The sequence below is a fragment of the Rouxiella sp. S1S-2 genome, from assembly GCF_009208105.1.
GTDB lineage: Bacteria > Pseudomonadota > Gammaproteobacteria > Enterobacterales > Enterobacteriaceae > Rouxiella.
This window is the reverse complement of record NZ_WFKL01000001.1, coordinates 4,490,136-4,545,044: the sequence shown is the minus strand read 5'-3', so window position 1 is coordinate 4,545,044 and position 54,909 is coordinate 4,490,136. Positions and strand designations below refer to the sequence as shown.

Here is a 54,909-nt window from a genome sequence, read left to right as displayed (position 1 = left end):
GGCTCGACCAGTACATCGGCAGATAGAATCCTGAATAAAACAGGAACGACTCCAGGAATACGCTGGCGACTTTCTTCATCAGCGGATCTTCGCCGTTGTAGTAAGAGAGTACGATCGCCGCCTTGTTTTGCAACGCGACGTTTTCCTCACTCCAGCGGTAAGCATCGTCGACGTCTGAGGTCATGCACAGCGTTGAGAAAATCGAGCTGTAAGAGCGTGCATGAACCGCCTCCATAAAGCAGATATTCGAGTACACCGCCTCTTCATGCGGGGTCACTGCATCTTTCATCAACGTGGGGGCACCGATAATATTCTGCACCGTATCGAGCAGCGTCAAGCCGGTAAAAACGCGGATCGTTAGCTGTTTTTCTTTCGCATTCAGCGTTGCCCATGAGGGAATATCATTGGATAACGGCACTTTTTCCGGCAGCCAGAAGTTAGAGGTCAGTCGATTCCAGACCTCTAAATCTTTGTCATCCTGAATTTTATTCCAGTTAATGGCTTTGCTGATCGGCTGTGCTGGCAGCAGTTGTTTAACCGAGCTCATACTTTTTCCTTAAATTTAATCAGTTAAAGCGTGCACGACACACAGCCCTGAACTTCAGTCCCTTCCAGCGCCATCTGGCGCAGGCGGATGTAATAAATGGTTTTAATACCTTTACGCCAGGCATAAATCTGCGCTTTGTTAATGTCGCGCGTAGTGGCGGTATCGCGGAAGAACAGCGTTAATGACAGTCCTTGATCCACGTGCTGCGTCGCCTCAGCGTAGGTATCAATAATTTTCTCGGGGCCAATCTCGTAGGCGTCCTGGTAGTACTCAAGATTGTCGTTATCCATAAACGCCGCCGGATAGTAAACGCGACCGATTTTGCCCTCTTTGCGAATTTCCACTCGCGAGACAATCGGGTGAATACTGGAGGTCGAATTATTGATGTACGAGATAGACCCCGTCGGCGGTACCGCCTGCAGATTCTGGTTGTATAACCCATGCGCCATCACTGACTCTTTCAGCGCGGTCCATTCGGCGACGCCCGGAATAGTGATGCCGGCCTGTTCGAATAGCTCGCGTACGCGCTCGGTTTTCGGATGCCAGATATCCTGCAAATATTTATCGAAATAGGCGCCGCTGGCGTAGGTCGAATCTTCAAATCCTTTGAAGGTTGTACTGCGTTCCATCGCTAACTGGTTCGAGGCGCGCACGGCGTGATAAACCACGGTGTAGAAATAGATATTGGTGAAATCCAGACCTTCCGCTGAGCCATAATAAATACGCTCCCGTGCCAGATAGCCGTGCAGGTTCATCTGTCCCAGACCAATGGCGTGCGAGTCATGGTTACCCTGCTCAATCGACGGTACCGAGCGGATATTGCTCATGTCTGAAACCGCAGTCAGCGCACGGATTGCCATTTCAACCGATTGACCAAAATCTGGTGAATCCATAGCGGCCGCAATGTTCAGCGAGCCGAGGTTGCAGGAAATATCTTTACCGACCTTCTGATAAGACAGGTCTTCGCCATACACGGTTGCCGAGTTGACCTGCAAAATTTCCGAGCAAAGATTGCTCATATTGATACGGCCCTTAATCGGATTCGCACGATTTACCGTATCTTCAAACATCATATAAGGATAGCCAGACTCAAACTGAATCTCGGCCAACACCTGGAAGAACTCGCGGGCGTTGATTTTGGTTTTATGAATGCGCTTGTCGTTAACCATTTCGCGATACTTCTCGCTGATGCTGATTTCAGACATCGGCACGCCGTACACTTTCTCGACGTGATAAGGCGAGAACAGGTACATGTCTTCATTGTTTTTAGCCAGCTCAAACGTGATATCTGGGATCACGACGCCGAGCGACAGCGTTTTGATGCGGATTTTCTCGTCGGCGTTTTCACGTTTGGTATCCAGGAAGCGAAGAATATCCGGGTGATGCGCGTTGAGATAAACCGCCCCCGCGCCCTGACGTGCACCCAGCTGATTCGCGTATGAAAAGGCGTCTTCCAGCATTTTCATAATCGGGATCACGCCCGACGACTGATTTTCAATGCGCTTGATGGGGGCGCCGACTTCGCGAATGTTGGTCAGCATGAAGGCCACGCCGCCGCCGCGTTTAGACAGCTGTAGCGCTGAGTTGACCGAACGTCCAATCGACTCCATGTTGTCTTCAATGCGCAACAGGAAGCAGGAGACCAGCTCACCGCGCTGTTTTTTACCGCAGTTGAGGAAGGTCGGCGTCGCAGGCTGGAAGCGGCCGCTGATAATTTCGTCCACTAAATGACTGGCGAGTTTGATATCGCCCTGCGCCAGCGTCATCGCCACCAAACAAACGCGGTCTTCATAGCGCTCAAGGTAGCGCTTGCCGTCGAAGGTTTTTAAGGTGTAGCTGGTGTAGTATTTAAAAGCGCCCAGAAAGGTCTGGAAGCGGAATTTTTTGGCGTAAGCCTGTTTAAACAAACGCTTAGTTGATTCAAAGTCGTAGAGGTCGAGCACGGCGGCTTCATAATAGCCTTCTTCCACCAGATAACGCAGCTTTTCAGCCAGGTTGTGAAAGAACACGGTGTTCTGATTCACATGCTGAAGGAAGTATTGGCGTGCGGCCAGTTTGTCTTTATCAAACTGAATTTTACCCTCGGCATCGAACAGATTTAACATCGCGTTAAGCGCGTGATAGTCCGGTGTGCCGACACCCGGATCGGTGATTGCTAGTTCTGTCGCTGCCAAAATTCAGTTACTCCCTTTTTGACCTTTGCAACGTCTTCCGGTGTGCCCAGCAGTTCAAAGCGATACAGGTAAGGAACCTGGCACTTTTGCGAGACTATTTCACCGGCAATGCAGTACGCTGCGCCGAAATTTGTGTTGCCAGCGGCAATAACGCCGCGGATGAGTGAACGATTGTGTTCGTCGTTGAGGAAGTGGATCACCTGTCTAGGGACTGCCCCGACCGCCGTTCCACCGCCGTAGCTGGGGACCAGCAAAATGTAGGGGCACGCCATTCGCAGTTTTTCGCCTTGTGCTGCAATCGGTATTCTGACTGCCGGCAAACCGAGTTTGCCGACAAAGCGATGGGTGTTTTCCGACTTGCTCGAAAAATACACCAGGCTGCTCATTACCGGCCTCAGTGCACTTCTTGAAGCTGGCGCAGGGCGGTAATTTTGTCAGGACGGAAGCCTGACCAGTGGTCGTCACCGGCAACAATCACCGGCACTTGCTGGTAACCCAGCGCGCGGACTTGCATTAATGCCTGCGCGTCCTGCGTCAGATCGACAACGTGATAGTCAATGCCATGTTTGTCCATAGCACGGTAGGTGGCGTTGCATTGTACGCAGTCTGGCTTGCTGTAAATGATTATGCTCATGATTCGCATTTACCTTTAGGGTAAGATGACTGAATTGTTTACGGCTTATGTTCTGCCTGTTATGCAGGAAATAAGCCGTAAGATGAGTATCGAAGGGTTATCCGCTGTCGACCAAAAGAATACTAGATGTAGTGGTGATAATTATCAACCCAACTAGATATAGGCTTTTTGAATGATTGATTATCATTTGGCCGGAAAGGGCCGTGAAGCCGCATGGAATCTGGCTTAGCTTTATTTCGGTATTTTAAAGATTTTTTGTAAAGGTGAGGTTGTTCGAATATTGAGCGATTTTTACTTGCAAAATAAAAAAGCCCCAATGCGGGCGATCCGGCATTGGGGCTTTTAAAGCATTATCATTTACCGCAAAAAAACCACTCTGGCGTCAGAGTGCCGCCTGTGAGGCTACTTACGAGCCAGCAGCACACCCAGCACGATACCGACTGCGGCACCCACACCGACGCCGTGCCATGGGTTTTCTTTAACGTAATCCGTCGCTTGGTTAGCTGCGTCACGGGCATGCTGAGTAAGATTGGTATTGCCGTTGAAACGGGCACGGGCATCGCGCAGTACGCCTTCTGCCTTGCCGCGAATTTTCTCCAACTCATCTTTAGTCTTCGAGTTACCGGATTTCAACACTTCATCCAAGGTATCGGCCAGCAAAGTAATGTCCTGGTCTGCATCACGCTCGATTTTTTCTGATTTCTTAAACATTAAGCTCTCCATGTTTGAACATTTTGTTTAGAACGGGGTATCGGATAATACTCACGGTTCACTTTTTTATCGGCCTGTTAAAAGCATAGCCCAAAATAGGGCTATGTGACCGATATCACGTGGGATCGCTCAATAATCACCCACAAAACAGAGTAATGTGAGGTGAAAAGAGAGTTATAGCGTGTGATTTTCTTCATTAGTGACGAGGACTTAACTCTGCTGGCTCGGATTTTTCTGCAAAATAGGCGTCAGTCAGACAATTGATGACATTTTTAAAACGTTTTTTCATTTGCAGCATGGAAAAACCTGTTTATGCTGTGAATTCCACAAAACTGTGATCTACATCCAGGCTAGTCCATGTCCCCAAGTAAGTTTCAAACTAATTTACAGTTAAATAAGCGCATACTGTCGATAGTCATTTTCACATTTGTTTGCTATTTGAGCATCGGTTTACCCCTCGCGGTACTGCCCGGATTCGTTCACGGCAAGCTCGGTTTCAACTCGGTTCTGGCGGGACTGATTATCAGCGTGCAGTATTTCGCCACGCTTGCCAGTCGTCCTCACGCCGGACGTTTCGCTGACAACATTGGCCCTAAAAAGGTGGTTATTTTCGGACTGGCCTGCTGTGGCATCAGTGGACTGTTCTACGTATTGGCCTTTTTAAGCAGCGCTATCCCGGTGCTTAGTCTGATTCTGTTGTGCTTTGGTCGCATATTTTTGGGCGTAGGCGAAAGTTTTGCCGCTACGGGCACTATTTTATGGGGAATTGGCGCGACCAATCCTATTCACACTGGACGAGTCATCTCATGGAACGGGGTGGCAACCTATGGCGCAATGGCCGTGGGCGCGCCGCTGGGCGTGCTGCTTAACCTGCATTGGGGACTGCTTGGCGTAGCGGGCTTGGTGATGATTATTGCTGTGCTTGCCATCGCTCTGGCTTCGACAAAGCAGGCCATTACTGTGGTCACCGGTAAGCGTATCGCCTTTCGCGCCGTGGTGGGGAAAATTTGGATGCACGGTCTGGGATTGGGCTTCGGGACCATTGGTTTTGGCGTGATTGCCACCTTTATCACCCTCTATTATGCAGACAAAGGCTGGGAAGGCGCGGCGTTTACCCTGACCCTGTTCAGCATGGGCTTTGTCGGCATGCGATTAATATTTGGCAGCAATATTGCGCGCTTCGGCGGCCTGAAAGTGTCCGTTGTGTCTTTTCTGATAGAAATTATTGGCCTGTTGATGATTTGGCAGGGGCACAGCCCGTTCAGCGTTGAAATCGGCGCGTTTCTTACCGGTTCGGGTTTCTCGCTTATTTTTCCTGCGCTGGGCGTAGAGGCGGTGAAGCAGGTGCCCCAGCAAAATCAGGGCACGGCCTTGGGAACATACTCGGCATTTCTGGACCTCGGCCTGGGCATTACTGGCCCGGTGGCTGGTCTGGTGATTTCACATTTTGGCACGCCGTCAATCTATCTTGCCGCCTCATTCATGGTGATGTTGGCGATAGTGATCACGCTTAAAATGATGCGTATTGAGAATCGCAAAAAGCAAAACGAATAGGGCAAAAATTTAAATGATCCTGCTGGCAAAAGCTTAGATAATTCCTAAATAGCCGTGAATTAAGGCTAAATGCATTGTTTGACAGATTTATTGCGGTAAGGTCGCCATGCGGTTTAGATAGCGAGGACAAACCATGTATTTACGGCCCGATGAAGTGGCAAAAGTGTTAGAAACATCCGGATTCGAACGAGATTTTATTGACGATAAAGCCTATGGTTATCGCCGAGGCGAGCACTATGTTTATGTCAATCGAGAAGCGCGTTTTGGTCGCACGGCGTTGGTTATTCACCCTGCAATGAAAGAGCGCAGTGAACGATTTGCTGAACCGACGGCGTCTTCTCGTAGCAGTCACGTTTACACCCAATTTCCTCTCGACCTGGAAAGTGAAGCCGTTGTTTATTATGGCATTTGCCACGGTTTCAGCTCACGCCAGATCCTGAGCAACTATCTGGATAACGTCTTCAGATAAGCCCAAATATGTCCCTTCCCCTTTCGGGGGAAGGTTCGGATGGGTTGTGTTTAAACCAGGTGAATTTGATTAAAGGTTTCGTTGTAAGTGCGGCGAAACTGCGCCAGCTCGAACGGTTCAATATCGAGTTCGGCGAAGTAAAATAACGCCAGCTCGGCGTGCTCACTGGTCAGCACAGGATCGAGATGAGCGCGAACCAACACGTTGCGCCAGTGGGTAATATTCTCGTCAGAGGCATCTTTGATGAACGTATGATAAATAAACACGATATAAGCCGCTTTGCGGATCTCTTCTGCGTATCCCCCGCTAATCGAGCGAATAAACATCGCGCTCTGCCGTTTGCCCATCTCCAGCAGCATCGAATCAATATAAACCGGTTTTATCTTTAATAAACTGGCCAGTGAATCGTTAGCCTTTCTGGTATCTGCGGTCATAATCCAATAGCCGACAACAAAAACCACCACCAGTGCAGCAATCATAATCCATATCATTCTTGACTCTGGCCTCCGGCCTGGGTGCGTAATGCCAATGAGTTTATAGGGTTACTGCGCTTAATCAACAGCAAATCGTCTTCCGAATTTGTGCGTTCATAATGCAATGATAAACTGAGTTATTCCCGCCTTTTATGGAGTTTGCCATGGCCCGTAATATTGAAATCAAAGCACGAATTGACGACTTTTCTGCTCTTTACGCCGAAATAGCCCTGCTGGCCGACGGCATTCCCGACATCATAGAACAGGATGACACCTTTTTTGTTTGTCCGAATGGCCGTTTGAAACTGCGTACGCTGGCTGTAGACCGCGGCGAACTTATCTTTTATCGGCGGGTGGATCAGGCTGGCCCTAAAACCAGTTTCTATTCTCTTTCTGAAACTCAGGATCCGAACGGACTGCGCGAAACGCTGACCTTAGCCTTGGGCAGTGCCGGTCGCGTTATTAAGCAGCGCACGCTGTTTAGGGTCGGACAAACCCGTTTGCATCTTGACCGCGTCCAGGGACTCGGTGATTTTCTTGAATTTGAAGTCGTGTTGGACGAAGATGAAACTGAAGCGCAAGGTATTGCTATCGCAGAGGATTTACTTGAGCGTTTGCAAATTCAGCGTCAAGAACTGGTGGATCAGGCCTATGTCGATTTGCTCAATCATCGGCAGCAGCACCCCCTGTGATAACCCACTCTCTCCGCCCCTATTTCTTTCATAAAAGCAGGTGTTATGTCAGTTAAACGTCGTTTTAAACAGGTTGATGTTTTTACCGCCCAACCGCTGAAGGGTAACCCGTTGGCCGTTATCCTTGAGGCTGAAGGTCTTGACGATGCGCAAATGCAGGCGATTGCCCGGTGGACCAACCTTTCAGAAACGACCTTTGTTCTGCCGCCGACCAACCCCATCGCCGACTATCTGGTGCGAATCTTTACTCCAGACTACGAGTTGCCTTTCGCCGGTCATCCTACGCTGGGCACGGCGCACGCGCTGCTCGAGACAGGATTGATACCTAAAACGCCGGGACAGTTGGTTCAGCAGTGTGGCGTGGGGCTGGTGCCTGTCAATCAACTGCCTGAGGGCGGACTGGCCTTTGGCGCACCGGCGGTCAACATTACTGTTCTGGCTCCAGAAAGCGTTGCACTGCTGGAGGATACGCTGAAAAACACGCCGCGAGCATCAGGCTTTGAAGCGTACATCGTAGATATGGGCATTCGCTGGCTGGTGGTGAGAATGCCAAGCGCCGAAGCCTGTTTGCAGCTCAATGTTGATGCGGCTGCCTTGGCGGAACTGCAAAAGCAAACGCAGGTTAACGGCATCGCGCCGTATGGCCCGTGCTTGAATGATAATACGCTGGACTATGAGCTACGGGCGCTGTTTATTGAGCAATCGCAGTTGGTAGAAGACCCGGTTACCGGCAGCGCGAATGCCTGTCTGGCGCGCGTGCTTGCCATGCTTGACTTCCCCGACGGTGGCGAAACGTCTCGTCAATATCGCGTTCGTCAGGGCACTCAACGCCAGCGGGACGGCAGAGTGTTTGTGCGCTATGAGCAAGGTCAGCCGTGGATAGGAGGCGAAACCTGCACAATAATCGACGGTACGCTCACCGTTTAACGTGGTCTTTTTTATTGGGCCACCACTGAACCAGCGACTCACAGGGGCGGATATCGTAGAACGCCTGTCCAAGCAGATGATTGATAATTTTTGCCGATCGCCAGGCGGTTAATGTCAGCTGGCCTTCGGCCGCGCCGTGGCTGTGTATTCCCGCATTTACCGCGTAAATACGGTTAGTCTCAGGCCCGTTCCAGCGAAGATTAAAATTGGCCTCCAGCGGCAGATGCTGCTCTTGGTCATAGGGGATACGTTCGAGCAGTGGCGCGAGATAGTCAGGCAGTGCGGGTCGATAACCGGTGGCTAAAATCACAATATCCGCCTCAAAATGCTCTTCGCATTGGCTTAGACCGTGAGTAGCCAGCAGTTGGAAACGGTCCTCGGCGGTCCGCGTAACGTTTTTCAGCGCTCTGTGTGGCAACAGTGAGACGTTTCTCGGCTGCTGCAGCACGTCGAATCTGTGGTAAAGATGATGATAAATCTTTTCCAGCGTGTGATAGCTGATGCCGTCCGACGGTAACTTTTGCGTTTTTATCTCTTCCTGTCTGACTTCGTCGGGCAGGGTGTAGAAATAGTTGACGTATTCGGGCGTGAAATATTCATTGGTAAATATCGACTCGTCCAACGGTTGAAAATTAGGCCGCCGCGACAGCCAGGCGAGGTGTGCCGGTTCTCCCCAATGTCCGTCCAAGGTATTGAGCATGATATCTGCTCCACTTTGGCCGCCACCAACGATCATCACTCTTTTGCCGTTAAAGTCTGGCTCCAGCAGCTCAATCTCTGCGGCGTGAAAACAGTTTTCCCCTAGCGCTGAACGCGCTGAAAGCGGGGTCCAGGGCGCATGACCTGTGCCCAAGCAGATATGCCGCGCGCGATATTCTCCTTCAGGCGTTTGCACCTGAAAACACTTGTCGCGGTCGTTAAAATCGATATTTTCTACCGGATGTGAGAAGTGCAAATTCGACATTTTTTTGCAGGCCCACAGCAAATAGTCTGAAAATTCATCGCGGCTGATGGTCAACTGCTCGGTGGCGAGAAAACGATAGATTTTCTTGCGCTCCACCAGGTAATTAATAAATGAGAATTCGCTGCGCGGGGAAACCGTGGTGACTAAATCCTGTAGAACGTAGGTCTGCATCGTGGCGGTGGGCAGCAGCATGCCAGGATGCCAGCCGAACTCGCGGTTGGCATCAAAAAAAGCACTCTGAATCAGGCCACTGTCCTTGGCCATCGCCGCAAGACTGAGATTGAAAGGGCCGATGCCGACGCCAATAAGATCAAGAGTCATGTCCGTTGCTCCATGAATAGGTTGTCCTAAGCATAGTTCACGAAAAGGCTTAAAGCGGAGTGCTCTTGAGAATGTGAATAAAGGACTGCATAACCGGAGATGACTCAATATTATGCCGATAAAGCAGCCAGGTACGGTTTTTAACCTGTTGGCCCTCCAGAGAAATGGGGCGGCGATAAAGGCTTTCTGGCAGGGGTAAATAGCTCGAAATAATCGCGTATCCCAGGCCGTGCGTGACCATTCCCAAACAGACTTCAAGTTTGTCGACGGTCATGGCAATGTTAGGCGCATGAGAGAAATTAGCGTTCCACCACCTTTCGAGCAGCTGTGTGACATGCTGGCCGTGAACAATGCGAATTTGCGGCAAATGTGGCAACAGGGCGAAATCGAAATCTTGCTGACTTATCAATAAATAATCATCCTCATCAATCAAGTCTTTGCCTTCTTTCCAGTGATAGTCGTCTTTGACGATGGCGATATCAATATCGCCGCGCTGCAGCAGGGTGAATATTTCTTCGCTCAGTCCGCTCATTAAATTAATGCGAATACCAGGGTGCGACAGCCGAAAACGGCTAAGCAGCGGCGGCAGTCGATACGCGGCATAATTACTGGAAACGCCGATAGAAATCTCGCCCTGCTGCGCCATCTCCAGACTGTGCAGATTTTCCTTGAGCAGCTGTAAATCGCGCAGAACTTTTTGCGCATGCTGCGCCAGATATTCCCCCTGCGCACTAAACACCAGGCCCTTGTGTCCGTCGTCGAACAGGCGAATGGCCAGCTTGCGCTCTATTTGCTTAAGCCGATAACTCAGGGCGGGCTGTGAACTATAAAGCTGCTCGGCGGCGCGGGTAATATTCTTATGCTGATACACGCTGAGAACGGTCAGCCAGTCTTTTTCATTCATACCTTATTTCCCCGATGTCCGCCCGGCTTGAATAAGCCGCTCAGCGCTGTGCTTAGAAAAGTGTCATAAAATAATTTTTGCATGAAAGCGTCTGCAGATAAAAACACTTAATTGGACGGTCGCCTAAAAATCCCCTATTTGTGGTAGATGTTGAGAAGAACCTCCTATTTCTATCAGAAAAAAGCCGCAAATTAAGGCGTAATCTGCACTTGCTCAGGGAAAAATCATGTCCGAATGCACCAAAAAGGGTCAAAAAGATAAAATTATTTATACCGTCGACAGTCTGGCTCCTCGTCTTAAACATTTGGCGTTAACGATTCATGCTAATCCCGAGCTGAGTTTTGAAGAATTTGAGTCCGCCACGGCGCTGATTTCCCCTTTGCGTGAGGCCGGATTTCAGATAGAGGAAAGGCTAGGCGATTTGCCTACTGCGTTTCGCGCTACCTACGACAGCGGCAAACCGGGGCCGACTATCGCCCTGCTGGCGGAATACGACGCGCTGGTCGGATTGGGTCACGCCTGTGGGCATAACCTGATAGGCACCGCATCAATAGCCGCTGCGCTGGCCTTAAAAACCGGTTTTCCTGAGCTGAGTGGGCGGCTTGAAGTGATAGGAACGCCGGCGGAAGAAGAGGGCGGAGGCAAGATTATCCTCGCTGAAAAAGGCATTTTTGACGATCACGACGCGGTGATGATGTTCCATCCGCGCGACAAAACGATGGTCGTTCGCGGCGGACTGGCCTGCGTTGATGCCGTATTCAAGTTTTATGGCAAGGCGGCGCATGCAGCCTCTGCCCCGCAAAACGGCATTAGCGCGCTCGACGCCGTGATCCACACTTTTGTCGGTATTAATGCGCTGCGCCAGTTGTTTACCGACGATGTGCGGGTGCACGGAATCATTACCGACGGCGGCAGCGCGACCAATGTTGTGCCCGCCTACGCCGAGGCAAAATTCCTGCTGCGTGCCAACACCGTGAAAGGGCTGGCCACGGTACGCGCTAAAGTTTTCGCAGCGGCGCAGGGTGCAGCGGACATGAGCGGTGCGCGTCTAGAAATTGAAGAAGGGCTGACCTATGCTGAGCGTAATAATAACCTGATGTTGGCCGAGTTTTTCAAACAAAACCTCGATATTTTGGGCGTTGAAGTGGTGCCACCGCCGCGCAGTGGCGGAATTGGTTCATCTGATATCGGCAACGTCAGCCAAATCACTGCTGCAATCCATCCTTATCTGCGCATCGGCGATGTTATGCCGCACACCCCAGAATTTGCCGAAGCCGCTGGGTCTGACGCCGGACTCGAGGCAATGCTCAATGCCGCAAAAGCTCTCGCCATGACCGCCGTTGACCTCATTGAAAGCCCCGAGATGCTGCGTGCGGTAAGAGACGAATTCCTCAGTTGGAAAGCGCAGAACTGAAAACCGGTTGCGTTGAAGAAACCATTATCCTCAGAAAATAAACTTTTAAGAAAAAAAGACGGGAAAAAGAATCATGAAAACCACCATCAAACACACTCTGGGCCTTGCCCTGCTGGGCTTGACGTTGACCACCGGCGCGGCTCACGCCGCCGGGGAAACACTACGGGTTGCCGCCGATCTCAGCTATCCACCTTTCCAATTTCGCGATGCGCAAGGGACGCCGAGTGGTTATGAAATTGACGTGACCAACGCTATTTGCAAAGAGATGCAGGTGACGTGCAACTATGTTGTCACCAGCTTTGACGCTGAAATCCCGTCGCTGCTGGCCAAAAAAGTTGATTTTATTTCTCCGCAGGGTGCCACTGAAAAACGTCGCAAAGTCATCGATTTCAGCGATTTTGTTTACCATATTCCGACCAAGCTAGTGGTGCAAAAAGGCAGTCCGCTGCTGCCGACGCCTGAGTCGTTGAAAGGTAAACGCGTTGCGGTGCAGCAGGGGTCTATTCAAGAAATGTATGCTAACGCCTACTGGCTGCCAAAAGGCGTTGACGTTGTCGCCTATGCCGATCAGGACACCATCTATCAAGATTTAGTCGCCGGTCGTCTGGATGCCGCATTAAGCCCGGCGGTGGCGGTAACTTACGGCTTCCTCAACAAACCGGAAGGTAAAGATTTCACCCTGACCGGTCCTGAAGTACGTGACGACAAACTGTTCAGCATCGGCTCATCCTACGGCGTACGTCAGGGTGATGCCAAAACCAAGGCGCTGCTCGACCAGGGATTGGCAAAAATTATTGCTGACGGCACCTGGGATAACATTCGTACCAAATACTTCGGTGACCTCGATATCGCCGTACATCAGGGCGCTGGCACAAAATAATGGCCTTTATTGCCCCCGTTTTTGAGCAACTGATGCCGGTTATGGATGAGCTTCTGCAGGCGTATTCTTCGCTGCATCGTTTATCCGGTAGCGAAGACGCCGAGCGTGCCGCCAGCCTGCTGGTTAATGTGCTGCACTCGCACGGGCTTGATGCGCGACTTGAGCATTGCCCGCTGCTGCTGAGTGACCCGCTTGCCGGTAGCCTGACGCTGCCCGATTTTCCCGATTGGCAGGGCCAGGCCAAGACCCGCTCCTTCTCTGCCCACTGTCCGCAGGGTGTCAGCGCAGCGCTTTATTACGATGCGCAGTCAACCCTTGCCCGCAGCGACCTTGAGTGGCAGCAGTGGGCGCAGCAGGTTGAGGGCAAGATTGTGGTTGCCGATCAGGGCCTTGAAGATTACGTACAGCGTCTTGATGCGGCGCGGGCGATGGGTCTGGTGCATATTTGGACCTCAGCCGAAACTGCGCTGCATGAGGAAACGGTTGGGCCGATTTGGGGAACGCCGACGTTGGAGGATGCTCAGCGTTATCCAAGGCTGCCGGTGATTTCAATTAACCAGCGTGACGGACAACAGTTACTGAGTAGCATGACGCTCGCCACTGGGCCAGTTCGCGCCGAATTGCGCACTGAGTTAGCGCGACACGTGCGTGAATGCAGCCTGCCAGTGGTCGAAATAGCCGGTCAAAGTGACGAGTTTGTACTGCTGTCTTCCCACTATGATTCTTGGCATGAGGGCGTTACCGACAACGCAACCGGTAATGCGCTTTGCGTCGCGATGGCCATTCACTTTGGGCAGCAGTCCGCGACGCTTAAGCGCGGGCTGCGCATTGCCTGGTGGCCGGGTCATTCCAATGCGCGCTACGGCGGCTCAACCTGGTATGCCGACAACTATCGTCTGCAGCTCGGAGAACGCTGCGTGGCGCACATTAATGTTGATTCACCAGGCTGCCTCAATGCCGTTCAGGTCGTGATTAATGCCAGCGGTGCCGAGTCGAATTCCTTTCTAAATCAGGCTGTAGAGGTTATTACCGGCAAGCCGGCGCTGCGCATTACGCCTCTTGGCAAAGGGGGGGATCAGTCATTTTGGGGCAGCGGCGTGCCGTTGCATTTTGCGCTGCGGGAAGTGCCGCTCGAGAAAACCAGTGATTCACCGGGCAGCGGTGGAGGGTGGTGGTGGCACACTGAAGAGGACACTTACGACAAAGTGGATTTGAACATTCTCTGGCGTGATTGCCAAATTCACGCGCATTGGCTTACTGCTTTGCTGATTGAGCCGTCATTGCCGATAGATGCCGTCGATTACCTTGAAAATAACCGGCAGGCGTTACGTCAACTACAGCAGAGGTTGGACCCTGAATTTAGCCTCGCACAGATCGAACAAAAGTTACGGAATTTGCAGGATCCGATCGCCCATCTTCAGCATTTGTCGCACAGCCACCCCGATCGTTGGCAGTCGATCTTAGTGCGCACCGTAGCGGATCTTCATCGCCTTCGTTACAGCGCCACCGATGATTTTCACTACGATCTCAGCTATCGCGGCGGTGCTTTTCCCGGTTTTCAGCCACTGGCGGCAGATCTAGGACAAACCACTCCCGAAACAGCACTGATGATGCAAACGCAGTATCGCCGCCAGTGCGATCGCGCCTTGGCGCTGCTGCAAAAAATCAGTAACAGGCTGCAGAAATAATCAACCGATGATTACTGCAAGTCTTTAAGCATAAAAACGCTCAGCGGATCGTCGAGATAGTCGCCAAAACGCTCGGTGATCATAAAACCACATTTTTGATAAAGGCCGATCGCCCCCTGATGATCAACGCCAGTTTCCAGATAAAGGCGCGGCAGCCGCAGCCGTCGCGCCTGTGCTTCAACTGCCGTCATCAACTGTTCGGCAATACGTTGTCCGCGAAACTGCGGATTGACGTAAACCCGTTTAATTTCCGCCAGCCCGTTGTCGCCAATATATAAACAGCCGCAACCGACGCCCATGCCGTCAACGTCGGCGATAAACGGGTAATGTTCATTATTTGCCATCTCCTCAAGCGGCATGCTGTAGTCACTTTCGGCTGGATATAACACACTCTGGTAGGCATCTAACTGACTGACTAACTCAATAAACTGCGGGTCCTTCAAGGTGGTGAGATTGATAGTGAGCACGCGCGTTTCCTTATCCTTGGTTAATCACTAGCAGATATCGACAGGGTTGTGCATCGACGTTATCAAAAGTGACGGGTAAATCAACGCCAAAAACCAGCACATCGCCGGGCAATAACGAGTAACGGGTTTCGCCGTAATAGACCGTTAACTCACCCTCAACTAACCACAGGCGCTGCTTATACGGTCTGTTTTCCCAGCGTGGATAACTCACGCGGGACTGGGCTGGCAGGGTCACTTCAATCATCTCAAGAGCCGTTTGCGCCTCGGGCGGCAGCACTTGGCGGCGTAAATAACCGATATCGGGATCTTGCCATACCTCCTGTTCATCACGGCGCATAAAATGTTTTGGTCTGTCGCTGTCGTCAGATAACAGCAGCGTAACCGACACGCCCAGGCCGGCGGCCAACCTGCCAAGGATTGTCGCGCTCGGGCTGCTCTCCTGGCGTTCAATTTTGGAAATCATGGCCTTGCTCACTTGTGAAAGCTCGGCTAACTGTTCCAGATTCAGGCCCTTGCTTTTGCGCAAAGCAAGCAGGCGCTTTGCAATGACTTCACCGATTGACATTTTTTCTGTCGCCTAATTTACTTTTGTGGAATTAATTCTACTATATTGGAATCTGGATTAACAAGAGGGGGATCGTTATGAATCTGATCGACTGCACTGAATCTCGACACGCTGGCGCTATACTCGAGATCTTCAATGAGGCTATCCTTAACTCAACGGCGCTTTATGACTACCGTGAGCGTGATATTGGAAGTATGGGACCGTGGTTTGCCGCTAAGCGCAATGGTAATTTTCCGGTGATTGGATTAGAAAATAGTCAAGGCAAACTGCTCGGATTCGCCAGCTATGGGACTTTCCGCGCTTGGCCTGCTTATAAGTATTCCGTTGAGCACTCGATTTATATTCACCCACAGCATCGCGGTCAGGGGCTGGGGAAAGTTTTACTTAATGCCCTCATTGAAGAGGCAAAACGGCGACAGGTTCACACGCTGATTGGCGGAATTGACGCGACTAATGCCGCCAGCATTGCACTGCATACCCAGGCTGGATTCATTGAGGCGGGGATTATCAAGCAGGCCGCCTATAAGTTTGATCGCTGGCTGGATTTGGCATTTTATCAGCTGATTCTGTCAACGCCTGAGCATCCAGTCGCGAAATGAAAAAGCAAGCCGCGGAGTGTTATCGGCAGGCAAAGCTTTTAGGCTCAGTGTATTGAGCCAGTGAGAGAGATTGACCATGAAGCACGATAAATATAATACCGACGACGAAGCCCGCTGGCAGGCGATTGTCAGCCGCGACGCCAAGGCTGATGGTGATTTTGTTTACGCCGTTAAAACGACCGGGATTTACTGTGCGCCCTCATGCCCGTCACGAATGCCCAATCGTGACAACGTAGAGTATTTTACCGGCGCCGCTCAGGCTGAAAAGGCAGGATATCGCGCCTGCAAACGCTGTCGTCAGGGGCGCAACTCTTTGCTCGAGCAGCACGGTGCACAGGTTGAGCAGGCTTGTCGTCTATTAGAAACCTGCGAAAAAACGCCCACACTGGCACAAATTTCCCAGCAGGTAGGCCTCAGTGCTTATCATTTTCATCGCATATTCAAGACTTTTACCGGACTCACCCCGCGTGCTTATGCGGTAGCCAAAAGACAGCAGCGAGTTCGTGAAAAACTGGCAGAAAATCAGACGATTACCTCTGCAATCCTTGATGCAGGCTATGCTTCAAACGGCAATTTTTATGCTTCTTCACCGGCCAGCCTTGGCATGACGCCCAAGGCTTTTCGTGCAGGGGGCAAAGGCACGGCGGTATGGTTTGCTTTGGGCCGATGCACGCTGGGCGATATTTTGGTGGCGGAAAGTGCTCGAGGGATCTGCGCGATCCTGTTGGGTGATAACCCGCAGACGCTGATCGAGAGCCTGCAGGATAATTTTCCTCATGCACAACTGATTGGTAACGATGAGAATTTTGAAAAAAGGATCGCCACCGTGGTCGGTTTTGTGGACCAGCCGGGTACCAGCCTGAGGCTGCCTTTGGATATTCGCGGTACGGCATTTCAGCAACGAGTTTGGCATGCGCTACGCACTATCCCTGTTGGAAAAACACTGAGTTACGCCGAGGTGGCTGAAAGAATCGGTTCTCCTAAAGCAGTACGTGCCGTTGCGGGAGCCTGCGCGGCCAATTTGCTGGCCGTGGCCATACCCTGTCATCGGGTGATAAAAAATAATGGTACGCTTTCAGGCTATCGCTGGGGAGTAGAAAGGAAAAAGTGCCTGCTGGAGAAAGAGCAGGGCGCATAGCCGCTGATTTTCCAGCAGGCCAGCCCTGCGGATTTATTTTATCGCCACCCTGAAACTTTCAAGCTTCTGTTTTTGTTCACCTTCTGGCGTGAAGTTTTCGGCGCCAAGCCATTGCTGAAACGCTGACTTGATTGGCGGCCATTCACCGTCGAGCATCGAATACCAGCAGGTATCGCGATTATTGCCTTTGGTGAGCATTGCCTGACGGAAAGTACCTTCAAACTGAAAACCAAAACGTTTAGCCGCAAAGTTGGAGGGTTCATTCAGACTGTTGCATTTCCATTCACAGCGGCGATAACCCAATTTATCAAACAGATAAGTAAGCAGGAGATAAATCGCTTCCGTTCCAAATCGCGAACGCTTCATCAGCGGTGACCAGTTCACCCAACCGATTTCTGCTACACCGTTTACTGGATCGAGGCGCATTAGCGAGACGCCGCCAATCGCGCGCAGGGTTGCCTTGTCAATCACGGCGAAATAGAGCGGATCTTTCAGACTGGAAATTTTAGTGATGTAGGTATCACAGTCGTGCTGAGTAGCCGGACGATCGATTGAGAAATAGGTCCAGTCGCGATCGTCATCAATGCTGTGCCACGCGTCAAACAGCGACTTGCTGTGCTTATTAACGTCTAACGGTTCGAGACGGCAATAGTCTCCTTCCAGCGTGCTGCGCTCAGGGAGCGGGCGCGCTTGCCAGCCGGAGACTTCATCACCAATCGGCTGTCCAAAATGATTAAGGGTGGTCATCGTTATTCCGTTTTGCCTGAATAAGTTGCGTTTTACGTAGAGATTATAAAATCAGAAGTCGCTATCTACCGCAACCGCCTTCACCTGGCATCAGCAATTTTCGGCCAGAGTGCAAGCCCCGCAAACTGCGAGTGGAATCACAACCTGCGTCTATTTTTCATCCATACCTTCTGCAATGTTGTATAACAACTTTTACTTTGTGATGATATTTAAGCCAATTATCCCTCAAACCTGTGTGATATCCTTGGTCAGTCGTGGTTTTTTTAACGTGGGAGTGAGCAATGGAAAACAAAAACGTTGAAGATAATAAACAGCAGACTTCTCCTCTGTCTCGTCGTCATCTGCTGCAGTGGGGGGCCGCGGCTATAACGTTTGGGCCAATAATGCTGCCGCGGAGTACGCTGGCCGCCGAGGCACCAGTCCCGTCGCCTTCGAATGCGTCTTCGTTGGAAAATTCAGCACCCGTTGCCCATTCTATGGCGCAGGGATGGCAAGACTTACCGCCGATACTGGCTCGAATAAAAGCGCCTGAATTTCCACATCGAGATTTCACGATTACGGATTTCGGTGTTAAACGGCAGGGAGAGGATGCTTCACAGGCAATTAAGCAGGCTATTGAAGCCTGCCATCAGGCCGGTGGCGGACGGGTTATTATCCCGCAGGGTATATATTTCAGTGGCCCAATTTGGTTGAAAAGCGGCGTTAATCTGCACCTCGCCGACGGCGCTACCTTGAAATTTTTCACCGATCCTCAGAAGTACCCTAACGTGCTTACTCGTTGGGAAGGTATTGAATGCATGAACTTTTCCCCGCTTATTTATGCCGTTGATGCCGAAAACGTTGCTATTACCGGTAAAGGGACGCTCGACGGGCAGGCCAGCAAAGAGAACTGGTGGGCCTGGAAACAGGCCGACGGCACGCAGGTTAAACAATATGGCGACATGAAAAAGCTGATGCAGATGGGGGAACAGGGAACGCCGGTGGCCGAACGGGTGTTTGGTCTTGGACATTTTTTACGGCCTAATTTCATTCAGCCTTATCATTGTAAAAACGTTTTGATTGAAGATATTACGATCATTAATTCACCGATGTGGGAACTGCATCCGGTCCTCAGCGAGAATATTACTATCCGCGGCGTTCAAATTCATTCCCACGGGCCGAATAACGACGGATGTGATCCCGAATGCTGCCGTGATGTGTTGATCGAGAACTGTGTTTTTGATACCGGGGATGACTGCATAGCCATTAAATCAGGCAAAAACAACGACGGTCGGCGAGTGAATACGCCGTCAATCAACATTGTTATTCGCGGTTGTAAAATGTTGGACGGACACGGTGGTGTGGTGCTGGGCAGTGAGTGCTCGGGTAGTATTTACAATGTTTTTGTTGAAGACTGTGAAATGGACAGTCCCCATTTGGACAGAGTATTACGCTTTAAAAACAATGCAGTACGCGGCGGTAAGCTTGAAAATGTTTTTATGCGTAATATTCGCGTCGGTCAGGTTAGCGAGGCAATATTGACTGTCGACTTCTTGTATGAGGAAGGTGAGAAAGGGCCTTATAAACCGGTAGTCCGCAACGTGTATATTGAGCAAGTCACCAGCAAGAGCAGTCCAAGAGTGATGTATATCGCCTCATTTAAGGGTGCCGAAATAGACAATATCCATTTTTCAGACTCTGTTTTCAGCGGCATTACTTCCAGTGAAGTCATGTCAACTTCGGGAACTGTTTCCTTTCGCAACGTGGTGATTGAACCCAAAAATAGACCGCAGGGGCTTAACTCACGTTTACCTGCTCAGGGATGGTAACTTTCATTTCCCAGCGATTAATTGATTGGTTAAAGTGGAAGCAACTGATTTTTTCCTGATTAATTCCTGAGGCCATGATGCAAGAACTCGATACGATCGTAAATTTGGCGGCTAATCCGATTTTGGATGCGAATTTTTTATCCCAGTGTAAACGTACCCTGGATGAAAAGGGCGCACTGGTCTTGCATCATTTCCTTAGCCCGGCCGCGCTGACAGCGATTAAGCAGGAAGGCGATGAAAATCGTCATCTGGCCTATTACACCAGCAGCAATCACAATGTGTATTTACAGAAACCTGACGCTGGACTGCCGTCCACGCATCCGCGCAATCGGCAGATTGTTTCCTCAAAAGGCTGTATTACGGATGAAGAGATCCCGCAGAATTCGGCGCTGCGAGCTTTGTATGATTCTGCGGATTTTCAAGCGTTTCTGTGCACCGTGTTGGGAGAAGAGCAGCTTTATCCCTACGCTGACAAGCTTTCTTCAATCAATTTGCACTACGCCAGTGAAGGCCAGGAGCTGGGCTGGCATTTTGACAACTCCTCGTTTGCTATCACCTTGCTGATTCAGAAACCGCAGGCTGGCGGTGTGTTTGAGTATGTTGAAAATCTGCGCAACGCCGACGCTGGCGACATGAATTATGCTGGCGTCGAGAAGTTGCTGAATAAAGAAACGGAGCCGAAAAAACTGGGTATAGAAGCGGGCGATTTGGTACTGTTCCGCGGTCGCAATGCCATTCATCGCGTTACGCCTACTGAGGGAGATACCACGCGTATGTTGGTGGTGCTGGCCTACAATTCTCAGCCTGATATTTCGCTGTCAGAAACGGCGCGAATGACTTTTTACGGGCGCATTTAACCTTCTATAAAAAGGATGCGGGTTCTACGTCGAGTGAATCAGCATCCTGTTGTTATTATTGGCTAGAGCGTTGGCAGTGCGCTAAAGGCGCGATTAAAAATTTGTTGGGTGCGCAGCTGAACCAACTGCTGCCAGTCTTTATCCTGCGGATAAAACCCCTCAAACAGTTCACCCTTGATTTTTTTGCCCTGTGCACTTTGCGGGTCGCCATGAAGATGTAGCCAATGGTCATCGCGGACCAGATGATGCATCGTTTCCCCGTCATAGGTTCCGCACTCAATCACCAACTGAATCAACTGCGCGTCTGGCAAATTGTCGAGCATAAACTGAGACAGGTAGCCGGTTGCAGTGGCGGTTACGCCGGTATCGCTGCCCATATTTTTGCCCGTGATCAGCACATAAAGCCACGGGCCAAATACGTCACGCGCCTGCTGTAATGCCGGATAAGCTTTTTGCGCGATAGCCATCAGCATCGGATTACCGTAGGCCCCGGCACCTGTATGCAAATCAAAACTGATAATGGTTTTGGCGTGGGACAAATGGGTCTGAATAATTTTTAGCAGCGTGCGGTTTGACCAACTTGGCTGCTGACCACCAAAGAAAATACCGTCGGCGTGAACGTATTGCCCGGCTTCAACAATTTTCTTCACCTCAGCCCACCCAGACTCCTGTGCATGTTTATCCATCAAATCATCTGCCGCGGCTCGCTGTGGGCCATTAAGATCTTTACTCAGATAAATATCATGTAAATCTTCATATCGCGCATTGGCTGGCAGCGGTTGACTGAAATCTACGAAGTTTCGATTCAGATCCATGTTGTCTTCGTTAACTCGGCGAAGGTGCGCGGTCCCCCAAGGATTGATCAAGTGGATCATCACTACGGCGGTATCGGCAGGCAGGGGATCGGCAGAGTTCATTTTCAGCCAGTCAATCTGGCTTTGCGATCCATAATAGCCTTCAATGCCGTGGGTGCCTGACACTATCACCAATAAACGTGAGGCAAGCGGGTTACCGAGAATGGCGACATCGGTTGCCAATGCTTCACCTACCAAGCCCTTTAAGGGATGGGGATAGTGTGTAACCTTGGCACCTGCTGCTTGTGCTGCCGCAAGAAAGCTATCACGTTGAACGCTGAAATCTGGGAGTCGCACGTAACCTTGCAGCATCAGTATTTCCTTATTTAATTTCTGGATTGTCAGCCAGCATCAGGCTGGTCGAGTGGCACTAGGACTTTTTGTTATAGACTTCAAAGCTAAAGTATTTTTTCTCAATTTTCTCAAAAGTACCGTTTTGATGAATAGCGACCAAGGCCTTGTTGATCATATCCACGTGCTCTTTATCGCCTTTACGCAGACCAATGGCCGTACCGGCACCCAGATATTTCGGATCGTTCAGCATCTCGCCACTAAAGGCAAAATCCTTGCCAGCTGCGGTATCAAGGAAGCCCGACTGGGCCGCCGCGGCATTCGTCAGAGTGGCATCAACGCGGCCAGACTGCAGATCCTGATTCACTAAATCCTGATTCTGATAGGACACAACGTTAATCCCTTTGCTCTGCCATAGCGCTTGAGCGTAGGCTTCCTGAATGGTGCCCTGCGCTACGCCGATGGATTTACCTTTTAAAGATTCTGGAGTGGGCAAGATACCGCTGCCCTTTTTAGCCACCAAGACGCTTGGAATATGGTAAAGCATGTCGGAGAAATCAACCTGAGCCTGGCGCTTTGGCGTGACGGACATGGCGGACAATACTGCATCAAACTTTTTAGCATCGAGAGCTGGGATGATGCTGTCAAAGCCGGTTTCAACCCACTGGCATTTCACCTTTAACTCCTGACAGATGGCATTGCCCAGGTCGACGTCAAAACCCACCAGGCTGCCGTCTGCCGCCTTAGTTTCAAAAGGGGCAAACGTTGGATCAACACCGAAGCGCAAAACTGATTCTGCATTGGCGAGAGAGCTAAACGAGGCCAGAGCCAGCAGGGTAAATAACGCGCTTTTTTTCATCAGAAAATCCTCAGGGTAAAATGATGGCCGATCTGAGTAAGATACAACCTATCTTTAAAATTTCATCCGAGAATACCTGAGTGACGATGCTTTCAAAACACAGGAAATAAAAACAGTTTATTGCTCCATCCTGAGGTGATAGAACAGGAGGAATATAGGGTAGGGAGTGAAATGCAGGGAGTCTTTCTCTGAATACTTGGGGGGATAATTTATGAAGATCAGAACTGCAAAACAACAAGATGCTCAGGGATTATGGCAATTACGTAATCGCGCGTTTCGTCATGGTTGTGCCGAGGTTTATGAGTCGTCAACCTTAAGCGCCTTTACGCCCGAAATCATGCCGGAGGGAATGAAAAAAGTCATCGCAGAAAATCAGGTTTTCCTCATCGACGCATCAGAGGGAACCACGCCCTGTGCGTGCGGTTATCTTGACTTGGTAACCGGGAATGTCGAGGCTATTTTTACATTGCCGGAGTATCAGGGCAAAGGCTTGGCGTCGGCGATTATTTCGGCCATTAAGCAGCAGGCCAGAAGCCTGGATATCAAACAACTGACGTTGTCGTCTACACCGAATGCGGTGGGATTTTATGAAAAACAGGGATTCAGCGTGGTGTCGCGTGGAAAATATTTCTCTCACTCAGCACAAACGGATCTGGACTGTGTTGAGATGATTTGGCGGGATCGATAAGATCCCGCCATTTTATATTCCTTACTTAAATCGTTACATCCTCGACGTTAGTAGAATCAATGATTGGCGGTATTTTAGGTACTCAAGCGAGTGATGGCGAAAGTATGGCTTTACTCATAAACACTCTGCTACTGCCGGTCGGGAGGCAAGGAACTTCTCCAAAGCGCTGCCAGCCGTGCTTGGTGTAAAAATCGGGGGCCTGGAAACTGAGGGTATAAAGCACCGCCGCGGAGCATCCCCGTCTCGCGCCTTCTTGCTCAAATTGACGCAGAATTCTGGAACCCAGACCTGAGCCTCTAAGCTCTTTAGGAAGATAAAACAGTTCCACAAACAGCAGACCGAGGGAAGATCGTCCGAGCATGCCGCCCAGCACTTTGCCCGTTTCAGGGTCTTTAACAACAATAGCCAGCGACTGCCTGTCCTGAATGCCAGCAGTGTCGACATTAAAGCTATCCAGCCCATCACCAATGACCTTTTTTATTTCATCATCAATGACATCGGTCATTTGTAACTGATACTTTTCCATCCCTACCTCGGTCAGTACTTTATAAGTAAATTCTGCACCGATAATGGCGTTGAGCCTGAGCAAAGGTCAAGTGAATCCCCCGTGTCATAGCCCACCTAAATGAGGGTGTAGGAAGGGCTAGCATGGTTTTATTCATCATTGTGGCAGCAAACGTGCAGTTTGTTACCCTCGAGGTCACGGAAATAAGCGCCATAATAGTTTGCGTGATAGTCAGGGCGCAGGCCCGGTTTTCCTTCACATTCGCCGCCCGATGCCATCGCCGTTTTATAAATTTCATCTACAAGAGCACGTGATGATGTAAGAAATGCCGTCATTTGACCATTCCCCGGAGTAGCGGCCTGTTTGTTCTGAGGACGGGTGATCACTAACAGCGGCCGATCGGCCTCGGCGAGCTGCCAGGCGGCCCAGGGTACGCTGCGGTCGCAAAAACGCAGCTTCAGGCCAAGCGGAGTCAGCACCGCGTTGTAGAAAGAGAAGGCTTGTTCAAAATCGTTAATGCCTAATGTTATGTGTGAAAACATCGCTGAACCCTCTTTAGCTAACGATAGTGTGAATTATTTATCTAATGAGCATACTGATGAGTTATCGATGAGTAAAATACCGATATTTTTACGCCAACAAATGCAAGGCCGTCATAGGCTGGGTCGCGTGCAATCAGTGCGCGATAAGGCACGTCGTCATCAGATAAATCAAAAAGCATGATTTAGCTCACTGGCAGGAATGGTGGGAAAAGCATAGAGGATTTCGTCAATACCGGGCGATGATTTTTGGACGTTGATTTTAATAGAGGATTTGCGCGGATGGCTAACGCTTGATAATGAGAGCTCAGCTCCTATGTTTGAGTTGCCGAGGCATAAATCCTCGGCTTTCAACGAACTAACGGTCCTTCGTCGACTGTGAAACAACGGAGCCTGCGAGTGTTTGAGTCACCTCATTAGACGCAGGATTTTTTAAAGCCGTGGAGGCGATAGTTTGCAGGTCTTCGCCAGTCTGATTTTCAGTTCCAGACTGAGAAAGTACAGAACCGGCTAAGCTTTTCTCAATGGCTGAAGCTTTGGGATTATTGAGAATTTTTGCCGCGAGATGCGAAACGCTTTTAGATGATTTCTTAATATTCTTCGCCATATATATATTTAACCTATGTAGGAGGTGAAATGCATTTATAATTCTTATGTTATTGATTTTAATGAAAATAAAGAGGTTCCACATTATAGGCTAAGTGGCGAAGTATCAACCTTATGTTAGGTCTTTCGCTTAGTTACATGACCGATGTCAATTAATGTTAGGCGAACGTGCAAGCATGTTTTTATCAGGTTAAATAAGTGAATGAATTTGGGGGGAGGGCAACGGGCTGGGGCAAGTCGGCTGGGAAAGTTGTTCTGCACGGAGGTGGTTGGTAGGTAAAAGGAAAATGTGAGTTCAGGTTTGTAGGGTAGGCCTATCGGTTGGCTAATGGGTGGAGTTGCGGTCTAGAAGTTGTCCATATTTAACATTCTGAGTGTATCGACAGTTATTGGTTGAAAATGATTTAACTTAAAGTTTTACTAACAAATTAGGTAAAACCAGCAGTTATACCTTTCACTAACAACAGCGAGTCTAGGGATGAATTTTTTTAAGGTTAACTTAGGGGCAGTTACGACGAGGTCCTCGAGCATAAGTTTCTGTGGGCGCCACAGTTCAGCTTTAACGAAATAAAAGAGACCAAGTATGTCAATATAGGTTGGTCAGCTGTAGCTAAGGTAAAAAAGGCGATGTAATATTTTGCTATCGCAATGGTGAAATTTTATGCCTAGCTAAAGCCCTGTCTGATTGTTACCCAGCAGATCGACCTCAAAACCTAACATTTGATAAATGGCAGAAGGAGGGCTGGAAAGTAGATGTTGAACTAACCGAATTCCGGATCCTATTAAAGCCGATGAATTTAAAGATTTTTTCATCGAAAATTATAATACTCAATGTATACCTAAAGTTTTCACTTCAAAAAAACAATGTGCGCAGTTTTATATGTCAGCGATCCCTTCAGCAGCTGGCGTATTGCTTTTAAGTCATATCCAAAGTACTGCATATATAGTTGATAACTTCGACATGCCTGATAACACTATTGAAAAAGAGGATGTCGCGGATCGAGATACAGTCCGAGAAATTATGATCAAGGCTAGAATCGGACAGGGGCCCTACAGAAAGAATCTCATCGACATCTGGAATGGCAAGTGTTCAGCAACCGGCCTAGATTATACGGAACTTCTGATAGCTTCCCATATCCTTCCTTGGTCTCTTAGTGAACCACATGAACGCATCGACCCATTTAACGGTTTTCTGCTATCTCCCAACATAGATAAGTTGTTCGATAAGGGCCTTATTAGTTTCACTGATGAAGGCGCACTGTTGTTAGGTAAATTAATTACCGATGAGGTTCTCGAAAAGTTAGGTCTCTCGAAAAGCCTGGAAATTTCCGCCATCAAGCCGCAGAACTTGCCGTACCTTGCCCGGCATCGAGAGCTGTTTGAATTTCAAACAAAGTAATGAGTAAAGCAGGCTTTTAGGTCAGTATAGATTCGCCATATCTGGCCCCTTCCATGAATAGGCCTACTGTTTTGGACTACATCGTAGCGTAGGCCTAAAGGCAGTCCAATAAATGGTGGATATACGAGGACGATACTGGACTATCACGGACACAAAAAAGCCCGCAGACCTTGTGGGGTGCGGGCTCTTCGTACTTCTCCGGACTTATCTGGTAATAACCGGAGTACTATTTGGGCTGGGGGAAGTTGAGAAAATTAGCTAACTTAATGTTTTAACTAGTTAATTACGAATTCAGGTTTGTGGTGTATACCTAAACGTATACCAATGCAGATAATCGTACTTCGTTATGTTCATATTTTGAACGCTTTGAGTAGGGTGCCTCTGACTAGCCTACGCGATACAAAAAGATTTATAGAAAAACTGGTCACAGTGTTCACTTTTGTATTAATGATTATAATAAACAGTTAGTTATGCGGTGATTAGTAGATGAAATCAGTTCACTATAAGTGACGAGTTGATGGTCTGCACATTAAATGAACTTGCAGTTTTCGAGTCTTATAATAAGTTAATCGTTTTGCTTAAATTCTTAGGACAGGTGCTATCAAAGATAACCTGTCCATAAATCAACCAATAGTTCCAGAACTTCATAAAGAGGATGTTTTCTCTATACTTAAATTTAACGTATAACCTTTTATTGAACCTTCAAAATTTTCTTTGGTAACTGAAATTCTATAATTACTCTGTTCTATTTTCATGTCCTTTGAATGATTAACTAAGTTATCTATGTCTACATTGATTTCTGGAGCTGCTTGAGAAATTAGTTTCGTGCAGGCTAGTTTTAGAAAATCAAGTGTTATATTTGATATCGGTAAATTATTAATATGTGATCGTATCTTGAATTTTTTTACTGAGTTCTGGTTTCCGTAAATATAAAATGCAATATTATCTTTAATGATTTCTCCTTCTCCAATTTCAATCATGGGGCTATATGCCCACCATTCATCTTCTGAAGGATGATAATCATTAGTCACTAAACCAATTTTAGATAATAAGTTTTTGGCAATAAATGGTGACCATGTGCCGTATTGTCTATTTATTGATGCGTCGGATTGGTTTTTAATTCTTTCTTTTATCTCATGTATTTTATCATTAAGTTCATCGATGTTATTAATGTGATTTAATTCCCGAATAAGAATACGCATGTTATTAACATCGTTTCTGAATTTCATGATGATTAGAAGCTTGGCTTTTTTTAAAATTTCTTTGTTATCGAATCTAAACTCCAAGCTAACAAAGGCAGTTTCATAGGCTTGAGTTAAATAGAATATGTAAACGAAAGGTAAAAACATCAATGATAGAGTTATAGGGGTTAGAAACTCAGTTAAGTTATTTTTTGAAAATGTCTCGAAGGGAGATTGTAGGGATATATATAATGAGTGAATGAAGTAAAAAATGACAAAGATAGATAATAAATATTTAATAATAGTGCTGACTTTTTTAGTTTCTTCTTTTATATCGCCTACTACTATAAGTAGAGATAAGAAAGTGATTATAGGCAGTATGATCATTTCTGAGATAAAAGAGAATGTTTGTAACTCCATTATGAAAATCAATATTACAGTAATGCTCAGTGTATTTTTAACTTGTTTTTTGAAGAAGTATTTTTCTTCTTCAACTTTTTTTATTTCAAATAAAGATGCAAATGCAAAGGTTATGCTCCACACAATAGTGGTTTTAAGATTGTTGATACTCCAAATCCCTAGATTATTTAAAACTGTTATGCAAACCATTACCCACCCCGCTGCCATCATTAGTGGGTAAAGTATTTTCCTATGCATAAATAATCTTAACATCTCAAAAAGCAATTCCCTGATGTTCCTTTTTGTAAAAAAAAACAGGAATAGAATGAGCGTGTAAATGATCACCGCATATTCTCTGTTGTTGATTTCCATGTTCATACCCGCCAGAGTTATAGGTTTTGTTGATTTTAGAAAAAAGTAAAATATTTTGTCATAAATTTATTTAGTAAAATAGTAGTTTTATTAATAGGCATTCAATGACTGCATTTCCCTTACCTATGGGACAAAAGGCCTGCAAGCAGGCCAAAATATCAATCTAAATGCACAGTGATTTCATACAGTACAAATTCACGTTAGCTTAAGGCGTTTCGCACTTCGGCAACCAATCCGCCTCACTGTCATCGTTTAAGGTGAGGTTGGTCTGCATTCCCTGATTAGTCTTCCGCTTCAAAAATTCAATTTCATACTCCCTTAACGTTTGCGGTACAGCCCGACCAAAGGCCGTCAGGCTCATAGGGCGCTGATGCCCTCGCGCTTCCATAAACGACAGGTATGCGTGATAGAGATACTTGCGCGGGTTAGCCGGAATAATGTTGGCGTTGCCAATATAAAGGCCGTTTGGTGTGCTGACAGCGAGCAGGTAACCGCAGAAATCTACCAACGGATCGGCACTGCGTTTTATTTCCAGTGCTTCATCGGAATTCTGCTGTTGCTGTAACAGCTCGCGTGCTTCACTAGGAACGGCAAAGCGTTGCATCAGGTGGCGAACGATGACGGCCAATTCCTGACCTATTTTCTCTATCAGTTGTGGATCTCGTTCATTCGTGGGTATCACCTCGGGGAACGTGATGATCACGCGCCTACGCGAGACACCGCCGCTGCGGTCACTGAACTGCATTGGATTATTGTTCACTGCCAGAATAACCGCCGGAATATGTGTTGAATAAGCATCACGATATTTCGGGTCAATCGCTACTGCATCGCCGCCAGTGATGGCTTTAATTCCTGCGCCGTCGCCGCTCCATTTCTCCTGGTCGGGCAACACAATCAGTGAGTATCCGACCACAGAAGCACGCTCACGTGCGGATTCCAAAGTCTCAATGCTTGCGGAAGTAGTGTTGTCTTCTCCCGCAAGCATGCGCGCTATGGCTGCCATGACGCTTTTACCGCTGCCGCCTGGTCCTGTCACTTCAAGGAACAATTGCCAGTCATACCGGTTCGCCAGAACCATGAAAAGCGCCGCGAGAATGCGCTCTTGCTTATCACTTTGCTGGTTTGCCGCCCGCGTCAGCCATTGCCAGAAGTTAGGGGCATGAGCTGCAAGGTTTTCACCTGCTTTATATTGTGTGTAATCAACACTGTTTACTGTTCGCAGCCAGTTGTTTGGACTATGAGGACTAAAATGTCCTGTGACGGTATCAAACACTCCATTGCGGAACCCTATCAATCTTCTCGCCGGTTTTCCTGTTTGAGGCACCATCAGCTTCAAGGTATCGATAATCCCGCTAATACCAGGTGCAGAGAAGGGCGCGCGGATTTTTTGAAATAAAGCGGCGATCTCACGGCTGAGAACACCGTGAGGTAATACCTGCCACGCACCGTTCTCATAGCGGCAGAGATCTTCTCCCACCTGCGGCACAGCTAATCGTTGTTCATAATGGGTTATTAATAGTTCCGCTTTCTCGCTTGCGCTCATGGATTTAAGGTCTGCGTCACTGACCGTATCGAAAGAGCTCTGCGGAGATTTCTGAGTATAAGCGCGGAGCTGTTCCAGCGTCTTATCACGCCCTTCCTGCATGAATACATCATTCCAGTCACCGGCAACCAAGGGGATCACAACCTTCCCGCTGAACAGATTTGCGGCTTCTTTCGCTTTCTTCTGTCCTGTTCCGTTCTCATCATTATCTGCCGCCATCAACAGAACGGCGTCAGGGTATTTCTCCCGAAGGCACTCAGCCAGATGAGGGAAGTTATTGGCACTCAGTGCCACATACACGGTTTCGCCCGTCAGCGCATGTATTGTCAGGCCGGTTGCATAGCCTTCTGCCATCCAGATAACAGTGTTGTCGTTCCCTTCAAAATGATGAGCGGCGCCGGTAACCTGCCCACCCGCAAGTGTGCATTTTTCCCCCGCCCCGTTAATGAGCTGGGCGTTGACCAGGTGACCTGACAAATCATAAAGCGGGATGACCAGGTCACCCGCCGCGAAATCTATGCCGCCCACGTGCAGACCGCAGCCCTGTAAGTTCAGCGCTTCCTTATCCGGCCAGCCTTTATTCTTCAGATAGGCATTGCCTGCCGCTTTACGGGCGGCATTCACCAGCGCTCTGGCCTGACCGGCTGCCCTATGGCGGGCATTGTCTTTTTGCTTTTGTTCTGCGGCCTCGTCGTGATGAACCGTAAGAGGCTGAACCTCTCCCAGAATTTCAGCCACCTTCACGGCGGCTTCTTTCACACTGATATCCAGTTTTCTCTCAACCAAGTTTAATCCGTCACCGGCACCGCATTGGTTACATATCCAGGTGCCTCTTCCTTCACGATTATCGAAGCGAAAGCGGTCTTTTCCCCCGCAAACGGGGCAGGGAGAATGATGCCCGTGAGGGGCAACGTTTATTCCCAGCGCGGAAAGAAGCTGAGGCCAGCGGCCTTTTGCGGCGCTCACGGTGTTTTTAACAATCATTTGTGTCATGTGCGCCTCTGTCAGTGCAGCGTGGTATGTGGAGTGGTGTGAAGACAAGGCCGGAACAGCTCGTCCATCATGGATTCTCCGAGCGGTGTCAGGCGGGGTTTTGTCACCAAAATATCGGGCTGCACCATGTCGCGGAGCATGGCACAGGCGATGTCCATACCCAGCTTTGCGCCGTGCTGACGGACATAGTAGCTTTCGACTTCTTTTGCGATGGTCATTTGCAGTTCATCAAGCGAGTAGCCGGTTTCAACGCCGTAGGCGGTACAGGCATCGAGATAAGCCTGTGCGAGGGCGCGCCGGTAGAGGGCGGTGAGCACTTCAACCGGCAGGCAGGATTGCTGAGTCGTATTCATTCGTAGACATCCTCCATTTGCGTTTTTATGGCGGTCTCGCAGGTGTCTACCACTTTGCCGAGCTGGTCAGTCAGCAGCGCAACAACGGAGGCCATGGAATTCAGCTGATCGCCGCTGGGTACATGCCCGAAGGTGTCCTGTGTATCAAGCATGTCGAGGAACATCACGCCGACGTTGTGCGCGTGTTGCAGACGCAGGAAATCAGCATGCGGGATAGGATAATGGGTGTTGGGAAAATAGAAGGAAGCGAGCTTGTTCATGCGGCCTCCTGAGCGGGCAGGCGACCGGCAAAACACAGCACATAGTCGCGGGCTAACAGGCGACGAGCAGAATGTTCACTGTCGGCGGTGGAGCGCAGCATGCAGACCGGCGCTTTAGGTTCAGCGCGGCGAACGGCGGCGAACAGGAACGTAAATTTTGGGTGTAAGGATGCGAGGGTAGTAGCCAAAATATTGGCCTCCATAGTTAGCTGATTACAGCTACCACCGAAGTTCCTACACTTTTGGGTGGTAGCCCAGACGGGGGTAGGAATACCGGCAACTATGGAAACCGGCCAGCCCGAAGGCTGCCCCGCCTGAGCCACCATTGCTTGATAAGCACAGAGGTACAAAAACCACTGAGCAAGTAACAGGTGCGCTAAGGCTACGACATAAAAAAACACGCCTGGCGCGTGTTGTGTCGCCATAGTTAAACACGGGTTCCTACGCCCGGCTGCCGATTTTGCGGCAGCACAAAAACTATAGAGCAGGGGCTCGCCAGATAAAAGCCTTTTTTGAAGCATTAGCCGTTTCTCCTTAGCAATCGGTCAGGACTTGATCGGACTGCTGCGGATTTGATCGGAAGTGTGAATCATCCCCTGAAATAACGCTTTCGGTTGTTACGGACAACACGCCCAGGGTATTGCTGGTAAATGCAGGCAAAGGGTTTTTTCTGCCGCAGGCGGCAGCCATCAGGCCTTCAGCCAGATAGGCCGCCTCTTGTGTATTGAGCTGGATATTATGATGACCGACAGACAGAGAAATCATTGCATGGTCTCCTGAGCGCGTGCGGCGATGCGGTCATTCATCCAGCCCTCAATCTCGGAGGCCAGCCAGGCCACATTCTTGCCACCGAGAGAAATCTGGGCAGGAAATTGCTGACGGCTGATTAAGTCGTACAGGGTTGAGCGGGACAGGCCAGTGGTGTGGATCACTTCCGGCAGTCGCATAAAGCGATCGCGTGGGTAAACCGGTGGCATCACAGGGGCAGAAGAAGGGGGCGTATTTTGAGCGGTGGAGAGCATGGTGCTACCTCATATTTGTATCCGACTGGAAGCGTCCAGTACCGGCTGTTTCGTTAAGGAGCCCCCTATTGTGAGAATATTTTTGCGTTTAGCAACAAGCCTCCGAACGACAAAACACCTGAAATGCTTTGTATTTTTTTTAATGGGATTTGAGCCACTTTGCCAATGATTGCCAATGTTAATCAATAATGCTCAATGCTACTCAGTAGGTTATTTAACGCTCAGTTGGTTAAGCTGTTTTAACGATTGAAATTAATATATCAATAGGAATAAACATTTATTTATTTTTTGGCTAGCCAGAGAAAGATTTGCAGACAGTGAAGAGTAGTGAAAAGGAAGTGAATACCTTTAGGCAAGGTGTTCACTGCTTAACTTAATGATTTAATGATGTTTTATTTTATAGTGAACAGTAGTGAATAGTATTTATAGAAATATAAACTCTCTCCATTTTCATGGCTTACGTCTCAGTCTGTTGTACCAGCGCTGAACAAACGCCTTCAAATAGAAATGTTGTGCCAGCCTCCCCCACAATATCCTCACATTGACAACATATTGCTGAGGTATGCCATGAAACCCGATTCAACCAAAACCGTCGAAGCCGTTATCCAGGACTTTCTTCAGGTCAAAGCCGGTCACAACGAAAAGCCATCACCAGGGAACGCGGAAGGTGCTATCCAACACTTTGAGCAGGCCAAAGCGGCGTTTGCTGAGAAAAAGCGTGCACTTGATGAAATTGAAAGTTCGATTGCCCGCTGCGCCCAGGAAAAAGAAACGGCGAACAGCGAAATCAAAGAGAACGAAGAGAGCTGGCGTTCGCGTTTTCGCAAGTCACGCGGGGTTATGACTGACGAACTCAAGAACGCGCACAGTCACCGGGCTATTCAGCAGGGATTGGTTAAAGAGTTCGATGACCTGATTGAGGAATTGAGTGTCGAGAAAGAATCAGCGATGTTGGATTGTGCTAATGTCGGGGATGCGTTGATTAGCGCCCACCGCAGCGCACTCAATGCCTATGCTGACCATCAGTGGCGACTGGCCATCAACAATCTCAGTCCGGCGCTGGTGCGCGCTGTGAAACTTAAACTTCTGGCATTATCAACGTCAGCTACCAGGAAACACAATCCGGTCATTATGTAGAGCCCGCCAAAATTATCAGCGCTGAAATTGGCAAGGCGCTTATCGTGGCGGCTCGCATCGGTCAGTTAAACATGGATGCTGAACCTGTGCTGGAGAAAATTGGGACGCATTCTCCTACGCTGCCTGGTGTAGATGTGCCGCTATTAAAAAGCCCGATAAAAAGGCAGTTACTGGCCCGTAAACTGGCAGAGCGTGCTGCTACAAGTAAGGAGTAACGACAAATGATGCGCTGCCCACTTTGCAGCTCTGTTTCTCACATTCGCACAAGCCGTTATATCACCGAACAGACAAAGGAGTCTTATTATCAGTGCACCAGGCTGGAGTGTTCATGCGCATTTAAAACAAATGAAAGCGTCAGTAAAATCGTTAAAAGGGAAAATATGAAGCAGAAAATATAAATTTCAGCTTGTTTCAATTCCCCAAAAAATGATCTCAAGTGCCGCTTTCGAATAAGGCGGCATTTTTCATTAATACGGTGCAAAACCCTCCCTCCTGACAGCCTTTTCTCTGGCTAGCCTGTCCTTGTAAGCTCTGCATGCATAGGGCGCATGGTTTTGCATGCAATTGGGAATGCTCAAAATGGCTCAAAACCCTTGCTACACTGGCTTTCAGAGGCTTTACTTCATGCATTAAAACCAGTGAGCTAAGTCAGCAGCGGGCAGGCGGGGAGAATTGCGCGCGCTGCCTTTTCGCAGAAAACTAAACTTGCTGAGTAGGGAATATATTTCTTATATTTCTACTAAAATATGATCCAATAGATGACGCATTCATTAATTCGTCATATGTGTCATTAGGAACATTGTAGTATTCATAGATTCTTCCGCTGAGGAATTCAATTTCCAACGTCTGAGTATCGGCATCATAGCCAATAGATGATATGTTTGATGAAGCTACATTGACTCTTAGCATTATTTTTCCTCGTCTTTTAGTGGTTTTGATTTTCGCCAAGCTTTAATTAAAGGGATATAATCATCTTCAGTATCAGTATTATTACTATTCCATGAGATAGATACCTGAGGGTCAGCACTATCTGGATAAAAACCTTCAGGAGGAAGTTTTATTTTACATCTCGAAGGGAGTTTAGTCGCCTCACCAATGACAATAGCTTCCCCAGTCCTGAGGATAGGAAGACTATCGATTAATGCACTGAGACCATCTGACATTGCTGATTTTACTCTAGAGCGATCATTAGAATTACTTAAACGGAGAGCAAAGAGAGTGCCGCATTGCGAAAGTATAGTTTCATCTATTTCTGATGGTCTTTGACTGACAATCATTGCACCAACGCCAAATTTCCTACCCTCTTTGGCAATCCGCTGCACCATATATTTAGATAACCCACTGTCATTAATGGATAAGTATCGATGGGCTTCTTCAAGAACCAGAAGAACTGGCCTTTTCTTCATTCCAATGGCTAAATTCCTACCCCAGATGGCAGCTTCAAATATGATGTCAAGAATTGAGCCAAGTAACATATCTAATTGAGTTGAAGGCATTCCCGACAAATCAATTATTGATATGGGCTTGTCATGACCAATCCAACTACTTAATAGTGCATTAATATCTTTTTTTATTATTCCATTAGGCTGAGGGGTATAATCATCAGGCGATAGGAAAAAAGAAAATTGATTGTCTAATAACCGACACCTCATTTGTTCTAAATTTCTTGTGATAAGGTTGTTGCCACCTTTTTGAGGAGGTTTGGTTCCGGGGTTAGCTGGCAAAAACTTAGGGGGAATTAATTTACTACTATCACCTTTCTGATCATTATTATAAGCTGGGTTGATTTTTTCTTCATCTAAGTATGTTACAGTATCATTATAACAGAGTTCGTGCCAAATCTTTTTTATATCAAAAGGAATTGGAGAGTAGGCCGTAATTTTATCTTCATCAATGTAGTTGAGGTCGTTTATTTTGGCGAGATTTTTCTTATGTTCAGTAATCATTTCAAGGACGTTATTTTTACTGGTCTCATTTATATTACCACATAAAAAATCAATTAATTTTTCTGGGGATATGGACCAATAAGGAACTACGAGTTTCTCTTCATTTTCTTTTGGTTCAATAGAAAATGTCTTAGATATATCTCTTAGTGCAGCCGAATACTCACCGTGAATATCAATAAGGATTATCCTGGCTGAGCTGCTTTTTAATACTGATTTATTACTTATAGAGCGTAAAATACTAGAAACACTTGTTGATTTTCCAGAGCCTGTTGAGCCAAGAATTGCTGAGTGCCGTGTTACTAATTTATCTACATCAATATTTACGTCTATACTCTCAGAACTAGATAGTTTCCCTATACAGACCATGTTCTGTCCATGATCACCATAAATTGTTCTAAGATCCTTATCTAGTACTAGATGAACTTCATCATTTACTGATGGATATTGGCTGATTCCACGCTCAAAAAAACCGCCAGAACTTTCGCCAATAAGTTCAACTGTTAATAATCGTCGATCAGATTGTATACCATCAAATTCATCAATTAGTGAAGACTCGTTACTGGCAGCGATAACGCCATATAAGTTATTATAACCTTGTGGTATTCGGATAAAGCTTCCTACTTGCCCTACTTTATGCGTTCTCCCTTCAAGCATGAGGAGACCTGAACTGACTTTACTTGATAGCCTCAAAATTATAGATGAGCTGGATATTGATATGACATTACCAATTGAAGTAGAACTACTCATTATTTTCATCCTCATCGCGAGGTTGTATGAGCGATTGGCTTGATACTTCGCCCCCAGCAATGGCCAAAAACCTAGCTAGAGACTTAAAATCGCCAAGAATAAAGTTATTTTCATGTAAGTATTCTTTCCTGACTATATCCCAATTCTTGCTAGGAAGTTCGCCAGTCTTCCATTGAGCCTTTATTGAGTTAATAACTGCGCCATTTCTACAGTAAATGCTTAAGTTAGGATTTTTTAAAGCTAGATTAATAGCATCATTTTCATATTCTAAGTCTTTATATTGAAACGCAATCACAGCACTTGTAGGATTTGCTGAAAGACATTCGCTTATTTTTGATGAAATATGTGCATCTGCAAATGAGAAACCTGTTGTTAACAATAATGTATCTGGTTCCATTAGAAAGTTTTTAAGTCTTTCAAATAATGATGAGAACGGAGCTGCTTGAGTCTGTGTATATTTGATATGTGACGGGTATACCATTGATGATTCTTCGCACTCAGGAACCCTAATTACCTGTCCATTATCATTCATCTTCCATCCTATTGAACCGTGAAGCTTCCACAACCTTACCCAGCGGGGAGGTAGGTCATTAGTGGAAATACTAGACGGGTCAAAAAATGCGTTTCTTGAACCGGTGAAACCATCAAAAAATGGTGTTTGGGAACGCTCTAAGGCATCTTCACATAACAAGTCGTAGTTCGTTGTGAATATTTCAACGCCGTGTATTCTATTTATTCCGTTTATCCATGAAACAAGTTCAGAATATGGATTAGGCCCATCAGGAAGTTGTTTGCTAACAACTTCTTTGATTGCTTTACAGATTGATTTTTCTAAAGATTTGTAACCCAGTGAGTTTGCACCGTATACTACATGCTCACCAATAACATCGGCTAAAGTGCGTACCTCTGATAACAGTTTTTCTAGGTTAAAATCCGCAGATTTTTGCGAAATGTTAGTGAAAAGGGCATTTTCGCTTTCATTTAAACGTTCTCTGACCTGCTTTGTTAATCCTTCAATATTCGGTATTAATGGTTCATACACGCCATTCATACCAATATTTATACTTACAGGAGCCCCTGCACCAATAAGGACTCCTATTTTTTTTCTCCCATTTGTAACAATTTGACGAAGATCAAACATGTATCTATCAGGATTATGTATAGAGGTAACCATTGATCATCCTTTTCAATTTTCAATTTTTAAAAATGATTTCTGGTATGGTCTCCCCACCAGTTCATTAAAGATACTCTTTGTTCTAAATATGTCGAACGATTATATGCACGCCTTACTTCATTTTTATCACTATGCGCTAAAGCTGCCTCTATTACGTCAGAGTTGAATCCTGCTTCATTCATGGCTGTGCTAGCGATAGAACGTAGGCCGTGGGCAACGAGCTTTCCCCCATACCCGATACGTTTCAATGCTGCATTCGCAGTTTGGCTGTTCATAGGCTTACGTGGGTCATTGCGGCTAGGGAAAACGTACTGACGATTACCACTTATTGGACGCATGATTTCCAGCAGCTCTAAGGCTTGTTCCGACAACGGGACTATATGGTCGCGCTTTGCTTTCATACGTTCTGCCGGAATACACCACTGCTTATTCTCTATATCGATCTCTGACCAGGCTGTTGCCGATGCTTCGGCAGGGCGTATTAACGTCAGTAACTGCCATTCAAGCAGGCAGCGGGTTGGTATTGATAAATTGCTCATCGAAATGGTGCGCATTAGCTTGGGCAGTTCTTCAGGGCGTATTGTGGGCATGTGCTGCTTCTTCGGGCGTTCAAAAGCATTACCTATACCTGAAGCTGGATTTGCCCCAATCAGTCCAACATTCACCGCATAAATCATAATTTCATTGATGCGCTGCACTAACCTTCTGACCGTCTCCAATGCTCCCCGCGCTTTGATTGGTTCTAACACCTGGATCAAGGCGCGTGCTTTCAGCTCCTGAACAGGAACATTTTCAATACTCGGCAGGATGTCTTTCTCAATAGAACGCCAGATATCTTTAGCATGGTCAGCGCTGACGTGACTTTGTTTCAGCTCGAACCATTTACGTGCAACATTGACGAAAATGCTTTCCTGAGCGATCTGGAGCTTTTCAGCTTCTTCGCCAGCTCTTGCTTGCGGGTCGATCCCTTTGACTAACATCGCCAGCTTCTCAGCTCGGACTTCTCTGGCATCAGCCAGTGAAAGTGCAGGGTAAGCGCCAAGGCTGATCATGGTGCGTTTTGATGTGTTAGGAACCTGATAGCGGAAACGCCAAATTTTCTTGCCGGTGGTTTTGACCAGGAGAAAGAGTCCGTCACCGTCATGTAAGGTGAGGTCTTTATCAGTGGCTTTGGCTTTTTGTACTTCGGTGTGGGTGAGGGGGCGTGTAGTCCGCGCCATGCAAGGATCTTCCCTAATTGGTATACGTTTATTGGTATATATCTTAGCGTATACCAATTCGTATACCAATAGACGCCGGTTTCAGGCGGATCTTCTCGGACTTCTACAGACACAAAAAAGCCCGCAAACCTAGAAGGGATGCGGGCTTTCAGGACTTCTCCGGACTTATCTGGTAATAACCGGAGTACTATTTGGTGGAGCTGGGGGGATTTGAACCCCCGTCCGAAATTACTACGCCGTTGGCACTACATGCTTAGTCCAGTCATCACATTCACCGGTTAGCTGCGGACGGACACGCCACTAACAAACTAGCCTGATTAGTTTTAACGCTTTCACCCCAGGCAGGATGTCTACGCGAGCTCTTTTGGGTTTGACCTTTCTTGATCCCCGTCCTAAGAGCGGAGGCTAGGGAGAAAGGGAACCTTCAGTGTATTAGACTGATTAAGCTGCTAAAGCAGCAGATTCGAATTGCGAGTCGTTTGCAATTATTTTTTTTGCGGTTTTTTACGAGGCCTCCGCACCTCGGCATGCACCTTGGGTTTCGCAAATCCCGTCGAATCCAGAATCAGCCCCAAAGAACTGTTAGCAGTATATCAGAACTTTACCCCGTTAGGCCAGAGACTTAACGTTTGGCGTTTTTCATAATACGTGCTTTATCAACTGCCCACTCGCGATCTTTGGCATTATCGCGCTTGTCGTGATCTTGCTTACCTTTAGCCAAACCGATTTTGACTTTGGTCCAGGCATTTTTCCAGTACATTGAGAGAGCAACTACCGTATAGCCATCGCGGTTTACCTTACCGAACAGCTTATCAAGTTCACGTCTGTTCATTAAGAGTTTACGGGTACGCATCGGCTCGCAGACAACATGGCTCGAAGCAACGTTCAGCGGTGTAATGGTTGCACCAAACAGGAAAGCTTCCCCGTCTCTGAACGTCACATAACTGTCAGCTATGTTGGCTTTGCCCGCACGCAGTGATTTTACTTCCCATCCTTGCAAAGAAATACCTGCCTCAATTTCATCTTCTATGAAATATTCATGGCGAGCGCGTTTGTTCATTGCAATGGTTGCGGAACCGGGTTTATGTGCTTTTTTCTTTGTCATAGTGATACTTATTATACTGTAAGCACTGGCGAAAGAAATCCCCTGTACGTTTACTGACGTAGTTTTTCACAGCTTGTGCTTTATCTTTCCCGAGATTTTTGCCCGAGGCGCGATAAATGATATGATCTGTATGTTTTATGACACCTGGAAAATGATATGCCACATATAAGCCGTTCTGCGCTAGTGCCATTTAGCGTGGAACAGATGTACAACCTGGTAAACGACGTGGATGCTTATCCGCAATTTCTTCCCGGCTGCACGGGAAGTCGCGTACTGGATAAAACTGATAACTCAATGACGGCCGCAGTAGACGTTGCTAAAGCGGGTATCAGCAAAACTTTTACCACCAAAAATACCTTAACCAGTAATCAGAGCATTGATATGCAGCTCGTTGATGGACCTTTTCGCAAGTTGATGGGCGGTTGGCATTTTACTGCGCTCAGCCCAGAGGCATGTAAAGTTGAGTTGAATTTGGATTTTGAATTCACCAACAAACTGATTGAACTGGCTTTTGGTAAAATTTTCAAAGAGCTGGCTGGTAACATGGTGCAGGCTTTTACCCAGCGCGCGAAAGAGGTCTACAGTGTCTGAGGTCTCTGTCGAGGTCGTTTATGCCTTACCGGAGCGTCAGTATCTAAAAACTGTAAGACTTGCCGAGGGCAGCAGCGTCAAACAGGCCATTGAGGCTTCTGGATTATTGGAGTTACGTCGTGAGATAGACCTGGACAGCAATAAAGTGGGTATTTATAGCAGACCAGTAAAGTTGAGCGATGTGGTAAGCGACGGTGATCGAGTCGAGATTTATCGGCCTCTTATTGCCGATCCGAAAGAGCTTCGTAGATTACGGGCTGAACAGTCTAAAAAATAAGGCGCTTAAAGCGCCTTATTTTTTTACCCTGAAAGATGTTACTGGCTGGTGCCAATGGGCATCAAAACCGGGATATCAGGAGTTCTGGTCGTCAATTTTTGGCTTGTTGTTAACGTTCGTCAACACACCTGCCTCATTAAAGGTCAGAGTCAATGTCTGTTGCTTGACGTCTTCATGGCTTGGCCACTGGCGGAACACATAGAACCAAGTGTTGTTGCCGAATGGGTCATCCATCATTGGTGTACCAAGGATATAAGCAACCTGTTGCTTGGTCATCCCGGTATGGATCTTCTGTACATCAGCAGGAGCCAGGTAATTTCCCTGATTAATATCAGGACGATAAACGACCTTTTCCAGAGTGGAACAACCGGCAGTAAGCATCAAAAGTGCTCCGGCAACGGCAGTCAGCGTTTTACAGCGCATAGTCTTTACATTCCTTTAGGGCATAAGATGCAGATGATAATAGACCTTTCATCAGTTTGAAACCTTTGCAGGGCACCAGTATGACCGCTGAAATGTAAAAAAGTTGAGGTTTTTACGCCGCTAACAACTCTTTTGCATTGGCAAGGGTGTTACGTGTGACCTCACTCCCTCCCAGCAGACGGGCTAATTCCTGCAAACGTGCTTTTTTATCAAGCCGGCTCATCTGAGTTTCAGTCACTTCGCCATCTGTTTCTTTGCTAACAAAATAGTGCTGATGACCGCAACCTGCAACCTGAGGTAAATGGGTAACGCACATAACCTGCGTTGACTCACCTAGCTGGCGCAGTAGTTTACCGACAATCGCAGCGGTTGGGCCACTGATACCGACGTCAACTTCGTCAAAAATTAGCGCTGGAGTTTCCATTTTTTGTGCGGTGATCACCTGAATTGCCAAGGCAATACGGGAAAGTTCGCCCCCGGAAGCTACTTTTGCCAAGGCTTGCAAAGGTTGTCCCGGGTTGGTGGTCACCTGAAACTCGATACGGTCAGCGCCTTCGATACTCAAATTTTCCGGAACAAATTGTACCTGAATATTGAATTTTCCGTGAGGCATTGAGAGTGTTTGCATGCTTTGGGTGATCAGTTGAGTCAACTCATCGGCAAAATGCTGGCGTTGCTGGTGCAGCGCGTGGGCAATGTCTATTGCCTGTTGGTGATGAATGCTTACTGCCTCACTCAGTTCAGCCTGATTGGTTTCCTGCTGGTCCAGGGCGCTTTGTTCTTCAAGCAATTGACGATGCAGCTCGGGTAGCTCTTCCGCCGACACGTGGTGCTTACGCGCCAGGGCCATCTGCCGTGACATGCGTTGTTCGAGCTCAAAAAGGCGATTAGGATCCATCTCAAGCCTTTCGCTGTAATGACGCAGTTCATCGCTGGCTTCGCTAATCTGAATTGACGCGTCGTCGAGCATGACGATCAGGTCATTCATCTTTCCATCTAGCTCTGCCAGCTCGGTGAGCTTGGTTTTAGCCATGTAGAGCAGGGTGCTGATGTTTTGATCTTCACTGTCGCTCAATAGATACAGCGCACTCTGGCTAAGAGAGAGCAACTGACCACTATTGGCCAAAAGTTTGTACTCTTCATCAATTTGCTCATATTCGCCCTGCAGTGGAGCAAATTCATTAAGTTCTTTGAGTTGATACTGTAGCAGCTGACGACGAGATTCTCGTTCGTTGACCTGCTGCTGAAATTGCGCCAGCAGGCGGCAGCTTTGGTGCCAGTTTTGGTAGGCGGCACGCATTTGTGAAAGCAGGAATGACTGCGCTGCATAGGCGTCAAGCAATTGCTTTTGATGCTCTGGTTTAACCAAAAGCTGATGTGCATGTTGGCCATGGATCTGAATCAGATGATGGCCGATTTCGCGAAGCTGTGACAAAGGCACCGGCGTACCGTTTATAAAGCCGCGAGAGCGGCCATCGGCGCTGATTGTGCGGCGCAGAAGGCAGTCTTGACCCTCATCGAGCTGATTGTCAATGAGCCACTGTTTGGCTGAAGGTGTATCTGCAAGCGTAAAGCGTGCACAGACATCGGCACGTTGGGTGCCCAAGCGAACAGCATTGCCATCGGCTCTGCTGCCCAAACAAAGGCCCAAAGCATCGATGGCGATGGATTTACCTGCACCGGTTTCGCCGGTTATTGCTGTCATACCCGCATGAAAATCAATTTCTAACTCGCGAACAATGGCAAAGTTATTAATGGTTAATTGCGCTAGCATGATCACCTTCCTGTATAAAAAAACAGACCTGTAATTTCGTACAGTATAAACTGGTTTTATATACAGTAAAGCCCCAGCAAGTCTGATTTCATAAAAAAATCAGAATAATTTTTTAGACCACCCTAATTTTGTGCTTAACGTATTGAAATAGCTATAGTCTTTCGGGTGTATTAGATTCAGATAATAATCACTTCTCCTGATAATCACTTCTTCACCTTGCTGAATAGGCAGCGCTATTTGGCTATCACAGCTTATTTCGAGGTCTGTACTCATGTGTGAAAAACGCAGGCAAATGGTACTGCTGCTGTTGATCACCAGAGGGCGAGCCGACAGGGTGTGCGGGAACATCGGCACCAGCGCAATGGCGTCAAGCGTTGGCGTCAGGATCGGACCACCGCCCGAGAGTGAATAGGCCGTTGAACCGGTCGGCGTCGAAATAATCAGACCGTCGGAACGCTGTGAAAATGCAAAGCGATCATCGATATAAACTTCAAATTCAATCATGTGCGCAACCTTGCCAGGATGCAGAACCACCTCATTAATGGCTGTGCTAACCCGACACTGCTTGTCGCCGCAGCGCACCAGCGCTTCTAGCAGGAAGCGTTGTTCGCTGATATATTCGCCTTTCAGCACATCATCGAGCTGCTGTAACGCATTATCGGGGTCCAGGTCAGTAAGGAATCCCAAATTTCCGCGGTTAATTCCAATCACTTTTATGTCATAGCGCGCCAGTACTCTGGCTGCACCGAGCATGTTACCGTCGCCACCCACAACGACAGCAAGATCGGCGAGTTTTCCGATATCCGAGAGACTGCCGGTTTGCACGTTTTCCAATGCTAATTCTTGTGCAACCTGTTGCTCTACAATAACTTTATGTCCTTTAGACACGAGCCAATGATAAAGCATTTCATGGGTAGCCAGAGCAGAAGGATGGCGGGGATGACCGACAATCCCAATACACTCAAATTTTTTATTCATTGCTTTGGTTATCCTCGATAACGCATGTATGACACCTGAAGTATGACCTGTAAATGAGATAACAGGCCTTGAAACCCCAGTTTTGATCCCCATAATAAGCCAACTAGCAAGACTAAAGCTAAAACGCGGAGAGATTCATGAGTAGTAAAGAACATAAGACGCCTAACGAGCAAGCCTCGGATGAACTGAATCAGGAACAAGTGCTGCATGCGGAAGCGGAAACTGAGGCGGCTGACGTCGTTGATCCGCGTGATGCACGTATTGCCGAGCTGGAAGCACAACTGAAAGAGGCCCAGCAGCGTGAGCGTGAAAGCCTGCTGCGTGCCAAAGCCGAAGTTGAAAATATTCGTCGTCGCACCGAGCTGGATATCGAAAAAGCGCACAAATTTGCCCTTGAGAAATTTTCAGGTGAACTGCTGCCTGTTATCGATAATCTGGAGCGTGCTCTGGACCTGGCCGACAAGTCTAATGCTGAACTCACTTCAATCATTGAAGGTGTTGAGCTGACGCTTAAGTCGTTGCTGAGTGCCGTTCACAAGTTCGGTTTGGAAGTCGTTGCCGACGTTCATGTACCGTTTAACCCAGAGCTGCATCAGGCAATGACCCTGATGGAGTCTGCAGAGCTCGAGCCAAACCATGTAATCATGGTTATGCAAAAAGGTTATACGCTAAATGGGCGTTTGCTGCGTCCTGCAATGGTTGCAGTTTCCAAAGCTAAAGCGTGATTTAATTCAGCATCAAATAACTAAGGCACCCACGCGGTGCCTTTTTTATCGCTAACTTAATGGCCATGCTGCTTATTCTGGCAATTTGGGCATCCAGTCAATCGGCGTCAGGCCTTGTTGTTTCAACAATTCATTAGTCATTGAAAAATGTTTACAGCCAAGAAATCCTCGGTGGGCCGACAATGGTGACGGATGGGGGGCTTTGAGCACTCGATGCCGAGCAGTATCTATGATGCTGCCCTTTTTCTGTGCGTGAGAGCCCCAAAGTAAAAATACCACGCCTTCACGGTGCGTATTCAGCGTGCTGATCACTTTATCGGTAAAGGTTTCCCAGCCCAATTTTGCGTGCGAATGGGCCTGTCCACCTTCCACAGTTAACACGGTGTTAAGCAGCAGCACGCCCTGATCTGCCCAGCTTTGCAGATAACCATGGTTTGGGCGAACAAAACCCGGAATATCCGTCGCCAGTTCTTTATACATATTAACCAAGGAAGGGGGCGCAGGAACGCCGGGCTTTACCGAGAAAGACAGCCCGTGGGCCTGATTAGGTCCGTGATAGGGATCCTGGCCGAGTATAACGACTTTTACCTGTGAGAACTCGGTTGAGCGGAACGCGTTAAAAACGTCTTCCTGGGGGGGGTAAACTGTTTTCCCTGCTGCGCGCGCAGTGGCGACAAATTTCAGGGTATCGACAAAATAACTCTGCTGTTTTTCCTGGCCAATCACGTCGTGCCAAGTGAGCGGGGCTGCCATAAGCGCTCTCCATTTATGCGAAATCTTAATATGTGTAGCTTACCTCCTCGTGTCAGCCAGAGATACTCTCTCTGGCCTTAAATTGATTTCTATCAAGGCTCATTTTCTCCGAAATTGGTATACAGGGATCACACTAAGGAGGATTGCTGGATAATTGAACCAGCAATCGTTGACCCGTTCTCTTATAAAAGTAGGGAGAAAAATGATGATCACTGGGATCCAGATAACTCAGTCCAATAATGAAGCGTTGAAAAATTCATTTTGGCTGTTAGACAATGAAAAAGACGAGGCAAGATGCGTTTGTGCGCAATCTGGCTATGAGGAAGATCAGATTATTGCCTTAAGCGAGCTTGGGAAGTTTGAGTATCGTGAGGTGCCTTTGGAGTTCGCACCGACCGTCCGCGTTGAGGGTGGTCAGCATCTTAATGTGAACGTGATGCGTCGTGAAACGCTGGAAGATGCGGTAAAAAATCCTGAAAAATATCCGCAGCTAACTATTCGCGTTTCGGGCTATGCCGTTCGCTTTAATTCGCTGACGCCTGAGCAACAGCGTGATGTAATAACGCGTACTTTTACCGAAAGTCTGTAAATCAAAATCAGGTGAAAATCGGGAGTCGCTCATTCATAAGGATGAGAACTGTGGTTTTCATCAGAAGATCTTCACAAGTAAATCATATGTCAATCATGGCGTTACATCGATGATTCGCTTATCTTCTGCTGGGTGCTTGTCACAGTAAGAGGTATTCCATTGGTGTTAGCGCTTATATTGCGCCTCCTGGCCATTCACAATGGTCGGGATTTTTTTTGCCTGCGGAATCTGTCGCTTTATCAGAAAGCAGCGTGCCCTGTCATAGACAGGGCCCGCTGAGAATAAACCGAGGCAACAATTGTGATTAACTTGCTTCTGTACTCGACTTACGCCGTTTACCGACGTTTTTACTGTCGCGATGACGTACTTTCACTTTTACCTTCGATTTTTCAGTCTCTTGCTTCTGCTTCTCTTTACGCTTGGCCAGCACCTTTTTAGAAGGTTTGCCGGTTGTTTTAGCGCTAGGCGCCTTAGTGGTCGGACGAAGTTCGTCGATCACACGCGATTTAAGCGGCTGATCCAGGTAACGTTCAATTTTACCCAACAGCAGATGGTCATGCGCTTCTACCAGTGAAATTGCCGTGCCTTTACGGCCTGCGCGACCCGTACGGCCAATGCGGTGCAGGTAGGTGTCTGCGGTCAACGGAATGTCAAAGTTGAATACATGGCTGATATCGTTGATATCGAGACCACGGGCGGCGATATCAGTAGCAACCAGCACGTTAACGCGGTCTTCGACCATACGTTTAACCGCCTCGGTACGCTTGACCTGCACCATCTCGCCTTCAAGGTAACAAGAGTTGATGCCTGCTTCACGTAACAGGGCAACCAGCTCGTGCACACGCTCGCGCTTACGCACAAAGATAACGGACTTGGTCACGTCTTCCTGTTTCAGCAAATGACACAGCAGGGCAGTTTTATGCTTTAAATCATCGGCGCGATAGTACCACTGCAGAATTTTCTTGCGTTCACGTCGTGACGGGTCGGCTTCAATCTCAACCGGCTCAGTCAAAATACGTTCGGCAAACTCACGAATTGCTTCGCCTTCAAGCGTTGCGGAAAACAGCAACGTCTGTTTACGCCAACGTGCTTCGGCAGAAATCGTTTCAATATCTTGGGAAAAGCCCATGTCGAGCATGCGGTCGGCTTCATCGAGGATCAGCGTTTCAATCGCGCGGCAGTCGAAGTTTTCTTCTTTAATATACTGAAGCAAACGACCAGTAGTCGCGACAACGATGTCCTGATTTTCGCTGAAAACTTCAGCGTGGTTCATATAGGCAACGCCGCCGGTAATGGTCGCGATGTCTAAGTCAGTATGTGCAGCAAGCTCGCGCGCCTGGTCAGCAACCTGCATCGCCAGCTCACGCGTTGGCGTCAGGATTAAAACACGCGGTGGACCAGACTTTTTACGCGGAAAGTCCAGCAAATGTTGCAATGCGGGCAACAGAAATGCTGCGGTCTTGCCGGTGCCGGTAGGCGCCGAACCCAACACATCGCGTCCGTCCATCGCGGGCGGAATTGCCTCTGCCTGAATAGCAGTCGGGCGGCTATAGCCTTTATCGGTCAGTGCTTCGATCAGGCGTTCATCGAGTTCGAGTTCGGAAAAATTCGTTACAGTCATGGTCTACCTCTACTTGGGGCGCCGATTATAGACGTGTTGGCCGCGATCTTCACCTATTTAAGCGTAAACGGTCGCTTTTACTCATAAAGGCTTTGTCTTATGCTTAGCCCATTGTGCCATTAGCACCCTGATACTCGGGTGAATATAACAGGAAAGCGTAGTGACTGAAGCCGCCAGCAACAAGCCTTTACGGCGTAACGGGTTTACTTTTAAACAATTTTTTGTTGCTCACGACAGATGTGCAATGAAAGTAGGCACCGACGGCGTGCTGCTAGGCGCATGGGCTCCAGTAGATCATGTTTCTCGTATTCTTGATATTGGAACCGGGACCGGACTTGTGGCTCTTATGCTCGCACAGAGAACGCAAGACGACGTTTGCGTTGACGCCGTCGAGCTTGAATCCGTTGCAGCCTTGCAGGCGGGAGAAAATTTTGCCGAATCTCCGTGGTCTTCCCGCCTGAGCGTGTTCGCGCAAGACATTAACGATTTTGCCCACGATACGTTGCATAAGTACGACCTGATTGTGAGTAATCCGCCCTATTTTGAGGCCGCCGTTGCCTGTCGTGATGAAGCGAGAAACGCCGCACGTTACACTGAAACATTAACTCACCATGCGCTGTTGGAGTGCGCTAATAATCTTCTCACGGCAAACGGCACTTTTTGCGTGGTACTGCCTTATGACATAGGGCTGTCGTTCGAAAAGGCGGGGCAGGCCCTTGGGTGGCACACTCAGGCGCGTCTCGATATTCGTGACCGGCCAGAAAAACCCTTAAATCGCATGCTGCTCGCGCTATCAAAGCAGGCTCAGCTGCCCGACTATCAGGAGCTGGCACTCCGCGAGAAACTTAACGTTTATAGCGCGGAGTTCAGAGCTTTGATTACTGATTTTTATCTGAATTACTGAGTTATTCCTGATTTCTTTCCGATTCATTTTTGATTTAAATCTGAGGTCAGGGAATTCATGGTTGTAAAATCGTCGGCTGTGAGTGTTCGAGCAAGTCTGGATAGTCAAGCGTGAAGTGCAAGCCGCGACTCTCTTTCCTTGCCATGGCACTGCGTACGATGAGCTCAGCTACCTGAACCAGGTTACGCAGCTCCAGCAAATTATTTGAGATACGGAAATTGGCATAATATTCGTCAATTTCCAGCTGCAGGGTAGTGATGCGGCGCAGTGCGCGTTCCAGACGTTTGGTGGTACGAACAATACCGACGTAGTCCCACATAAATAGCCGCAGCTCGTGCCAGTTGTGCTGTATAACCACTTTTTCGTCTGAGTCATCTACCTTGCTTTCGTCCCATGGCGGCAGGCTTTTGGGCATTTTGATGTTCGGCAGGCGCTGTAAAATATCCTCGGCCGCTGACCAGCCATACACCAGGCACTCGAGCAATGAGTTAGACGCCAGGCGATTCGCGCCGTGCAACCCGGTATAGCTGACTTCACCAATGGCATACAGCCCATCAAGATCCGTTCTGCCGTGTTGGTCCACCATCACGCCGCCACAGGTGTAGTGTGCAGCAGGCACTATCGGGATCGCCTCCCGGGTCAGGTCAATGCCTAATGAAAGCAGTTTTTCGTCAATCATCGGGAAGTGATGTTTGATGAATTCAGGCGGGCGATGGCTGATATCCAGATACATGCAGTCGGCGCCGAGCCGTTTCATCTCGTGATCGATAGCGCGAGCCACTACGTCACGCGGTGCCAGCTCGCCACGCGGGTCGAAATCGGGCATAAAGCGCGTGCCGTCAGGGCGCTTGAGGTATGCGCCTTCACCGCGCAGCGCCTCTGTCAGTAGAAAATTGCGTGCCTGAGGATGGTAAAGGCAGGTTGGGTGAAACTGGTTGAATTCGAGATTGGCGACTCGACAACCCGCACGCCAGGCCATGGCGATGCCGTCACCTGAGGCAACGTCGGGATTGGTGGTGTATTGATAGACTTTGGCAGCCCCGCCGGTCGCCAGCACCACCGATTTGGCGCGCATCGTTTCGACCTGCTCAATATCGCGATTCCATACGTAGGCGCCAACAACCCGCTGTGTACCGGGCAGGCCCAGTTTGCTTGAAGTAATAAGGTCAACCGCGTTATAGCGCTCTTTTACGCTAATATTGGGGTGGGCTCTTGCTTTACCTACCAGCGTGGTTTCTACTTCTTTGCCAGTTGCATCAGCAGTATGCAGAATACGCCGATGGCTGTGGCCGCCTTCTCGCGTGAGATGATAACGTTCGGTACTGTCGCTGGTTTCAGTGTCAAACAAAACGCCCTGATTGATTAGCCACTGCACGCAGTGCTTGGCATTACTGGCGATGAATTCGACCGCTTCCTTATCGCACAGTCCTGCGCCTGCGATAAGCGTGTCGTCAACGTGGGAGTCAATGCTGTCTGTTTCATCAAAAACGGCCGCTATACCGCCTTGTGCGTAGAACGTGGAGCCCTCATTGAGTGGCCCCTTGCTCAATACCGTGACTTTACAGTGGTCTGCGAGGCGTAATGCTAATGAAAGGCCGGCGGCACCACTTCCTATAATCAATACATCACTAACAAAGTCGGATGAAGGTTGCATAACGTATGATGTTTGCAGAAGAAGAAGGAAATTCATGTTAGCCTAAATGGACTGGCAAAAGCCACGAGCACAATCATCGGTTTAAAAAACTTTTTGTTTTATGGAACTTAACATTCTGTTTAAACTCCAAGCAGTACTTGCTCAGGAAAATAATGATGAAAGCTGGCAGTACGACTTTTAGCGTGGAGATAGCTTTGGGGAGAGATTACCTCGGATGAGCGAGCAGTTAGCAGATCAGGTTCTGGTCGAGCGGGTCCAGAAAGGTGATCAAAAGTCGTTCAATTTACTGGTTATTCGCTACCAGCATAAAGTGGCGAGCCTTGTTTCCCGCTACGTTCCACAGGGCGATGTTCCCGATGTGGTTCAGGAATCCTTTATAAAGGCCTATCGCGCACTGGAGTCATTTCGTGGGGATAGCGCTTTTTACACCTGGTTATATAGAATTGCCGTCAACACGGCGAAGAACTACTTAGTTGCGCAGGGCCGACGCCCTCCCTCTAGCGATGTGGATGCAATAGATGCTGAAAACTTCGAAAGTGGTGGTGCACTAAAAGAAATATCGAACCCTGAGAACTTAATGTTGTCAGAAGAGTTGAGACAGATTGTTTTTCGGACTATTGAAGCGCTTCCTGAAGATTTGCGGATGGCAATTACTCTCAGGGAGTTGGATGGTTTGAGCTATGAAGAGATAGCCGCCATCATGGATTGCCCGGTGGGCACGGTGAGATCCCGTATTTTCCGTGCTCGAGAAGCTATTGATAATAAAGTTCAACCGCTGATTCAGCGTTAGCGATGGCGGACACTTAAAGGGTATTTAGGCATGCAGAAAGAAAAGCTTTCAGCTCTGATGGATGGTGAATCGGTTGATTCCGAACTGTTAAGTTCGCTTTCAAACGATAAAACGCTCCAGGAAAGTTGGCAAAGTTACCATTTGATCCGCGACACTATGCGCGGTGATATGGGCAACGTTGTGCATCTGGATATCGCTGATAGAGTCGCTGCTGCTTTGGCAAATGAACCTGCCAAACTTGTTCCTGGCGCGACTAAAGAATCGCAACCTTTGCCACATACCTGGCAAAAGATGCCTTTCTGGCACAAAGTTCGCCCTTGGGCCAGCCAGATTACGCAGATTGGCGTTGCCGCCTGTGTGTCTTTGGCCGTTATCGTTGGCGTGCAGCACTATGGTCAGTCAGATGCGACCGGTGCATCGCCCGAAACACCCGCATTTAACACATTGCCAATGATGGGCAAAGCCTCGCCTGTTAGCTTCGGCGTGCCGAACGAAGGCAGCACCGCAAGCGGGCCGCAGAACATGCAAGAGCAGCGTAAACGCATTAACGCTATTCTGCAGGATTATGAGTTGCAGCGCAGATTGCATTCCGATCAGCTTCAGCTGGACTCAACTGCTCCACAGCAGGCCGCTATTCAAGTCCCAGGTAACCAGTCATTAGGAACGCAAACGCAGTAATGAAGCAATTTTTGTATGCTGTTTCTCTACTGACAAGCAGTTTGTTTGCAATTCATACCGCCTCGGCCGAGAGTCAACCTTCTCCCGAGGCGTTATTGCAACAAATGAGTGCTGCCAGTCAATCATTGGATTATGAACTCGCCTTTATCAGTATTACGAAGCAAGGCATTGATTCATATCGCTATCGTCACGCTAAAACGGATGGAAAGCAGCTCGGTGATCTGCTCCTGATGGACGGCCCTCGTCGCGAAGTTGTGCAACGCGGGAACGACATTAGCTATTTCGAGAGCGGACTCCAGCCGTTCACGCTGGCTGGTGATCATATTGTTGATTCACTGCCTGAACTTGCTTTTAGTGATATTGCCAAGCTTTCTAAATACTACGATTTTATCGCCGTAGGACGAGCTCGCGCTGCAGACCGTACAAGCCAGGTAATCCGCGTGGTTTCACGTGATGGCACCCGTTTCAGCTTTATCATCTGGATAGACGAGCAAGACAAACTGCCTTTGCGTGTCGATCTTCTCGATAAAGACGGCGAAACGCTTGAGCAGTTCCGCGTGATCTCCTTGACCGTCGACCCTGGTGTTGCTGAAGCCTTCAATGGAATCGAAAAAGCCAATTTACCGCCGGTGCTCAGCATTCCCGAAAGCAGCACTGCGCAGTTTAGCTGGAGCCCGAAATGGCTGCCTGAGGGCGTCAAAGAGGTTTCTCGCAGCAAACGTAACTTGCCTAATCTACCGGTTAACATCGAATCGCGACTTTTCAGTGACGGCGTTTTCAGCTTCTCAATTAACGTGAACCCGACCAATAGCGTGACCTCTGAACAAATCGTTCGGCAGGGCAGAAGAACCGTACAGACTGAAGTGCGCAACGGCAATGAAATTACCCTGGTTGGCGAGCTACCGCCTTCCACAGCCAAGCGCATTTCTGATAGTATTGTGTTCTCTGGACAGTAACAGGTCCGAATTTTCCGGGTAACGGGCAGGGTAACGACGATGATGAAAGAATGGGCTACGGTGATTTCGTGGCAAAATGGCGTTGCAGAACTGCGTTGTGAAACGCAGGCAGGATGCAGCAGCTGTCATTCGCGTTCAGGTTGTGGTTCCCGCGTTCTCAATGAACTTGGTCCGCAAACCGAGCATAACTTGCAGGTGCATAGTGTCGAGCAGCTTGAACCAGGTCAGAAAGTTGAGCTGGGAATAATGGAAGGCAGTTTGCTGCGTTCTGCTCTGCTGGTGTACATGACGCCGCTGTTTGGTGTGATTTTCGGTGGTGGGATGCTGCAGTGGATGTTTAAGGCTGATGTTTTTGCCCTGATTGGGGCGATAGTGGGTGGTTTGGTGGGTTTCGGGGTTGCGCGCTATTTCGCGGCTAAAGTTTCCGAGAAATCAGCCTATCAACCGGTTATCTTGCAGGTAGGTTTGCCGCCAAACGCGTTCCGTTTTCAACCTGAAAGCAAAAGTATTTAAATACTGTCTTCTCTGCCCAACGTTTTCTCCCCCTAAACACTACACTACACTGCATCTGCAAAAGCGTCCCGTTGAACTAATCAATGGCGGGCGCTTTTAACTCTTCAACCTCTGTTTGTCCTGGGACTTAACCCCGTATCGGGATGCGGTTTTGAATCATGTGCTCAATAAGTGCGATAAACAAATCTGCACTGAATAACGACGTATAAGCGACTGAGAATAGCGATCTGCCGTGCATGTCTAGCAGTTTTATCGTCTGGCTGTTGCTGCCGCCGCTGATAAAGTGAACTTCCCCGATTGCAATATGGTGGCCGTCATCGCAGTCCAGAGAGCGGGCGGAGAGCTGCAATTTCTTCTCATTCATCATCAAAAAGTTACCGCGCAGAAAGCGGCGTATCTTACTTTTACTCTCAGTCAGATAGCTAAAACCAACCGCGCCTCCCTGTGCGAGCGTATTCAACGCCTGAGGCCCACGAAGTAATAATTGCTCATTTTTAATGACTTCAATTAGCCGATCTGCGTGCGCAATATTGGGCGATATTTTGTACCAGGGTTTATCTGAGCTTTCGCGGAAGGCCATGGTATTTAATATCTTTCTGGTATATTTTCCGGAGCGGTAACGATAGATGTCGTTAATTGTCTCGAATGGAATAAATTTATTTTTATTATCCGGTTTTGAAATGACCAATACGCCATTTTCATAGAGTTGGAATATTTGTCGGGGTTTAATAAATTGGCGTAAAATAATCAGCAGTATTCCCAGCGAAATGCTGAAAATAGTCGACATAAGAATAGTGTGCTGGCCGAAATAGCCGTTTTTTCCAAACGTGAGCAAAATCACTAGCTGCACGGCTCCCGCTACCATCAACAGCGTAGCGAGAACCATGGTTACCCATGAATTTACTCTTGCAAAGCCATGCCGGCTAAGCAGCCGACCTTCATTGATCATGACATTAACCTTGTGACCGATTGAATAATAAAGATTGTAAATAGTTAAAATTATTTAAAGAAAAATATGAGTTATGTATCACAAAAATTTATTTTTATAACAATCAGTTAATTGTATTTCCCCCGTCCAGTAAATGAGCATTTTCCTAAACTGAAAAAGGCTTGGTGTAAAGCACGAAAAGTGAATTCGCTAACTCAATAATTCAGATTGATATTATTTATCTGCGTCATTATTTCGCCGATAATATCGCGAATATTCATCAACGCATTACGCACAGCGGCAGCACCGGCGTAGAACAAAAGCTGTAAAATCGCCTCAATAATCTGCTCGCGGCTTGCACCTAGCTTCGAAAGTATCCTTCTACACGAAGCCTCATCGATTTTTACCGCCGCGATTCACTTCGCCAGAATCGTGGTAACGCTATCGCATCCTTTCGTGTAACCCGCATACAGTGTAAGATGCGCCCATATTTGCGTGGGCAGATTGGGCGTTTAGTCCAATGCTGTGTCCATGAAAAAGCTTTAAGCGCTATTAATCAGAGAAAATCATTTATAAATGAAGAACATAAGAAACTTCTCCATTATTGCCCACATTGACCATGGCAAGTCGACACTTTCTGACCGTATTATCCAAATCTGCGGTGGGTTGTCTGATCGTGAAATGGCTGCTCAGGTCCTTGACTCCATGGATCTCGAACGTGAGCGCGGCATTACCATCAAGGCACAGAGCGTTACGCTGGATTACAAAGCGCTCAACGGTGAAACCTATCACCTCAACTTTATCGACACCCCGGGTCACGTTGATTTCTCCTATGAAGTTTCTCGCTCTCTGGCGGCCTGTGAGGGTGCTCTTCTGGTGGTTGATGCCGGACAGGGTGTAGAGGCCCAGACGCTGGCCAACTGCTATACCGCGATGGAGATGGATCTTGAGGTTGTGCCGGTTCTGAACAAAATTGACCTGCCGGCTGCCGATCCTGACCGCGTGGCGCAGGAAATTGAAGATATCGTC

63 protein-coding genes and 1 other RNA gene (2 of these 64 running past the window's edge) are annotated in these 54,909 nt (G+C 48.1%); 26 read left to right on the top strand and 38 right to left on the bottom strand.

The features are described 5' to 3' along the window. The 5 genes from nrdF to GA565_RS20900 all read right to left on the bottom strand — a co-directional run. Positions 1 to 547, bottom strand: partial view of a class 1b ribonucleoside-diphosphate reductase subunit beta gene (gene nrdF / locus GA565_RS20920; RefSeq protein ID WP_055776416.1) — the 5' portion only. It extends 437 nt beyond the left edge of the window; 547 of the gene's 984 nt are visible here — the first part of the coding sequence; it begins with the start codon at positions 545 to 547; its stop codon lies beyond the left edge, outside the window. A gap of 23 nt (positions 548 to 570) precedes the next feature. After that, positions 571 to 2,721: a class 1b ribonucleoside-diphosphate reductase subunit alpha gene (gene nrdE / locus GA565_RS20915; protein WP_152200570.1), complete on the bottom strand. Its 2,151-nt coding sequence runs from the start codon at positions 2,719 to 2,721 to the stop codon at positions 571 to 573. Further along, positions 2,703 to 3,107, bottom strand: coding sequence for a class Ib ribonucleoside-diphosphate reductase assembly flavoprotein NrdI (gene nrdI / locus GA565_RS20910; protein ID WP_152200568.1), 405 nt, complete (start codon positions 3,105 to 3,107; stop codon positions 2,703 to 2,705). Before nrdI ends, nrdE begins: the two co-directional genes overlap by 19 nt. An 8-nt stretch (positions 3,108 to 3,115) precedes the next feature. Further along, the gene (gene nrdH, locus GA565_RS20905; protein WP_152200566.1) at positions 3,116 to 3,355 is read right to left on the bottom strand and encodes a glutaredoxin-like protein NrdH; all 240 of its coding nucleotides are present in this window, start codon (positions 3,353 to 3,355) and stop codon (positions 3,116 to 3,118) included. 402 nt (positions 3,356 to 3,757) lie between these two features. Then, positions 3,758 to 4,066 carry a DUF883 family protein gene (locus GA565_RS20900; protein ID WP_152200564.1) on the bottom strand — a complete coding sequence of 103 codons (309 nt, stop codon included), beginning with the start codon at positions 4,064 to 4,066 and terminating at the stop codon, positions 3,758 to 3,760. 357 nt (positions 4,067 to 4,423) lie between these two features. Here GA565_RS20900 and GA565_RS20895 point away from each other — a divergent pair, with 357 nt between their 5' ends. Beyond that, positions 4,424 to 5,620 (top strand): MFS transporter, encoded by a 1,197-nt coding sequence (locus GA565_RS20895; protein ID WP_152200562.1) that lies wholly within the window; start codon positions 4,424 to 4,426, stop codon positions 5,618 to 5,620. 133 nt (positions 5,621 to 5,753) lie between these two features. Next, complete coding sequence (locus tag GA565_RS20890) at positions 5,754 to 6,089, top strand: DUF2002 family protein (protein WP_152200560.1); 336 nt, start codon at positions 5,754 to 5,756, stop codon at positions 6,087 to 6,089. Between the two features lie 50 nt (positions 6,090 to 6,139). Here GA565_RS20890 and GA565_RS20885 read toward each other — a convergent pair whose 3' ends face one another. Beyond that, entirely contained in the window at positions 6,140 to 6,580 is a 441-nt protein-coding gene (locus tag GA565_RS20885; protein ID WP_152200558.1) for a DUF1198 domain-containing protein, read from the bottom strand. A 146-nt stretch (positions 6,581 to 6,726) separates the two neighbouring features. On the opposite strand from GA565_RS20885, the gene GA565_RS20880 reads away from it, so the two are divergent. Together GA565_RS20880 and GA565_RS20875 are read left to right on the top strand one after the other, a co-directional pair. Then, positions 6,727 to 7,254 carry a class IV adenylate cyclase gene (locus tag GA565_RS20880; protein WP_152200556.1) on the top strand — a complete coding sequence of 176 codons (528 nt, stop codon included), beginning with the start codon at positions 6,727 to 6,729 and terminating at the stop codon, positions 7,252 to 7,254. A gap of 45 nt (positions 7,255 to 7,299) precedes the next feature. Beyond that, the gene (locus tag GA565_RS20875) at positions 7,300 to 8,181 is read left to right on the top strand and encodes a PhzF family phenazine biosynthesis protein (RefSeq protein WP_152200555.1); all 882 of its coding nucleotides are present in this window, start codon (positions 7,300 to 7,302) and stop codon (positions 8,179 to 8,181) included. On the opposite strand, the gene GA565_RS20870 is transcribed toward GA565_RS20875, so the two are convergent. Both GA565_RS20870 and GA565_RS20865 read right to left on the bottom strand, forming a co-directional pair. Beyond that, on the bottom strand, positions 8,171 to 9,466 hold the full coding sequence (locus GA565_RS20870; protein ID WP_152200553.1) for a lysine N(6)-hydroxylase/L-ornithine N(5)-oxygenase family protein: 1,296 nt from the start codon (positions 9,464 to 9,466) through the stop codon (positions 8,171 to 8,173). The genes GA565_RS20875 and GA565_RS20870 overlap by 11 nt on opposite strands. Positions 9,467 to 9,515: 49 nt before the next feature. Next, entirely contained in the window at positions 9,516 to 10,370 is an 855-nt protein-coding gene (locus GA565_RS20865) for a LysR family transcriptional regulator (protein WP_152200551.1), read from the bottom strand. A 226-nt stretch (positions 10,371 to 10,596) separates the two neighbouring features. Between GA565_RS20865 and GA565_RS20860 the strand changes: the two genes are divergently transcribed. The 3 genes from GA565_RS20860 to GA565_RS20850 all read left to right on the top strand — a co-directional run bounded on the left by GA565_RS20860 (position 10,597) and on the right by GA565_RS20850 (position 14,352). Beyond that, a complete protein-coding gene (locus GA565_RS20860) occupies positions 10,597 to 11,784 on the top strand; it encodes a M20 family metallopeptidase (protein WP_152200550.1) in 1,188 nt (395 codons plus the stop codon). 73 nt (positions 11,785 to 11,857) lie between these two features. After that, positions 11,858 to 12,664, top strand: a complete 807-nt coding sequence (locus GA565_RS20855; RefSeq protein ID WP_152200548.1) for a transporter substrate-binding domain-containing protein — start codon at positions 11,858 to 11,860, stop codon at positions 12,662 to 12,664. Continuing rightward, positions 12,664 to 14,352 carry a M28 family peptidase gene (locus GA565_RS20850; protein ID WP_152200546.1) on the top strand — a complete coding sequence of 563 codons (1,689 nt, stop codon included), beginning with the start codon at positions 12,664 to 12,666 and terminating at the stop codon, positions 14,350 to 14,352. The genes GA565_RS20855 and GA565_RS20850 overlap by 1 nt, the downstream gene beginning before the upstream one ends. A gap of 11 nt (positions 14,353 to 14,363) precedes the next feature. Here the strand turns inward: GA565_RS20850 and GA565_RS20845 are convergent, their stop codons facing one another. Continuing rightward, positions 14,364 to 14,819, bottom strand: a complete 456-nt coding sequence (locus GA565_RS20845; protein ID WP_152200544.1) for a GNAT family N-acetyltransferase — start codon at positions 14,817 to 14,819, stop codon at positions 14,364 to 14,366. A gap of 10 nt (positions 14,820 to 14,829) precedes the next feature. Beyond that, the gene (locus GA565_RS20840; protein ID WP_152200542.1) at positions 14,830 to 15,384 is read right to left on the bottom strand and encodes an XRE family transcriptional regulator; all 555 of its coding nucleotides are present in this window, start codon (positions 15,382 to 15,384) and stop codon (positions 14,830 to 14,832) included. Positions 15,385 to 15,461: 77 nt separating this feature from the next. Here GA565_RS20840 and GA565_RS20835 point away from each other — a divergent pair, with 77 nt between their 5' ends. Together GA565_RS20835 and ada are read left to right on the top strand one after the other, a co-directional pair. Beyond that, positions 15,462 to 15,983, top strand: a complete 522-nt coding sequence (locus GA565_RS20835) for a GNAT family N-acetyltransferase (RefSeq protein WP_152200540.1) — start codon at positions 15,462 to 15,464, stop codon at positions 15,981 to 15,983. A 76-nt stretch (positions 15,984 to 16,059) separates the two neighbouring features. Beyond that, positions 16,060 to 17,121, top strand: coding sequence for a bifunctional DNA-binding transcriptional regulator/O6-methylguanine-DNA methyltransferase Ada (gene ada / locus GA565_RS20830; RefSeq protein ID WP_152200538.1), 1,062 nt, complete (start codon positions 16,060 to 16,062; stop codon positions 17,119 to 17,121). Positions 17,122 to 17,154: 33 nt separating this feature from the next. Here ada and GA565_RS20825 read toward each other — a convergent pair whose 3' ends face one another. Next, on the bottom strand, positions 17,155 to 17,868 hold the full coding sequence (locus GA565_RS20825) for a GNAT family N-acetyltransferase (RefSeq protein WP_152200537.1): 714 nt from the start codon (positions 17,866 to 17,868) through the stop codon (positions 17,155 to 17,157). Positions 17,869 to 18,149: 281 nt separating this feature from the next. Between GA565_RS20825 and GA565_RS20820 the strand changes: the two genes are divergently transcribed. Further along, positions 18,150 to 19,676, top strand: coding sequence for a glycoside hydrolase family 28 protein (locus GA565_RS20820; protein WP_226951006.1), 1,527 nt, complete (start codon positions 18,150 to 18,152; stop codon positions 19,674 to 19,676). A 77-nt stretch (positions 19,677 to 19,753) separates the two neighbouring features. After that, entirely contained in the window at positions 19,754 to 20,533 is a 780-nt protein-coding gene (locus GA565_RS20815; protein WP_152201677.1) for a 2OG-Fe(II) oxygenase, read from the top strand. Positions 20,534 to 20,595: 62 nt separating this feature from the next. Here the strand turns inward: GA565_RS20815 and GA565_RS20810 are convergent, their stop codons facing one another. Together GA565_RS20810 and GA565_RS20805 are read right to left on the bottom strand one after the other, a co-directional pair. Beyond that, positions 20,596 to 21,699, bottom strand: coding sequence for a DUF2817 domain-containing protein (locus tag GA565_RS20810; RefSeq protein WP_152200535.1), 1,104 nt, complete (start codon positions 21,697 to 21,699; stop codon positions 20,596 to 20,598). A gap of 58 nt (positions 21,700 to 21,757) precedes the next feature. Then, positions 21,758 to 22,537, bottom strand: coding sequence for an ABC transporter substrate-binding protein (locus tag GA565_RS20805; RefSeq protein ID WP_152200534.1), 780 nt, complete (start codon positions 22,535 to 22,537; stop codon positions 21,758 to 21,760). Between the two features lie 211 nt (positions 22,538 to 22,748). Between GA565_RS20805 and GA565_RS20800 the strand changes: the two genes are divergently transcribed. Continuing rightward, a complete protein-coding gene (locus GA565_RS20800) occupies positions 22,749 to 23,225 on the top strand; it encodes a GNAT family N-acetyltransferase (RefSeq protein ID WP_152200532.1) in 477 nt (158 codons plus the stop codon). An 82-nt stretch (positions 23,226 to 23,307) separates the two neighbouring features. Here GA565_RS20800 and GA565_RS20795 read toward each other — a convergent pair whose 3' ends face one another. The 4 genes from GA565_RS20795 to GA565_RS20785 all read right to left on the bottom strand — a co-directional run bounded on the left by GA565_RS20795 (position 23,308) and on the right by GA565_RS20785 (position 24,876). After that, complete coding sequence (locus GA565_RS20795) at positions 23,308 to 23,751, bottom strand: GNAT family N-acetyltransferase (protein WP_152201676.1); 444 nt, start codon at positions 23,749 to 23,751, stop codon at positions 23,308 to 23,310. A 128-nt stretch (positions 23,752 to 23,879) separates the two neighbouring features. After that, positions 23,880 to 24,272, bottom strand: coding sequence for a VOC family protein (locus tag GA565_RS20790; protein ID WP_152200530.1), 393 nt, complete (start codon positions 24,270 to 24,272; stop codon positions 23,880 to 23,882). 41 nt (positions 24,273 to 24,313) lie between these two features. Then, positions 24,314 to 24,451 carry a hypothetical protein gene (locus GA565_RS24680; RefSeq protein ID WP_193312012.1) on the bottom strand — a complete coding sequence of 46 codons (138 nt, stop codon included), beginning with the start codon at positions 24,449 to 24,451 and terminating at the stop codon, positions 24,314 to 24,316. A gap of 176 nt (positions 24,452 to 24,627) precedes the next feature. Next, positions 24,628 to 24,876 (bottom strand): hypothetical protein, encoded by a 249-nt coding sequence (locus GA565_RS20785; protein WP_152200528.1) that lies wholly within the window; start codon positions 24,874 to 24,876, stop codon positions 24,628 to 24,630. 879 nt (positions 24,877 to 25,755) lie between these two features. Here GA565_RS20785 and GA565_RS20780 point away from each other — a divergent pair. Further along, a complete protein-coding gene (locus tag GA565_RS20780) occupies positions 25,756 to 26,274 on the top strand; it encodes an HNH endonuclease (protein ID WP_152200527.1) in 519 nt (172 codons plus the stop codon). A gap of 644 nt (positions 26,275 to 26,918) precedes the next feature. On the opposite strand, the gene GA565_RS20775 is transcribed toward GA565_RS20780, so the two are convergent. From GA565_RS20775 to GA565_RS20745, 7 genes are all read right to left on the bottom strand, one after another. Next, entirely contained in the window at positions 26,919 to 28,226 is a 1,308-nt protein-coding gene (locus GA565_RS20775; RefSeq protein ID WP_152200525.1) for a hypothetical protein, read from the bottom strand. A gap of 205 nt (positions 28,227 to 28,431) precedes the next feature. After that, the gene (locus GA565_RS20770; RefSeq protein ID WP_152200523.1) at positions 28,432 to 30,762 is read right to left on the bottom strand and encodes a primase-helicase zinc-binding domain-containing protein; all 2,331 of its coding nucleotides are present in this window, start codon (positions 30,760 to 30,762) and stop codon (positions 28,432 to 28,434) included. Between the two features lie 11 nt (positions 30,763 to 30,773). Then, the gene (locus tag GA565_RS20765) at positions 30,774 to 31,115 is read right to left on the bottom strand and encodes a DUF5375 family protein (protein WP_152200521.1); all 342 of its coding nucleotides are present in this window, start codon (positions 31,113 to 31,115) and stop codon (positions 30,774 to 30,776) included. Next, a complete protein-coding gene (locus GA565_RS20760; RefSeq protein ID WP_120160895.1) occupies positions 31,112 to 31,375 on the bottom strand; it encodes a hypothetical protein in 264 nt (87 codons plus the stop codon). The genes GA565_RS20765 and GA565_RS20760 overlap by 4 nt, the downstream gene beginning before the upstream one ends. After that, complete coding sequence (locus tag GA565_RS20755) at positions 31,372 to 31,896, bottom strand: host cell division inhibitor Icd-like protein (protein WP_152200520.1); 525 nt, start codon at positions 31,894 to 31,896, stop codon at positions 31,372 to 31,374. Before GA565_RS20755 ends, GA565_RS20760 begins: the two co-directional genes overlap by 4 nt. 13 nt (positions 31,897 to 31,909) lie before the next feature. Next, positions 31,910 to 32,140 carry a hypothetical protein gene (locus GA565_RS20750; protein WP_152200518.1) on the bottom strand — a complete coding sequence of 77 codons (231 nt, stop codon included), beginning with the start codon at positions 32,138 to 32,140 and terminating at the stop codon, positions 31,910 to 31,912. Continuing rightward, on the bottom strand, positions 32,137 to 32,397 hold the full coding sequence (locus GA565_RS20745) for an AlpA family transcriptional regulator (protein WP_152200516.1): 261 nt from the start codon (positions 32,395 to 32,397) through the stop codon (positions 32,137 to 32,139). The genes GA565_RS20750 and GA565_RS20745 overlap by 4 nt, the downstream gene beginning before the upstream one ends. Positions 32,398 to 32,964: 567 nt before the next feature. On the opposite strand from GA565_RS20745, the gene GA565_RS20740 reads away from it, so the two are divergent. From GA565_RS20740 to GA565_RS20735, 3 genes are read left to right on the top strand one after another with little or no spacing between them, the layout of a single operon-like run. Then, positions 32,965 to 33,534: a hypothetical protein gene (locus GA565_RS20740; protein WP_152200515.1), complete on the top strand. Its 570-nt coding sequence runs from the start codon at positions 32,965 to 32,967 to the stop codon at positions 33,532 to 33,534. A 44-nt stretch (positions 33,535 to 33,578) separates the two neighbouring features. Continuing rightward, the gene (locus GA565_RS24675; protein WP_193311947.1) at positions 33,579 to 33,749 is read left to right on the top strand and encodes a hypothetical protein; all 171 of its coding nucleotides are present in this window, start codon (positions 33,579 to 33,581) and stop codon (positions 33,747 to 33,749) included. Positions 33,750 to 33,755: 6 nt separating this feature from the next. Continuing rightward, positions 33,756 to 33,932 (top strand): ogr/Delta-like zinc finger family protein, encoded by a 177-nt coding sequence (locus GA565_RS20735; protein ID WP_152200513.1) that lies wholly within the window; start codon positions 33,756 to 33,758, stop codon positions 33,930 to 33,932. Between the two features lie 301 nt (positions 33,933 to 34,233). On the opposite strand, the gene GA565_RS20730 is transcribed toward GA565_RS20735, so the two are convergent. The 6 genes from GA565_RS20730 to smpB all read right to left on the bottom strand — a co-directional run bounded on the left by GA565_RS20730 (position 34,234) and on the right by smpB (position 39,726). Continuing rightward, positions 34,234 to 34,443, bottom strand: a complete 210-nt coding sequence (locus GA565_RS20730) for a KTSC domain-containing protein (RefSeq protein WP_152200511.1) — start codon at positions 34,441 to 34,443, stop codon at positions 34,234 to 34,236. Then, on the bottom strand, positions 34,443 to 36,227 hold the full coding sequence (locus tag GA565_RS20725; protein ID WP_193311946.1) for an ATP-binding protein: 1,785 nt from the start codon (positions 36,225 to 36,227) through the stop codon (positions 34,443 to 34,445). Before GA565_RS20725 ends, GA565_RS20730 begins: the two co-directional genes overlap by 1 nt. Beyond that, positions 36,220 to 37,401: an SIR2 family protein gene (locus tag GA565_RS20720; protein ID WP_152200509.1), complete on the bottom strand. Its 1,182-nt coding sequence runs from the start codon at positions 37,399 to 37,401 to the stop codon at positions 36,220 to 36,222. Before GA565_RS20720 ends, GA565_RS20725 begins: the two co-directional genes overlap by 8 nt. 26 nt (positions 37,402 to 37,427) lie before the next feature. Beyond that, positions 37,428 to 38,621 (bottom strand): integrase domain-containing protein, encoded by a 1,194-nt coding sequence (locus GA565_RS20715; protein ID WP_152200507.1) that lies wholly within the window; start codon positions 38,619 to 38,621, stop codon positions 37,428 to 37,430. A 192-nt stretch (positions 38,622 to 38,813) separates the two neighbouring features. After that, positions 38,814 to 39,194, bottom strand: a transfer-messenger RNA (tmRNA) gene (ssrA, locus tag GA565_RS20710). Between the two features lie 49 nt (positions 39,195 to 39,243). Then, entirely contained in the window at positions 39,244 to 39,726 is a 483-nt protein-coding gene (gene smpB, locus GA565_RS20705; protein WP_152200505.1) for an SsrA-binding protein SmpB, read from the bottom strand. A gap of 156 nt (positions 39,727 to 39,882) precedes the next feature. On the opposite strand from smpB, the gene GA565_RS20700 reads away from it, so the two are divergent. Both GA565_RS20700 and GA565_RS20695 read left to right on the top strand, forming a co-directional pair. Beyond that, positions 39,883 to 40,317 carry a type II toxin-antitoxin system RatA family toxin gene (locus tag GA565_RS20700; protein WP_055776509.1) on the top strand — a complete coding sequence of 145 codons (435 nt, stop codon included), beginning with the start codon at positions 39,883 to 39,885 and terminating at the stop codon, positions 40,315 to 40,317. After that, positions 40,310 to 40,594 (top strand): RnfH family protein, encoded by a 285-nt coding sequence (locus GA565_RS20695; protein ID WP_152200504.1) that lies wholly within the window; start codon positions 40,310 to 40,312, stop codon positions 40,592 to 40,594. The genes GA565_RS20700 and GA565_RS20695 overlap by 8 nt, the downstream gene beginning before the upstream one ends. A 75-nt stretch (positions 40,595 to 40,669) precedes the next feature. Here GA565_RS20695 and bamE read toward each other — a convergent pair whose 3' ends face one another. The 3 genes from bamE to nadK form a co-directional block, all read right to left on the bottom strand. Beyond that, positions 40,670 to 41,017 (bottom strand): outer membrane protein assembly factor BamE, encoded by a 348-nt coding sequence (gene bamE / locus GA565_RS20690; protein WP_055776515.1) that lies wholly within the window; start codon positions 41,015 to 41,017, stop codon positions 40,670 to 40,672. 112 nt (positions 41,018 to 41,129) lie between these two features. After that, the gene (recN, locus tag GA565_RS20685; RefSeq protein WP_152200502.1) at positions 41,130 to 42,791 is read right to left on the bottom strand and encodes a DNA repair protein RecN; all 1,662 of its coding nucleotides are present in this window, start codon (positions 42,789 to 42,791) and stop codon (positions 41,130 to 41,132) included. Between the two features lie 99 nt (positions 42,792 to 42,890). Continuing rightward, positions 42,891 to 43,769: an NAD(+) kinase gene (gene nadK / locus GA565_RS20680; protein ID WP_152200500.1), complete on the bottom strand. Its 879-nt coding sequence runs from the start codon at positions 43,767 to 43,769 to the stop codon at positions 42,891 to 42,893. Between the two features lie 137 nt (positions 43,770 to 43,906). On the opposite strand from nadK, the gene grpE reads away from it, so the two are divergent. Continuing rightward, on the top strand, positions 43,907 to 44,494 hold the full coding sequence (grpE, locus tag GA565_RS20675; RefSeq protein ID WP_152200498.1) for a nucleotide exchange factor GrpE: 588 nt from the start codon (positions 43,907 to 43,909) through the stop codon (positions 44,492 to 44,494). A gap of 72 nt (positions 44,495 to 44,566) precedes the next feature. Here grpE and ung read toward each other — a convergent pair whose 3' ends face one another. Beyond that, positions 44,567 to 45,247: a uracil-DNA glycosylase gene (gene ung, locus GA565_RS20670; RefSeq protein ID WP_152200496.1), complete on the bottom strand. Its 681-nt coding sequence runs from the start codon at positions 45,245 to 45,247 to the stop codon at positions 44,567 to 44,569. Between the two features lie 205 nt (positions 45,248 to 45,452). On the opposite strand from ung, the gene grcA reads away from it, so the two are divergent. Then, positions 45,453 to 45,836 carry an autonomous glycyl radical cofactor GrcA gene (grcA, locus tag GA565_RS20665; protein ID WP_152201672.1) on the top strand — a complete coding sequence of 128 codons (384 nt, stop codon included), beginning with the start codon at positions 45,453 to 45,455 and terminating at the stop codon, positions 45,834 to 45,836. A gap of 304 nt (positions 45,837 to 46,140) precedes the next feature. On the opposite strand, the gene srmB is transcribed toward grcA, so the two are convergent. Beyond that, positions 46,141 to 47,457, bottom strand: a complete 1,317-nt coding sequence (srmB, locus tag GA565_RS20660; protein ID WP_152200495.1) for an ATP-dependent RNA helicase SrmB — start codon at positions 47,455 to 47,457, stop codon at positions 46,141 to 46,143. A gap of 160 nt (positions 47,458 to 47,617) precedes the next feature. Between srmB and GA565_RS20655 the strand changes: the two genes are divergently transcribed. Beyond that, positions 47,618 to 48,361 carry a tRNA1(Val) (adenine(37)-N6)-methyltransferase gene (locus GA565_RS20655; protein WP_226951005.1) on the top strand — a complete coding sequence of 248 codons (744 nt, stop codon included), beginning with the start codon at positions 47,618 to 47,620 and terminating at the stop codon, positions 48,359 to 48,361. 55 nt (positions 48,362 to 48,416) lie between these two features. Here the strand turns inward: GA565_RS20655 and nadB are convergent, their stop codons facing one another. Next, positions 48,417 to 50,015 (bottom strand): L-aspartate oxidase, encoded by a 1,599-nt coding sequence (gene nadB / locus GA565_RS20650; protein WP_193311945.1) that lies wholly within the window; start codon positions 50,013 to 50,015, stop codon positions 48,417 to 48,419. A gap of 214 nt (positions 50,016 to 50,229) precedes the next feature. On the opposite strand from nadB, the gene rpoE reads away from it, so the two are divergent. Genes rpoE through rseC form a run of 4 tightly spaced genes read left to right on the top strand, consistent with a single transcriptional unit; the run spans position 50,230 to position 52,952 of the window. Further along, positions 50,230 to 50,805, top strand: a complete 576-nt coding sequence (gene rpoE, locus GA565_RS20645) for an RNA polymerase sigma factor RpoE (protein WP_152200492.1) — start codon at positions 50,230 to 50,232, stop codon at positions 50,803 to 50,805. Positions 50,806 to 50,835: 30 nt separating this feature from the next. Continuing rightward, complete coding sequence (gene rseA, locus GA565_RS20640) at positions 50,836 to 51,483, top strand: anti-sigma-E factor RseA (protein WP_152200490.1); 648 nt, start codon at positions 50,836 to 50,838, stop codon at positions 51,481 to 51,483. Beyond that, on the top strand, positions 51,483 to 52,439 hold the full coding sequence (gene rseB, locus GA565_RS20635) for a sigma-E factor regulatory protein RseB (RefSeq protein WP_152200488.1): 957 nt from the start codon (positions 51,483 to 51,485) through the stop codon (positions 52,437 to 52,439). Before rseA ends, rseB begins: the two co-directional genes overlap by 1 nt. Before the next feature lie 39 nt (positions 52,440 to 52,478). Next, positions 52,479 to 52,952, top strand: a complete 474-nt coding sequence (gene rseC / locus GA565_RS20630; protein ID WP_152200486.1) for a SoxR-reducing system protein RseC — start codon at positions 52,479 to 52,481, stop codon at positions 52,950 to 52,952. Between the two features lie 127 nt (positions 52,953 to 53,079). On the opposite strand, the gene GA565_RS20625 is transcribed toward rseC, so the two are convergent. Further along, positions 53,080 to 53,901: a DUF6585 family protein gene (locus GA565_RS20625; RefSeq protein ID WP_152200484.1), complete on the bottom strand. Its 822-nt coding sequence runs from the start codon at positions 53,899 to 53,901 to the stop codon at positions 53,080 to 53,082. Between the two features lie 194 nt (positions 53,902 to 54,095). After that, a complete protein-coding gene (locus tag GA565_RS24980) occupies positions 54,096 to 54,296 on the bottom strand; it encodes a carboxymuconolactone decarboxylase family protein (RefSeq protein WP_370518115.1) in 201 nt (66 codons plus the stop codon). Between the two features lie 160 nt (positions 54,297 to 54,456). Between GA565_RS24980 and lepA the strand changes: the two genes are divergently transcribed. Further along, a protein-coding gene (gene lepA / locus GA565_RS20620) for a translation elongation factor 4 (RefSeq protein ID WP_055776555.1) crosses the window boundary here: on the top strand, positions 54,457 to 54,909 show its beginning. Its footprint extends 1,347 nt past the window's final position; 453 of the gene's 1,800 nt are visible here — the first part of the coding sequence; its start codon is at positions 54,457 to 54,459; its stop codon lies beyond the right edge, outside the window.

Bases quoted from the DNA above. Each gene is read 5' to 3' on its own strand.
- nrdI (WP_152200568.1), bottom strand. From the start codon at position 3,107: ATGAGCAGCCTGGTGTATTTTTCGAGCAAGTCGGAAAACACCCATCGC.
- nrdH (WP_152200566.1), bottom strand. From the start codon at position 3,355: ATGAGCATAATCATTTACAGCAAGCCAGACTGCGTACAATGCAACGCC.
- GA565_RS20900 (WP_152200564.1), bottom strand. From the start codon at position 4,066: ATGTTTAAGAAATCAGAAAAAATCGAGCGTGATGCAGACCAGGACATT.
- GA565_RS20895 (WP_152200562.1), top strand. From the start codon at position 4,424: ATGTCCCCAAGTAAGTTTCAAACTAATTTACAGTTAAATAAGCGCATA.
- GA565_RS20890 (WP_152200560.1), top strand. From the start codon at position 5,754: ATGTATTTACGGCCCGATGAAGTGGCAAAAGTGTTAGAAACATCCGGA.
- GA565_RS20885 (WP_152200558.1), bottom strand. From the start codon at position 6,580: ATGATATGGATTATGATTGCTGCACTGGTGGTGGTTTTTGTTGTCGGC.
- GA565_RS20880 (WP_152200556.1), top strand. From the start codon at position 6,727: ATGGCCCGTAATATTGAAATCAAAGCACGAATTGACGACTTTTCTGCT.
- GA565_RS20875 (WP_152200555.1), top strand. From the start codon at position 7,300: ATGTCAGTTAAACGTCGTTTTAAACAGGTTGATGTTTTTACCGCCCAA.
- GA565_RS20870 (WP_152200553.1), bottom strand. From the start codon at position 9,466: ATGACTCTTGATCTTATTGGCGTCGGCATCGGCCCTTTCAATCTCAGT.
- GA565_RS20865 (WP_152200551.1), bottom strand. From the start codon at position 10,370: ATGAATGAAAAAGACTGGCTGACCGTTCTCAGCGTGTATCAGCATAAG.
- GA565_RS20860 (WP_152200550.1), top strand. From the start codon at position 10,597: ATGTCCGAATGCACCAAAAAGGGTCAAAAAGATAAAATTATTTATACC.
- GA565_RS20855 (WP_152200548.1), top strand. From the start codon at position 11,858: ATGAAAACCACCATCAAACACACTCTGGGCCTTGCCCTGCTGGGCTTG.
- GA565_RS20850 (WP_152200546.1), top strand. From the start codon at position 12,664: ATGGCCTTTATTGCCCCCGTTTTTGAGCAACTGATGCCGGTTATGGAT.
- GA565_RS20840 (WP_152200542.1), bottom strand. From the start codon at position 15,384: ATGTCAATCGGTGAAGTCATTGCAAAGCGCCTGCTTGCTTTGCGCAAA.
- GA565_RS20835 (WP_152200540.1), top strand. From the start codon at position 15,462: ATGAATCTGATCGACTGCACTGAATCTCGACACGCTGGCGCTATACTC.
- ada (WP_152200538.1), top strand. From the start codon at position 16,060: ATGAAGCACGATAAATATAATACCGACGACGAAGCCCGCTGGCAGGCG.
- GA565_RS20825 (WP_152200537.1), bottom strand. From the start codon at position 17,868: ATGACCACCCTTAATCATTTTGGACAGCCGATTGGTGATGAAGTCTCC.
- GA565_RS20820 (WP_226951006.1), top strand. From the start codon at position 18,150: ATGGAAAACAAAAACGTTGAAGATAATAAACAGCAGACTTCTCCTCTG.
- GA565_RS20815 (WP_152201677.1), top strand. From the start codon at position 19,754: ATGCAAGAACTCGATACGATCGTAAATTTGGCGGCTAATCCGATTTTG.
- GA565_RS20810 (WP_152200535.1), bottom strand. From the start codon at position 21,699: ATGCTGCAAGGTTACGTGCGACTCCCAGATTTCAGCGTTCAACGTGAT.
- GA565_RS20805 (WP_152200534.1), bottom strand. From the start codon at position 22,537: ATGAAAAAAAGCGCGTTATTTACCCTGCTGGCTCTGGCCTCGTTTAGC.
- GA565_RS20800 (WP_152200532.1), top strand. From the start codon at position 22,749: ATGAAGATCAGAACTGCAAAACAACAAGATGCTCAGGGATTATGGCAA.
- GA565_RS20795 (WP_152201676.1), bottom strand. From the start codon at position 23,751: ATGGAAAAGTATCAGTTACAAATGACCGATGTCATTGATGATGAAATA.
- GA565_RS20790 (WP_152200530.1), bottom strand. From the start codon at position 24,272: ATGTTTTCACACATAACATTAGGCATTAACGATTTTGAACAAGCCTTC.
- GA565_RS24680 (WP_193312012.1), bottom strand. From the start codon at position 24,451: ATGCTTTTTGATTTATCTGATGACGACGTGCCTTATCGCGCACTGATT.
- GA565_RS20785 (WP_152200528.1), bottom strand. From the start codon at position 24,876: ATGGCGAAGAATATTAAGAAATCATCTAAAAGCGTTTCGCATCTCGCG.
- GA565_RS20780 (WP_152200527.1), top strand. From the start codon at position 25,756: ATGTCAGCGATCCCTTCAGCAGCTGGCGTATTGCTTTTAAGTCATATC.
- GA565_RS20775 (WP_152200525.1), bottom strand. From the start codon at position 28,226: ATGGAAATCAACAACAGAGAATATGCGGTGATCATTTACACGCTCATT.
- GA565_RS20770 (WP_152200523.1), bottom strand. From the start codon at position 30,762: ATGACACAAATGATTGTTAAAAACACCGTGAGCGCCGCAAAAGGCCGC.
- GA565_RS20765 (WP_152200521.1), bottom strand. From the start codon at position 31,115: ATGAATACGACTCAGCAATCCTGCCTGCCGGTTGAAGTGCTCACCGCC.
- GA565_RS20760 (WP_120160895.1), bottom strand. From the start codon at position 31,375: ATGAACAAGCTCGCTTCCTTCTATTTTCCCAACACCCATTATCCTATC.
- GA565_RS20755 (WP_152200520.1), bottom strand. From the start codon at position 31,896: ATGCTTCAAAAAAGGCTTTTATCTGGCGAGCCCCTGCTCTATAGTTTT.
- GA565_RS20750 (WP_152200518.1), bottom strand. From the start codon at position 32,140: ATGATTTCTCTGTCTGTCGGTCATCATAATATCCAGCTCAATACACAA.
- GA565_RS20745 (WP_152200516.1), bottom strand. From the start codon at position 32,397: ATGCTCTCCACCGCTCAAAATACGCCCCCTTCTTCTGCCCCTGTGATG.
- GA565_RS20740 (WP_152200515.1), top strand. From the start codon at position 32,965: ATGAAACCCGATTCAACCAAAACCGTCGAAGCCGTTATCCAGGACTTT.
- GA565_RS20735 (WP_152200513.1), top strand. From the start codon at position 33,756: ATGATGCGCTGCCCACTTTGCAGCTCTGTTTCTCACATTCGCACAAGC.
- GA565_RS20730 (WP_152200511.1), bottom strand. From the start codon at position 34,443: ATGCTAAGAGTCAATGTAGCTTCATCAAACATATCATCTATTGGCTAT.
- GA565_RS20725 (WP_193311946.1), bottom strand. From the start codon at position 36,227: ATGAGTAGTTCTACTTCAATTGGTAATGTCATATCAATATCCAGCTCA.
- GA565_RS20720 (WP_152200509.1), bottom strand. From the start codon at position 37,401: ATGGTTACCTCTATACATAATCCTGATAGATACATGTTTGATCTTCGT.
- GA565_RS20715 (WP_152200507.1), bottom strand. From the start codon at position 38,621: ATGGCGCGGACTACACGCCCCCTCACCCACACCGAAGTACAAAAAGCC.
- smpB (WP_152200505.1), bottom strand. From the start codon at position 39,726: ATGACAAAGAAAAAAGCACATAAACCCGGTTCCGCAACCATTGCAATG.
- GA565_RS20700 (WP_055776509.1), top strand. From the start codon at position 39,883: ATGCCACATATAAGCCGTTCTGCGCTAGTGCCATTTAGCGTGGAACAG.
- bamE (WP_055776515.1), bottom strand. From the start codon at position 41,017: ATGCGCTGTAAAACGCTGACTGCCGTTGCCGGAGCACTTTTGATGCTT.
- recN (WP_152200502.1), bottom strand. From the start codon at position 42,791: ATGCTAGCGCAATTAACCATTAATAACTTTGCCATTGTTCGCGAGTTA.
- nadK (WP_152200500.1), bottom strand. From the start codon at position 43,769: ATGAATAAAAAATTTGAGTGTATTGGGATTGTCGGTCATCCCCGCCAT.
- grpE (WP_152200498.1), top strand. From the start codon at position 43,907: ATGAGTAGTAAAGAACATAAGACGCCTAACGAGCAAGCCTCGGATGAA.
- ung (WP_152200496.1), bottom strand. From the start codon at position 45,247: ATGGCAGCCCCGCTCACTTGGCACGACGTGATTGGCCAGGAAAAACAG.
- grcA (WP_152201672.1), top strand. From the start codon at position 45,453: ATGATCACTGGGATCCAGATAACTCAGTCCAATAATGAAGCGTTGAAA.
- srmB (WP_152200495.1), bottom strand. From the start codon at position 47,457: ATGACTGTAACGAATTTTTCCGAACTCGAACTCGATGAACGCCTGATC.
- nadB (WP_193311945.1), bottom strand. From the start codon at position 50,015: ATGCAACCTTCATCCGACTTTGTTAGTGATGTATTGATTATAGGAAGT.
- rpoE (WP_152200492.1), top strand. From the start codon at position 50,230: ATGAGCGAGCAGTTAGCAGATCAGGTTCTGGTCGAGCGGGTCCAGAAA.
- rseA (WP_152200490.1), top strand. From the start codon at position 50,836: ATGCAGAAAGAAAAGCTTTCAGCTCTGATGGATGGTGAATCGGTTGAT.
- rseB (WP_152200488.1), top strand. From the start codon at position 51,483: ATGAAGCAATTTTTGTATGCTGTTTCTCTACTGACAAGCAGTTTGTTT.
- rseC (WP_152200486.1), top strand. From the start codon at position 52,479: ATGATGAAAGAATGGGCTACGGTGATTTCGTGGCAAAATGGCGTTGCA.
- GA565_RS20625 (WP_152200484.1), bottom strand. From the start codon at position 53,901: ATGATCAATGAAGGTCGGCTGCTTAGCCGGCATGGCTTTGCAAGAGTA.